The organism is Flavobacterium fluviale (assembly GCF_003312915.1).
GTDB classification, from domain to species: domain Bacteria; phylum Bacteroidota; class Bacteroidia; order Flavobacteriales; family Flavobacteriaceae; genus Flavobacterium; species Flavobacterium fluviale.
On record NZ_CP030261.1, the window covers coordinates 1,672,471 to 1,730,141 of the forward strand.

General features: G+C 33.8%; 47 protein-coding genes, 2 tRNA genes and 1 riboswitch (2 of these 50 only partly in view). Of the genes, 23 read left to right on the top strand and 26 right to left on the bottom strand.

The window, feature by feature from the left end:
• Positions 1 to 773, top strand: partial view of an MOSC domain-containing protein gene (locus tag HYN86_RS07460; RefSeq protein ID WP_113677474.1) — the 3' portion only. It extends 22 nt beyond the left edge of the window; only the last 773 of its 795 coding nucleotides appear in the window; its start codon lies off the left edge, out of view; its stop codon occupies positions 771 to 773.
• Here the strand turns inward: HYN86_RS07460 and HYN86_RS07465 are convergent.
• The 12 genes from HYN86_RS07465 to HYN86_RS07520 all read right to left on the bottom strand — a co-directional run bounded on the left by HYN86_RS07465 (position 770) and on the right by HYN86_RS07520 (position 10,640).
• Positions 770 to 1,480: a HesA/MoeB/ThiF family protein gene (locus tag HYN86_RS07465; RefSeq protein WP_113677475.1), complete on the bottom strand. Its 711-nt coding sequence runs from the start codon at positions 1,478 to 1,480 to the stop codon at positions 770 to 772. The two genes, HYN86_RS07460 and HYN86_RS07465, sit on opposite strands and share 4 nt — an antisense overlap.
• A gap of 84 nt (positions 1,481 to 1,564) precedes the next feature.
• Entirely contained in the window at positions 1,565 to 2,677 is a 1,113-nt protein-coding gene (gene thiH, locus HYN86_RS07470; RefSeq protein WP_113677476.1) for a 2-iminoacetate synthase ThiH, read from the bottom strand.
• A 93-nt stretch (positions 2,678 to 2,770) separates the two neighbouring features.
• Complete coding sequence (locus tag HYN86_RS07475; RefSeq protein WP_113677477.1) at positions 2,771 to 3,547, bottom strand: thiazole synthase; 777 nt, start codon at positions 3,545 to 3,547, stop codon at positions 2,771 to 2,773.
• Positions 3,528 to 4,166 (bottom strand): thiamine phosphate synthase, encoded by a 639-nt coding sequence (locus HYN86_RS07480; RefSeq protein ID WP_113677478.1) that lies wholly within the window; start codon positions 4,164 to 4,166, stop codon positions 3,528 to 3,530. Before HYN86_RS07480 ends, HYN86_RS07475 begins: the two co-directional genes overlap by 20 nt.
• Positions 4,159 to 4,899, bottom strand: coding sequence for a hydroxymethylpyrimidine/phosphomethylpyrimidine kinase (locus tag HYN86_RS07485; RefSeq protein WP_113677479.1), 741 nt, complete (start codon positions 4,897 to 4,899; stop codon positions 4,159 to 4,161). Before HYN86_RS07485 ends, HYN86_RS07480 begins: the two co-directional genes overlap by 8 nt.
• Complete coding sequence (locus tag HYN86_RS07490) at positions 4,857 to 5,465, bottom strand: thiamine phosphate synthase (protein WP_113677480.1); 609 nt, start codon at positions 5,463 to 5,465, stop codon at positions 4,857 to 4,859. Before HYN86_RS07490 ends, HYN86_RS07485 begins: the two co-directional genes overlap by 43 nt.
• Positions 5,466 to 5,569: 104 nt before the next feature.
• Positions 5,570 to 7,393: a phosphomethylpyrimidine synthase ThiC gene (gene thiC / locus HYN86_RS07495; protein WP_113677481.1), complete on the bottom strand. Its 1,824-nt coding sequence runs from the start codon at positions 7,391 to 7,393 to the stop codon at positions 5,570 to 5,572.
• 127 nt (positions 7,394 to 7,520) lie between these two features.
• Positions 7,521 to 7,727, bottom strand: coding sequence for a sulfur carrier protein ThiS (gene thiS, locus HYN86_RS07500; RefSeq protein ID WP_113677482.1), 207 nt, complete (start codon positions 7,725 to 7,727; stop codon positions 7,521 to 7,523).
• A 66-nt stretch (positions 7,728 to 7,793) separates the two neighbouring features.
• Positions 7,794 to 7,890, bottom strand: a riboswitch (TPP riboswitch).
• Between the two features lie 89 nt (positions 7,891 to 7,979).
• Positions 7,980 to 8,549: a DNA-3-methyladenine glycosylase I gene (locus HYN86_RS07505; RefSeq protein ID WP_113677483.1), complete on the bottom strand. Its 570-nt coding sequence runs from the start codon at positions 8,547 to 8,549 to the stop codon at positions 7,980 to 7,982.
• Positions 8,549 to 9,208: a hypothetical protein gene (locus tag HYN86_RS07510; RefSeq protein ID WP_113677484.1), complete on the bottom strand. Its 660-nt coding sequence runs from the start codon at positions 9,206 to 9,208 to the stop codon at positions 8,549 to 8,551. Before HYN86_RS07510 ends, HYN86_RS07505 begins: the two co-directional genes overlap by 1 nt.
• A gap of 127 nt (positions 9,209 to 9,335) precedes the next feature.
• Positions 9,336 to 9,770: a lipocalin-like domain-containing protein gene (locus HYN86_RS07515; RefSeq protein WP_113677485.1), complete on the bottom strand. Its 435-nt coding sequence runs from the start codon at positions 9,768 to 9,770 to the stop codon at positions 9,336 to 9,338.
• Between the two features lie 213 nt (positions 9,771 to 9,983).
• Positions 9,984 to 10,640 (bottom strand): queuosine precursor transporter, encoded by a 657-nt coding sequence (locus tag HYN86_RS07520; RefSeq protein ID WP_113677486.1) that lies wholly within the window; start codon positions 10,638 to 10,640, stop codon positions 9,984 to 9,986.
• Positions 10,641 to 10,811: 171 nt separating this feature from the next.
• On the opposite strand from HYN86_RS07520, the gene HYN86_RS07525 reads away from it, so the two are divergent.
• Positions 10,812 to 12,875 carry a M3 family metallopeptidase gene (locus tag HYN86_RS07525; protein WP_113677487.1) on the top strand — a complete coding sequence of 688 codons (2,064 nt, stop codon included), beginning with the start codon at positions 10,812 to 10,814 and terminating at the stop codon, positions 12,873 to 12,875.
• A 67-nt stretch (positions 12,876 to 12,942) separates the two neighbouring features.
• Here HYN86_RS07525 and tsf read toward each other — a convergent pair whose 3' ends face one another.
• From tsf to HYN86_RS07555, 6 genes are all read right to left on the bottom strand, one after another.
• Positions 12,943 to 13,905, bottom strand: a complete 963-nt coding sequence (tsf, locus tag HYN86_RS07530) for a translation elongation factor Ts (protein WP_113677488.1) — start codon at positions 13,903 to 13,905, stop codon at positions 12,943 to 12,945.
• Between the two features lie 138 nt (positions 13,906 to 14,043).
• Positions 14,044 to 14,811 (bottom strand): 30S ribosomal protein S2, encoded by a 768-nt coding sequence (gene rpsB, locus HYN86_RS07535; protein ID WP_113677489.1) that lies wholly within the window; start codon positions 14,809 to 14,811, stop codon positions 14,044 to 14,046.
• A gap of 227 nt (positions 14,812 to 15,038) precedes the next feature.
• Positions 15,039 to 15,425, bottom strand: coding sequence for a 30S ribosomal protein S9 (gene rpsI, locus HYN86_RS07540; RefSeq protein ID WP_012023687.1), 387 nt, complete (start codon positions 15,423 to 15,425; stop codon positions 15,039 to 15,041).
• Positions 15,425 to 15,880, bottom strand: coding sequence for a 50S ribosomal protein L13 (gene rplM, locus HYN86_RS07545; protein ID WP_113677490.1), 456 nt, complete (start codon positions 15,878 to 15,880; stop codon positions 15,425 to 15,427). Before rplM ends, rpsI begins: the two co-directional genes overlap by 1 nt.
• Positions 15,881 to 16,074: 194 nt before the next feature.
• Complete coding sequence (locus tag HYN86_RS07550; RefSeq protein ID WP_113677491.1) at positions 16,075 to 16,887, bottom strand: ferritin-like domain-containing protein; 813 nt, start codon at positions 16,885 to 16,887, stop codon at positions 16,075 to 16,077.
• A gap of 25 nt (positions 16,888 to 16,912) precedes the next feature.
• Positions 16,913 to 17,659, bottom strand: coding sequence for a ferritin-like domain-containing protein (locus tag HYN86_RS07555; RefSeq protein ID WP_113677492.1), 747 nt, complete (start codon positions 17,657 to 17,659; stop codon positions 16,913 to 16,915).
• 195 nt (positions 17,660 to 17,854) lie between these two features.
• Here HYN86_RS07555 and HYN86_RS07560 point away from each other — a divergent pair, with 195 nt between their 5' ends.
• Positions 17,855 to 18,880 (top strand): LacI family DNA-binding transcriptional regulator, encoded by a 1,026-nt coding sequence (locus HYN86_RS07560; protein ID WP_113677493.1) that lies wholly within the window; start codon positions 17,855 to 17,857, stop codon positions 18,878 to 18,880.
• A gap of 415 nt (positions 18,881 to 19,295) precedes the next feature.
• On the opposite strand, the gene HYN86_RS07565 is transcribed toward HYN86_RS07560, so the two are convergent.
• From HYN86_RS07565 to polA, 4 genes are all read right to left on the bottom strand, one after another.
• Positions 19,296 to 20,474 (bottom strand): DUF2931 family protein, encoded by a 1,179-nt coding sequence (locus HYN86_RS07565; protein WP_113677494.1) that lies wholly within the window; start codon positions 20,472 to 20,474, stop codon positions 19,296 to 19,298.
• Between the two features lie 303 nt (positions 20,475 to 20,777).
• Positions 20,778 to 22,754 carry a phospholipase effector Tle1 domain-containing protein gene (locus HYN86_RS07575; RefSeq protein WP_113677496.1) on the bottom strand — a complete coding sequence of 659 codons (1,977 nt, stop codon included), beginning with the start codon at positions 22,752 to 22,754 and terminating at the stop codon, positions 20,778 to 20,780.
• A 7-nt stretch (positions 22,755 to 22,761) separates the two neighbouring features.
• On the bottom strand, positions 22,762 to 23,253 hold the full coding sequence (locus HYN86_RS07580) for a DUF4280 domain-containing protein (protein ID WP_113677497.1): 492 nt from the start codon (positions 23,251 to 23,253) through the stop codon (positions 22,762 to 22,764).
• A gap of 142 nt (positions 23,254 to 23,395) precedes the next feature.
• Positions 23,396 to 26,248: a DNA polymerase I gene (gene polA, locus HYN86_RS07585; protein ID WP_113677498.1), complete on the bottom strand. Its 2,853-nt coding sequence runs from the start codon at positions 26,246 to 26,248 to the stop codon at positions 23,396 to 23,398.
• A gap of 286 nt (positions 26,249 to 26,534) precedes the next feature.
• On the opposite strand from polA, the gene HYN86_RS07590 reads away from it, so the two are divergent.
• On the top strand, positions 26,535 to 27,770 hold the full coding sequence (locus HYN86_RS07590) for a metallophosphoesterase (protein ID WP_113677499.1): 1,236 nt from the start codon (positions 26,535 to 26,537) through the stop codon (positions 27,768 to 27,770).
• 32 nt (positions 27,771 to 27,802) lie between these two features.
• Positions 27,803 to 28,147: a thioredoxin family protein gene (locus HYN86_RS07595; protein WP_394336092.1), complete on the top strand. Its 345-nt coding sequence runs from the start codon at positions 27,803 to 27,805 to the stop codon at positions 28,145 to 28,147.
• A 21-nt stretch (positions 28,148 to 28,168) separates the two neighbouring features.
• Here the strand turns inward: HYN86_RS07595 and HYN86_RS07600 are convergent, their stop codons facing one another.
• Positions 28,169 to 28,810, bottom strand: coding sequence for a polysaccharide deacetylase family protein (locus HYN86_RS07600; protein ID WP_113677500.1), 642 nt, complete (start codon positions 28,808 to 28,810; stop codon positions 28,169 to 28,171).
• A 98-nt stretch (positions 28,811 to 28,908) separates the two neighbouring features.
• Positions 28,909 to 32,190 (bottom strand): glycosyltransferase family 117 protein, encoded by a 3,282-nt coding sequence (locus HYN86_RS07605; RefSeq protein ID WP_113677501.1) that lies wholly within the window; start codon positions 32,188 to 32,190, stop codon positions 28,909 to 28,911.
• A gap of 245 nt (positions 32,191 to 32,435) precedes the next feature.
• Here HYN86_RS07605 and HYN86_RS07610 point away from each other — a divergent pair.
• Positions 32,436 to 32,506 (top strand) — tRNA-Gln (locus HYN86_RS07610).
• Positions 32,507 to 32,613: 107 nt separating this feature from the next.
• A tRNA-Gln gene (locus HYN86_RS07615) sits at positions 32,614 to 32,684 on the top strand.
• A gap of 130 nt (positions 32,685 to 32,814) precedes the next feature.
• Here HYN86_RS07615 and HYN86_RS07620 read toward each other — a convergent pair.
• Complete coding sequence (locus HYN86_RS07620; RefSeq protein ID WP_113677502.1) at positions 32,815 to 33,639, bottom strand: universal stress protein; 825 nt, start codon at positions 33,637 to 33,639, stop codon at positions 32,815 to 32,817.
• 174 nt (positions 33,640 to 33,813) lie between these two features.
• On the opposite strand from HYN86_RS07620, the gene rimP reads away from it, so the two are divergent.
• From rimP to HYN86_RS07640, 4 genes are all read left to right on the top strand, one after another.
• The gene (rimP, locus tag HYN86_RS07625; protein ID WP_162789324.1) at positions 33,814 to 34,278 is read left to right on the top strand and encodes a ribosome assembly cofactor RimP; all 465 of its coding nucleotides are present in this window, start codon (positions 33,814 to 33,816) and stop codon (positions 34,276 to 34,278) included.
• A 19-nt stretch (positions 34,279 to 34,297) separates the two neighbouring features.
• The gene (gene nusA, locus HYN86_RS07630) at positions 34,298 to 35,551 is read left to right on the top strand and encodes a transcription termination factor NusA (RefSeq protein ID WP_113677504.1); all 1,254 of its coding nucleotides are present in this window, start codon (positions 34,298 to 34,300) and stop codon (positions 35,549 to 35,551) included.
• Positions 35,552 to 35,610: 59 nt separating this feature from the next.
• On the top strand, positions 35,611 to 38,490 hold the full coding sequence (infB, locus tag HYN86_RS07635) for a translation initiation factor IF-2 (protein WP_113677505.1): 2,880 nt from the start codon (positions 35,611 to 35,613) through the stop codon (positions 38,488 to 38,490).
• 139 nt (positions 38,491 to 38,629) lie between these two features.
• A complete protein-coding gene (locus HYN86_RS07640; protein ID WP_113677506.1) occupies positions 38,630 to 39,139 on the top strand; it encodes a DUF4920 domain-containing protein in 510 nt (169 codons plus the stop codon).
• A 286-nt stretch (positions 39,140 to 39,425) separates the two neighbouring features.
• Here HYN86_RS07640 and HYN86_RS07645 read toward each other — a convergent pair whose 3' ends face one another.
• The gene (locus HYN86_RS07645) at positions 39,426 to 39,815 is read right to left on the bottom strand and encodes an SPOR domain-containing protein (protein ID WP_113677507.1); all 390 of its coding nucleotides are present in this window, start codon (positions 39,813 to 39,815) and stop codon (positions 39,426 to 39,428) included.
• A gap of 220 nt (positions 39,816 to 40,035) precedes the next feature.
• Here HYN86_RS07645 and HYN86_RS07650 point away from each other — a divergent pair, with 220 nt between their 5' ends.
• The 12 genes from HYN86_RS07650 to HYN86_RS07705 form a co-directional block, all read left to right on the top strand.
• Positions 40,036 to 41,367 carry a c-type cytochrome gene (locus HYN86_RS07650; protein WP_113677508.1) on the top strand — a complete coding sequence of 444 codons (1,332 nt, stop codon included), beginning with the start codon at positions 40,036 to 40,038 and terminating at the stop codon, positions 41,365 to 41,367.
• Between the two features lie 32 nt (positions 41,368 to 41,399).
• A complete protein-coding gene (locus HYN86_RS07655) occupies positions 41,400 to 44,459 on the top strand; it encodes a TAT-variant-translocated molybdopterin oxidoreductase (RefSeq protein WP_113677509.1) in 3,060 nt (1,019 codons plus the stop codon).
• Between the two features lie 34 nt (positions 44,460 to 44,493).
• The gene (gene nrfD / locus HYN86_RS07660) at positions 44,494 to 45,897 is read left to right on the top strand and encodes an NrfD/PsrC family molybdoenzyme membrane anchor subunit (RefSeq protein WP_109191792.1); all 1,404 of its coding nucleotides are present in this window, start codon (positions 44,494 to 44,496) and stop codon (positions 45,895 to 45,897) included.
• Entirely contained in the window at positions 45,890 to 46,414 is a 525-nt protein-coding gene (locus HYN86_RS07665; RefSeq protein WP_113677510.1) for a DUF3341 domain-containing protein, read from the top strand. The genes nrfD and HYN86_RS07665 overlap by 8 nt, the downstream gene beginning before the upstream one ends.
• A gap of 8 nt (positions 46,415 to 46,422) precedes the next feature.
• Complete coding sequence (locus HYN86_RS07670) at positions 46,423 to 46,968, top strand: c-type cytochrome (RefSeq protein WP_057117453.1); 546 nt, start codon at positions 46,423 to 46,425, stop codon at positions 46,966 to 46,968.
• A 27-nt stretch (positions 46,969 to 46,995) separates the two neighbouring features.
• Positions 46,996 to 48,390 carry a quinol:cytochrome C oxidoreductase gene (locus tag HYN86_RS07675; RefSeq protein WP_113679879.1) on the top strand — a complete coding sequence of 465 codons (1,395 nt, stop codon included), beginning with the start codon at positions 46,996 to 46,998 and terminating at the stop codon, positions 48,388 to 48,390.
• 19 nt (positions 48,391 to 48,409) lie between these two features.
• Positions 48,410 to 49,603 (top strand): cytochrome c oxidase subunit II, encoded by a 1,194-nt coding sequence (locus HYN86_RS07680; protein ID WP_113677511.1) that lies wholly within the window; start codon positions 48,410 to 48,412, stop codon positions 49,601 to 49,603.
• Between the two features lie 30 nt (positions 49,604 to 49,633).
• A complete protein-coding gene (locus tag HYN86_RS07685) occupies positions 49,634 to 51,436 on the top strand; it encodes a cytochrome c oxidase subunit I (protein WP_113677512.1) in 1,803 nt (600 codons plus the stop codon).
• Positions 51,437 to 51,549: 113 nt separating this feature from the next.
• A complete protein-coding gene (gene ruvB / locus HYN86_RS07690) occupies positions 51,550 to 52,572 on the top strand; it encodes a Holliday junction branch migration DNA helicase RuvB (protein WP_113677513.1) in 1,023 nt (340 codons plus the stop codon).
• A gap of 11 nt (positions 52,573 to 52,583) precedes the next feature.
• Positions 52,584 to 53,930, top strand: a complete 1,347-nt coding sequence (locus HYN86_RS07695) for a cytochrome P450 (RefSeq protein ID WP_113677514.1) — start codon at positions 52,584 to 52,586, stop codon at positions 53,928 to 53,930.
• Positions 53,930 to 54,853, top strand: coding sequence for a tRNA epoxyqueuosine(34) reductase QueG (gene queG / locus HYN86_RS07700; RefSeq protein WP_113677515.1), 924 nt, complete (start codon positions 53,930 to 53,932; stop codon positions 54,851 to 54,853). Before HYN86_RS07695 ends, queG begins: the two co-directional genes overlap by 1 nt.
• A 512-nt stretch (positions 54,854 to 55,365) precedes the next feature.
• Positions 55,366 to 57,671, top strand: partial view of a T9SS type B sorting domain-containing protein gene (locus HYN86_RS07705; protein WP_113677516.1) — the start only. It continues 6,718 nt past the right edge of the window; the window shows 2,306 of its 9,024 coding nt (coding positions 1–2,306); the start codon lies at positions 55,366 to 55,368; the stop codon falls past the right edge of the window.

The window sequence follows — 57,671 nt, forward strand, 5'->3', positions numbered from 1 at the left end:
AAGAAATTTACATTTATCCAATAAAAAGTCTGGCAGGAATAAGCTGTAAAGATGCTGTTGCCCAAGAAATGGGATTTGAAAATGACCGCAGATGGATGTTAATTGATGCAGATAATCAAATGATCACGCAGAGAGAACATCCAATCATGAGTCAGTTTTATCCACAAATTGCTGATGGAAAACTTAGTTTAGTTTTTGAAGAACAACAACATGAATTTTCTATTGATGAATATATAAATGCTAAAATTGAAACAACTGTTTGGGATGATAAAACAGAAGTTTTTGAGGTTAGTAAAAACACTTCAAAATGGTTTAGCGATTGTTTGGGTTTTGAATGTAAACTAGTTAAAATAAATAATCTTGGAGACCGCAGGCATGAAAGTTCCAAACTCAAAGAAACTTTTAATGTTAGTCTAGCCGATGGATACCCATATTTATTGGTTGGAACAGAAAGTATGGATGTCTTAAATGATAAATTAGAACAAAAAATTACTGTAAAAAGATTTCGTCCTAACATTGTTATTAATACTGAAAACGCTCACGAAGAAGACAATTTTACTACTTTTAAAATTGGAGAAGTGGAGTTTAAAAACATTAAAATCTGCGAAAGATGTATTATGGTCAACAATGATCCAGAGAAAGGAATTGTAAAAAAAGAACCACTAAAAACACTCAGCAAATACAGAAGGGTAGGTAATGCGGTTTTTTTTGGAACTAACATTGTCAGTTTAAATTCGGGAATTATAAGTGTTGGGGATGAGGTTGTATTTTAAAAATTCAGCTTTGTAAAGTTCCAGTTTAAAGTATTAAAAATTACAAGCTCGTTTTTTAAAGTTGGTAATTCCAAAATTAATTTTAAGGTTTCGTGTGCCATCATATTGCCAATAATTCCGGGAAGTGTTCCTAAAACTCCATTCAAATTACAATTCGGAACATCTTTTGGATCTGGCATTTCTGGAAATAAATCACGCAGATTTTTACTTCCGTTATGATTAAAAACCGCAATTTGTCCTTCAAACTTTAAAATGCTTCCGTAAACTAATGGTTTTTTAAGCTGAACACAAGTATCATTGACCAAATAACGAGTCGAAAAATTATCAGAACCATCTACAATAATGTCAAATTGTTCTATAATTTTTGAAGCATTTTCTGAAGTTAATTTTTCATTAATCTCAACAGTTTCAATCAGCGGATTTAATTTAGAAATAACATCTTTTGCCACAACTGCTTTGTGCTGGCCAATTTCGTTTTCGGTATATAAGATCTGTCTGTGCAGATTATGAATTTCAATCGTATCAAAATCCATAATTCCGATAAAACCAACTCCGGCCGTTGCAATATATTGTAAAATAGGGCAGCCCAAACCACCAGCTCCAATTACTAAAACACGTGCTTTTTTTAATTTTTCCTGACCTTCATCACCAATTTCAGGGAGAATAGTTTGTCTGTTGTAACGAAGGAATTCTTTGATAATGCTCATTTTTTTAATTGTGAATTGTGAGTTGTGAATTGTAAAATTTTAAGTCCACAAACCTTAAACCTTAAACCTGAAACCTGAAACGTTTCAACTATAAACTTTATCCCAATCTTTCCAAACAGGTTCGTAGCCGGCTTTTTTAATAATTTTTGAAATTTCAGCTACAGATCGTTCGTCGCTTATTTCAAATTGTTCTAATGATTGCGGATCAACAACATAACCACCTGGATTTGTTTTAGAACCAGCGCTCATACTTGTAACTCCGATTGGAATAATATTGTTTCTAAATTTCTCGTTTTCACGAGTTGAAATCGAAATTTCTAAATCTTCATTCCATAAACGATATGCGCAGATTAACTGTGTCAAATCTTTATCATCCATAATAAAATTGGGTTCAATAATACCTTCGGCAGGGCGGAGGCGCGGAAAAGAAACCGAATATTTCGTCTGCCAATATTTTTTTTGAAGATAATCTAAATGCAAAGCATTGAAAAAACTGTCTGTTCGCCAATCTTCCAGACCTAATAAAACACCTAAACCAATCTTATGAATTCCGGCAGTTCCTATTCTATCTGGAGTTTCTAATCTATAGTCGAAATTTGATTTTTTTCCTTTCGTATGATATTTTTTGTAAACTTCCTGATGATAAGTTTCCTGATAAACCAAAACCGAATAAACTCCAGCTTCATGCAGACGTTCATAATCTTCTGTAGAAAGCGGCTGGACTTCAACCGAAATAATCGAAAAATCTTTTCGAATTAAGTCAATTGCATTTAGAAAATAGTTAATATTTACGGTGTAATTGGCTTCGCCCGTGACCAGTAAAACATGATCGAAGCCATTGTTTTTTAAGGCTTCAACTTCAAGTTTTATCTCAGCATCAGAAAGTGTTTTTCTTTTAATTTTATTGTCTAAACTAAATCCGCAATACGTACAAATGTTCTGGCATTCGTTGCTTAAATACAAAGGTGCATACATTTGAATCGTTTTCCCGAAGCGTTTTTTCGTAATTTCATGGCATTTCTGTGCCATTTGTTCTAAATAATTTTGTGCAATTGGAGAAATCAAGACTAGAAAATCATCGAGATTTAGTTTAGTTTTTGCCAAAGTCTGCTCGACATCTTTTGACGTGGTTTTGTATATTTTGGATTGAATAGAATCCCAATTATATTGCTCAAAAATAGATTTGAATGTGTTCATAGTTTTTAACCGCAAAGCACGCGGAGATTTACGCAAGGTTCGCAAAGCTTTGCGTTCTTAGCGCTTTTCTTTGCGAACTTTGCGGTTAAATTTTTACTCATATAAAAATGAAGTCAAGGGACTAGAAGCAGCAGCATAATTTTGCTTATTTGCAATTCTAGCTTCAAATGCTTTTCGACCTGCAATTACAGCTGCTGCAAAAGCCTCGGCCATTAACACAGGATTTCCGGCAACGGCAATTGCAGTATTGACCAGAACAGCATCAGCACCAATTTCCATTGCTTTTGCAGCGTCAGATGGAGCGCCAATTCCAGCATCGACAATAACCGGAACATTACTTTGTTCGATTATAATTTCTAAAAAATCAATTGTTTTTAAACCTTTATTACTGCCAATTGGTGAACCTAAAGGCATTACAGCTGTCGTTCCTGCATTCTCTAAATGTTTGCATAAAACAGGATCAGCATGAATGTAAGGAAGAACAAAAAAACCAAGTTTTGCCAATTCTTCTGTTGCTTTCAAAGTTTCTATAGGATCAGGCATTAAGTATTTAGGGTCAGGATGAATTTCGAGTTTTACCCAATTGGTTTCCAAAGCTTCACGAGCTAACTGCGCTGCAAAAACAGCTTCTTTAGCATTTCTTGCTCCAGATGTATTCGGTAATAAATTAATATTCGGATGTTTCAAATGCGACAAAATAGCATCTGTATCCGTTTCTAAATCAATGCGTTTAAGGGCGACAGTAACCAATTCACTCTCTGAAGCCAAAATAGCCTGCTCCATTTCTTCATTTGAGCCAAATTTTCCAGTTCCTAAAAACAAACGAGATTTGAAGCTTTTGTCTCCAATATTAAACAATGACGTTTGCATATAATTTTTCTTTTAATTGTTGAATTAATTTTTCCTTTTCATCACTTTCTGTAATGATTCCAGAAACGGCAATTCCGTGAATTCCAGTTTCCATTAACGGATTTACATCTCGCAGTGTGATGCCTCCAATTGCATAAACTGGAACGTCAATTTTATCTTTCTTCAATTTTTGAAGAATATCAAAATATCCCGATAACCCTAAAATTGGACTTAATTTTTCTTTTGTTGCTGTAAAACGAAAAGGTCCCAAACCAATATAATCACATCCGTTTTTGACATGATTTTGAATGTCTTCGAAAGTATTAGCCGTTCCGCCAATTATTTTTTCAGAGCCTAAAATAGCTCTTGCTTCATCAATTTTTGTGTCTGTTAATCCGAGATGAACTCCATCAGCTTCAATTTGCTGGGCAAGGTGCAAATCATCATTTACAATAAATTTGACCTGATATTTATCGCATAGAAGTTTTACAGCTTCTGCCAAAGCAAGCGTATTTTGAGTTGTTTGATTTTTAAATCGCATTTGTACCCACTCACATCCAGCATCAAGAACTTGATGGATATTGCGTAATTGTTCTTCGATTGTTTCGCCTTGCGAAATGTATTGCAGTTTATTATACATAATGATATCCGATTAAAGTTGAAGTTGAACTCAAATAATTTTCGATATATATTTTGGCATTTTTACAGGCTTCTATCATGGTTTGATTTAATGCTAAATTGGATGCGATTGCAGAAGAAAGTACACAGCCGGAGCCATGTTTTTCGGAGCATTTCTGGTTTGAAGGAAGCAATTCTAAAATTTCATCTTCGAGAAATAAAGTATCTGTTCCTAAAGCCTTTTTGTTATGTCCGCCTTTCAATAAAATGCTCGTTGAAAATTTATTTTCTTTAGAACTAAAATCAGGAAACAGAATTTTGGCTTCATGATAGTTCGGTGTAATTAAGTCGATTTCGGCTAAGATTTTATTTAAGTTTGAATGATCATCAATTGTCATAAATTCAAATTTTGTTGTTGATTTTAAGACTGGGTCCCAAACTATTTTTGCAGCAGGAGATAGTAGTTTTATTGTCAAAATAATTCGATTTAAATCTTGTAAAGAAGCTACAATTCCAATTTTGACAACAGCAATTTTATAATTAGAAAACAGTGTTTCGATAGACCGAATAATAAAATTTACATCTGTCCATTCAATTTCATAAAACTGATTTTCCGTCTGAATTGTATTCGCTGTCGAAATAGCAAAACCGGTTACTTTATGCTGTTCAAAAGTTTTGATATCAGCCAAAATACCAGCACCGCCAGACGGATCTAAACCTGCGATTGTAAGTGCGAAAGGGCGATTTGTTGACATAATTTGAATTGTTTTAGTGGGTTTTCATGATTCCAAATTCCTCCTAAAAGAGCGATATCATCAAAACCATTTAGAAGCACTTTTTGAATTTTTTGCGAATCAATTCCGCCCAAAGCGATGACTTTTGTTTTGTAATTTGTTCGTGATTTTATCTCTTCAAAAAGATCTTTTTTTGGTAGATAATTTTCTTTTGAAATACTTTTAAAAACTGGACTTAAAAACGCGTAATCAAAATTGCTTCCTAATGAATTGAAATCTTTAATAGAATGTGTTGATGTTGAATACCTAGAAGGTTTTGAAAACCTTGCAGGAGAATCTGTCGTATTTTTTCTTTCTTTTTCAGAAAAATGAAATCGGTTAATTCCAAAATCTTCTGCCAATGCATGGTGATTGTGCAAAACAATTCGATCTCTAAAATCTAGTTTTATTTGATGAATGAACTGCGCCATTTCCAACTCAGAAAAATCAGGTTTCCGAATATGAAGCAAAGCCAATCCTTCCTCAAATAAATAATTCACTATTTTGATTTCATCTGCAACAGCAAAAGAATTTGTAATTACAATCATATTTTTAAAGTATTAAGATTTGAGTATTAAGTATTAAGAAATTTTAGAAAGAATAGGGTTGACTAAAAAATCTTAATACTTAATACAATAGTCTTGATTCTATCTTAAATATAAATCTCTTTCCCATGCTCAATAAACTCTTCTGATTTCTCCTGCATTCCTTTTTCTGCGGCAGCGACATCTCTAATTTCCTGAGATATTTTCATAGAGCAGAATTTTGGTCCGCACATCGAACAAAAATGAGCCACTTTTGCACCGTCTGCAGGAAGGGTTTCATCGTGAAATTCTCTTGCGGTATCAGGATCTAAAGCCAAATTGAACTGATCTTCCCAACGGAATTCAAAACGGGCTTTACTCAAAGCATTATCACGATATTGCGCTCCCGGATGACCTTTTGCTAAATCGGCAGCATGAGCTGAAATTTTATAAGTAATGACACCATCTTTAACGTCTTTTTTATTCGGTAAACCCAAATGTTCTTTTGGTGTTACATAGCACAACATTGCACAGCCGTACCAGCCGATCATTGCGGCGCCAATTGCAGATGTAATATGGTCGTAACCCGGAGCAATATCTGTGGTTAAAGGTCCTAAAGTATAAAAAGGAGCTTCGTGGCAATGTTCTAATTGTTTGTCCATGTTTTCCTTAATCATATGCATTGGAACGTGACCTGGACCTTCGATAAAAACCTGAACATCATGTTTCCAAGCAATTTTGGTCAATTCGCCTAAAGTTTCTAATTCGGCAAACTGCGCAGCATCGTTCGCATCAGCAATCGAACCTGGACGTAAGCCGTCGCCTAATGAAAAAGCAACATCATATTGTTTCATGATTTCGCAGATTTCTTCAAAATGCGTGTACAAGAAGTTTTCTTTATGATGAAATAAACACCATTTTGCCATAATCGAACCACCGCGCGAAACGATTCCAGTAACTCGATTGGCAGTTAAATGAATGTAGCGAAGCAATACTCCAGCGTGAATTGTAAAATAGGAAACACCTTGTTCTGCCTGCTCAATTAAAGTATCGCGGAAAATCTCCCAAGTTAAATCTTCGGCAATTCCTTTTACTTTTTCCAAAGCCTGATAAATCGGAACGGTCCCAATAGGAACGGGAGAATTTCGAATAATCCATTCTCTGGTTTCATGAATATTTTTTCCTGTAGATAAATCCATAATAGTATCAGCGCCCCAACGGCACGCCCAAACCGCTTTTTCAACTTCTTCTTCAATGCTCGAAGTCACGGCGCTGTTACCGATATTGGCATTTATTTTGACCAAGAAATTACGTCCCACAATCATGGGTTCACTTTCCGGATGGTTGATGTTGTTTGGAATAATGGCTCTTCCGCAAGCGACTTCAGAACGAACAAATTCTGCTGTGATTTTACTTTTTGGCGTGTTGGCTCCAAAACTGTGACCGCTGTGCTGACATTGCATGGCTTTGGTCTGCTCGTTTAAAAGCTCGATTCGTTGATTTTCACGAATCGCAATATATTCCATTTCAGGTGTAATGATTCCTTGTTTCGCGTAATACAGTTGCGTGACGTTGGCACCTTTTTTAGCTCTTTTTGGCTGATGTAAATATTCAAAACGAAGATGATTTAGCGTTTCATCTTTCAATCGGGTTTGACCATAATCTGATGTGATTTCATCTAAAATTTCGACATCATTTCGATCAAGAATCCAGCTTTCGCGTAAGCGTGGCAGTCCTTTTCTAATATCAATTTCAATATTAGGATCGGTGTACGGACCAGAAGTGTCGTAAACTGTAACTGGAGGATTTTTTTCAATTCCGCCATTTGAAAGTTTGGTGTCACTTAAAGCAATTTCGCGCATCGCTACTTTGATAGGATGAATTTCTCCGTTTATATAAACTTTTGTAGAATTTGGAAACGGAGTTCTGGATATTTGTTCTTCGTTTGTCATAATATTTTTGTTTCAGGTTTGAAGTTTAAAGTTTCAGGTTGATGTAGATTGTGTGTAGAGGCGCACTGCAGTGCGTCTACGTCCAGTATTAATTGGAATTTGGGTTTTTCAAATTTGGAATTTATTTCTAACCTCCCTGCGTGGCAGAAATAATTAAGATTTCGTCAGTTTCTTGTACGAGGAATTCGTTCCATTTGGCTTTTGGAACAACGGTGTTGTTAACAGCAACGGCAATTCCGTTTTGTTTGTGCGGAATTTCGAGATCGAGCAATGATTGAACGCTTAGCGATTCAGCATTGAATTTTTTGGTTTGTTGATTGATTTTTAGTTCCATTCCCTATGAATTTAGTATACAGTTATACTTTAGGAATGGCTACAAGAACGCATAAAAAATGCGTGCAGAAGTCATCTTACTTTTCCCTACGCTAGTATGAACTAGATCAGGTTCAGAGGGTAAAATCTCAGCCTACAAGTTGTAGACACCCCTAAAGTGTGAAGCAAATATAATGATTTTTGTTTAAAAGTTTCAGATTTCAAGTTTCAGGTTTGAAAAAAACTGAAAACTGCCACTGAAAACCGCGACTAATTACTGAGTTCTTGTCCAGCAATCTTCTGCGTGATCATTGACCATTCCGGTTGCCTGCATGTGCGCGTAAATGACAGTTGAACCAACAAATTTAAAGCCGCGTTTTTTTAAATCTTTACTGATTTCGTCCGAAAGAGGAGTAGTAGCAGGCACATCTTTTGAAGTTTTTGGATGGTTTATGATAGGTTTTCCATTTGTGAATTTCCAGATGTAATCTGAAAAACTTCCAAATTCTTCCTGAACTTTCATAAAAGCCTGAGCATTTGAAACTGCGGATTTAATCTTGAGTTTATTTCGGATGATTCCAGTATTCTGTAATAGTTCTTCGATTTTATCTTCAGAGTAATTGGCAATTTTTTGATAATCAAAATGATCAAATGCATTTCTGAAATTTTCTCTTTTGTTTAAAATAGTGATCCAGCTAAGTCCGGCCTGGAAAGTTTCCAAAATTAAAAATTCAAATAGAGTAGGGTCATCATAAACAGGAACGCCCCATTCTTCATCATGATATTTTTTATATAAATCGCTGTCCGTACACCAGCCACATCTTATTAAATTTTCATTTTTCATTACTTCCCAATTTGCCAGCTGTATCCTTTTACTGTCGGAATATAGGCTGATTTGCCTATTATGACTAAGTTGTTATAGATTTTTTTCTCATACTTTATTCCAATTGCCGTACCTGAAGTATACAATTTATTGGATTTGAAAGCAATTTTCATACTGCCATCTTTGAATTTTGCATCAGAAACTTTTTCTAAAAGCCATGTAGATTTCCATTTTACGGCAATTTCGTCTTCCGCAATTTTTGTAATGCTTTTAACTATTTTGACAGCTTCTTTTGGGATTTGAAAATTTTGTGTAAGTTCTTTTTGAGTAAAAGTTTCTCCTATTTCACTGTTAGAGAGTATCTTTTTTAGATTAACGAAAGTCATTAAATTATCACTGTTTGCGTTCCCTGGTACGCTTTGCAGATTTTGTATTTCTGGTTTGTCCAGTGTGTCTTTCTTAAATGTAAAATCATTTTGAACATTCTTGCTCTGTCTCTTTGTCAAATCTTTTATGGCCGATTTTTCTAAGGAGCTTTTTTTAAATTTTTTTTCTGAAACTGGTGTTAATTTATTTACAGAAGTAATCACTTCCTTTTTTGGCTGTTTTTTGGCATCGTTGCCACAGCTTATAAAGAAATAAGTTAATGAAAGTAATATAATGAAACCAGTTTTTTTCATGACATTAAATTACTCTTAATTTTTGACAGAAGTGTCTCATATAAATATTTTTTTTGTTTCAATAGTATAAAAAAACCTCAAATCAATTAAGATTTGAGGCTCTTCAGAATTTATTTAGTTTGTAAGACTAGATTTTTTTATAAACTACTACTGCTGAAACAGATATTCCTCCTTCAGAATAAGTCATTTTTAATTTTAATTTACTTCCAGATAATTCAGCGATTTCATATTTTTCAGACTCTCCGATGTATTTTTTAGTCAAAGTGTTTCCTTCTTTTGTAAATGTTCCTTCTTGAGTAAAAGTATTACATTTACTATTAGTATATTCTGCGTAAGTATCTACGAATTTGTTATCTGCTTTAAATTCTACGATATCGTTAGCACAACCACCATCGTTTGTGTAAGGTTGTAAAACTTCTTCAGTTCCAAGAACTGCACCCATGTGAGTAATTTGCCATTTTCCTTCAATTGATGCTGAACTGTCATCATTGTCACTGCTGCAAGATGTTAATGCTAATCCTAATGTCATAACTGACACGAAAAGAATACTTAATTTTTTCATTTTTGGTAGATTTTATTTGTTAAATGTTTTGGCAAAAATAGAATCTTTTTTAACAAATAAGATCTTTTTTATAAGTTTTTTCGTTTGTTTTTAACATTTTTTTGTAAAATATTGAAAATCAATTATATTATTTATGCGCTATTTTTCTTCCAAAAATAATGTAAGAAATATCAATTTTAAACCGATTTAATTGTAAATTTAAACTTGTTAAAATTAAAGTATCTTTTCTTCTTTTAAGTAGCTTTTAATTAAGTGATGTCCGAGATAAATGGCAGGAGTCAAAATTATGGCAATTGCTAATTTAAAAATATATCCTATTAATGCAGAAGATATAAAAGTGTCGAAATTAATTTTACCAGGAAGCCAAAAAGCAATTCCTAATACGATAAAAGAATCAAATAATTGTGAAATTACAGTAGAGCCCGTTGCTCTCAGCCATATTTTTTTTTCTCCTGTTCTATTTTTGAAAAACCAAAATATCCAAACATCTATGAGCTGCGATGCCATAAAAGCAATAAGGCTTCCGACAATAATCCACATACTCTGCCCAAATACTGCTTGAAATTGTTCGTCATTAACTGGGCTGATTCCTTTTGCGGCAGGAATTACAATCGCCATAAATAAAATCAGAAACGCGTAGGCGATTAAGCATGCGGTTATAAATGAAAGTTTTTTGACGCCTTTTTCTCCAAAATATTCATTTATTAAATCTGTTGTTAGAAAAACAATCGGCCAGGGCAAAATTCCTATACTCATTACAAACGGACCAATCTGAATTAGTTTTCCTCCAATAAGTTCTGCAACAACTGCATTTGTGATAAATATTCCTGCTAAGATTACAAAAACGATTTCTTTTCTGGTTTTAAACATGTTGTATTAGGTGTTGATGTTTCAAAATTAAACTATTTCTTTTAAATCTTAGAATCCATCAATTTTTATAGGTCATTAAAATACTAAAGTTTGCTCTCGATTGGTTAATTTTGAGAATCTGTTGTTTTCTATCCATTAGAAAATTTAAGCAGTTAATTAATGTTACTTATTATGAAAACACAAATTGATTTAGATAATCCATTATTGCAAGAATGGTCTGGCGCGTATGGAGGAGTTCCAGATTTTACAAAATATAAAATTTCAGATTTTAAGGCCGCAATTGAATTTGCTATTAATGAAAAGTTGAATGAAATAGATGCGATTGCAAATAGTACCGAAAAGCCGACTTTTGAAAACACAATTACAGCTTTAGAGCTTTCGGGTGAAAAATTAGAACGAATTCATGCTGTTTATGGAATTTACAGATCCAACTTAAGTTCTCCCGAATTCAATATTGTTGATACTGAAATGTCTCCAAAATTGGCGGCAATAAATGATAAACTGTATCAAAATGAAAAACTTTTTTCGAGAATTGAATCTTTACACAAATCTGAAGAGAGTAAGAAATTAACAGCTGAGCAGCAGCGTTTGCTTTGGCTTTATTATACTGATTTTGTTCGAGAAGGGGCGGAGTTGAACAAAGACGATAAGAGTAAGGTAGCCAAGATCAATCAAGAACTGGCAAGTCTGTTTACTTTATTCAGTCAGAAATTATTAGCAGAAGAAAACGATCAGTATATTGAATTAAAAACAGAATCTGATTTTGATGGACTTCCAGAAGAATTTAAAAATGCAGCAATAGCAGAAGCCAGAGAAAGAAATCTAAATGTTTTAGGATGTATTGGAAATACAAGATCTTCAATTGAGCCATTTTTAACCTTTTCAAGCCAAAGAAACCTAAGAGAAAAAGCATTTGATATTTTTGTTAAACGAGGTGATAACGGTAATGAAAATGATACTAACAATACTTTGGTTTCTATTCTAAAGTTAAGGGCAGAGAAGGCAAAAATATTGGGTTTTAAGAATTTTGCAGAGTGGAGTTTGTCTAACAAAATGGCAAAAGATCCGCAGAAAACTCTAGATTTAATGAATTCTGTTTGGAAACCAGCTGTCGAAAAAGTAAAAAAAGATGTTGGTGCTATGCAGAAAATGGTAGACGAAGAAGGAGGGAACTTTAAAATTCAGCCTTGGGATTATCGCTATTATGCGGAAAAAGTTCGAAAAGCAAAATATGATTTAGATCAAAATGAAATAAAGCAATATCTTCAATTGGAAAATCTCCGTGAAGGAATGTTTTGGACAGCAGGTAAGTTATTTGATTTAGGTTTTAGACAATTATTTGAGGTTCCTGTCTATCACCCAGATGTCCGCGTTTGGGAAGTAAATAATAAAAATACAGGAGAACCAATTGGGTTGTGGTATTTCGATCCATATGCACGCGTAGGCAAGCGTTCGGGAGCCTGGATGAATTCGCACCGAGATCAGCAGAAAATAAATGGGAAAGTACTTCCAATCGTATCTAACAATTGCAATTTTATTAAAGGAAATGCAGATGAACCGGTTTTAATTTCCTGGGATGATGCCACAACTTTGTTTCATGAATTTGGTCATGCTTTGCATGGTTTGTGTTCAAATGTTACCTATCCAAGTTTGTCTGGAACTTCTGTAGCTCGAGATTATGTAGAATTTCCATCGCAGCTATTAGAACATTGGCTTTCAACTCCAGAAGTATTAAATAAATTTGCATTGCATTACAAAACAAATGAGCCTTTGTCGCAATCATTGGTTGAGAGGATTGCCGTTGCAGCCAATTTTAATGAAGGTTTTGCAACTGTTGAAACGATCTCGAGTTCTTTTGTAGATATGAAGCTGCATTTAACAACAGAAACTATTGATCCGCATAAATTTGAGAAACAAGTTTTAGATGAAATCAATATGCCGTATGAAATTGTTATGCGTCACAGAATTCCGCAGTTTGCCCATATTTTCTCAAGTGATGGATATGCGGCAGGCTATTATAGTTATTTATGGGCGGATGTGATAAATGCAGATGCCTATGAAGCATTTTTAGAAGCAAATGGACCTTTTGATAAAAATATTTCTAAGCGTCTTTATGATAATGTTTTAAGTGTTGGAAATACGATCGATAATGAAAAGATGTATGAAAATTTCAGAGGACATGCTCCAAAGTCAGATGCTTTGATGCGAGCGAGAAATTTTCCAATCGAGAATTAATAGCTGAAAATAAAAAAAGCCCGAATAAGTAAATATTCGGGCTTTCCTTTATTGAAAAAATAATATATTAACCTAAAGTAACTCTTTTGAAACCTGTGATTTCAACATTGAATCCTTTAACATAATCACCAACTTTTTTACTGTCATCTTTGATGAAGTTTTGATCTAATAAAGCTTTTTCTTGATCTAAAGTAGTGTTGTCAGAGATAAAACGCTGTACTTTTCCTGGAACAATTTTATCCCAAATTTGTTCTGGTTTACCTTCAGCTTTCAATTCAGCTTTAGCATCTTCTTCAGCTTGCTTTAAAACTTCTTCAGTTAATTGAGAGTAAGAAATGTATTTAGGAACATTTTTTAAAGTTTTTCCTAAACGTGCAGCTTCTTCATTTTCTTTTTCGATTACCGCAATACGAGCAGCAAGTTCAGAAGCAACAAAAGCAGGATCAAAATCTTTGTAAGATAATGTATCAGCTCCCATAGAAGCAACTTGCATAGAAACATCTTTTGTTAAAGTCTCAGCATTAGCGATTGGAGAAGAAATAGCTGTTAAAGCAGCAATTTTGTTTACGTGAACATAAGATCCAACGAAAGCACCTTCTAAAATTTCAAAACCACCGATTTCGATTTTTTCACCGATAACACCAGTTTGCTCGATTAATTTTTCAGCAACAGTAATTCCGTTGAAATCTGAAGCTAAAAATTCTTCTTTAGAAGAGAAATTAATAGCTCTTTCAACTAGATCTTTAGCTAAAGTTACGAAAGCCTCATTTTTACCTACGAAATCTGTTTCACAGTTCAAAGTTAAAATAGCTCCTTTAGTGTGGTCAGCATTAACAAAAGAAACAGCAGCTCCTTCAGAAGACTCACGGTCAGAACGGTTAGCAGCAACTTTTTGTCCTTTTTCTCTAAGGACTTGTATAGCTTTATCGAAATCTCCATCAGCTTCAACTAAAGCTTTTTTACAGTCCATCATTCCGGCACCTGTAGATTGTCTTAATTTATTTACGTCTGCAGCAGTAATTGTTGCCATAATATTTTGAATTTTAATGTTAAAAGTAAAAATTCCAGCTTTTAAATCCCAAACTCCAATTTTAATAAATTATCAACATAACGTTTTTAATTTTTTTCTTGGATTTTGGAATTTAAAATTTGGAATTTAGAATTTGATTTATTCTTCAGTTGCAGGAGCAGCTTCAGCTTCAACAGCAGGAGCAGCTTCTTCAGCAGCTTCAACTTCTTTTTCAGAACCTCTGTCAGAAAGACCTTCGATTACTGCAGTAGTTACTAAAGATAAAATTTTGTCAATTGATTTAGAAGCGTCATCATTTGCTGGAATCACGTAATCAACCTCTCTTGGGTCAGAATTCGTATCAACCATTGCGAAAACTGGAATGTTTAATTTTTGAGCTTCTTTTATTGCGATGTGTTCAGCTTTGATATCTACTACGAACAATGCTGCAGGCAGTCTAGACATATCAGCAATTGAACCTAAGTTTTTCTCTAATTTAGCACGTAGACGATCAACTTGCAAACGCTCTTTTTTAGATAGAGTGTTGAAAGTACCATCTTTCTTCATTTTATCAATAGAAGACATTTTTTTAACTGCCTTTCTGATAGTTACGAAGTTAGTTAGCATTCCACCTGGCCATCTTTCAGTGATGTAAGGCATGTTTGCAGCTTTTGCTTTATCAGCAACGATGTCTTTTGCTTGTTTTTTGGTAGCTACGAATAAAATTTTTCTACCTGATGCAGCGATTTTTTTCAAAGCTTCGTTAGCCTCTTCAATTTTAGCTGCAGTTTTATATAGATTGATAATGTGAATACCATTACGCTCCATATAAATGTAAGGAGCCATGTTTGGATCCCATTTTCTAGTCATGTGTCCGAAGTGAACACCTGCTTCTAGTAATTCTTTTACTTCTATTTTGTTTGCCATTTTTGTACTAGTTTACGTTCTGTTGATTAGCAATGTGTTTTGGCTTTAGGCGCTAAGCTGTAAGCTTTAGGCTTCGAGCATTGACTTTAAGACTTTCGACTTTAAGACTCAACCCATTTAGATGCTAAACTATATCCTACCTCGATAGGAGAGCAACAATAACTGTGTTTTTTAATTTCAATAAATAATTGATAATGTCTTGTCCCATTTGAACAAGACAGGTAATATTAACGTTTAGAGAATTGGAATCTCTTACGAGCTTTCTTCTGACCGAATTTCTTACGTTCAACCATTCTTGGGTCTCTTGTTAATAAACCTTCTGGTTTAAGGATTCCTCTGTTTTCAGCGTTAACTTCACACATTACGCGTGCTAATGCCATTCTTACAGCTTCTGCTTGACCAGTTGTACCACCTCCGTAAACGTTTACTTTAACGTCAAAGTTGTTTACATTTTCTGTCATAGACAATGGTTGTAAAACTTTGTATTGTAAAGTTGCAGTTGGAAAGTAAGTTGCGAATTCTTTTTTGTTTACAGTGATATTTCCTGTTCCTTCAGAAACGTATACACGTGCAACAGCGGTTTTTCTTCTACCGATTTTGTGAATAACTCCCATTACTTAAGATCATTTAGGTTAACAGTTCTAGGTTTTTGAGCTCCGTGAGTATGCTCAGATCCTACAACAACATTTAGATTTCTAAAAAGTTCTGCTCCTAATTTGTTTTTAGGTAACATACCTTTTACAGCTTTTTCTACTAATAATGCAGGGTTTTTAGCTTGCAATACTTTAGCAGTTAAAGTTCTTTGTCCTCCTGGGTAACCTGTATGACGCATGTAAATTTTGTCATTCAATTTTGTACCTGTAAGGTTAATTTTTTCTGAGTTGATAACAATTACGTTATCTCCACAGTCAACGTGCGGTGTGTAACTTGGCTTGTACTTACCTCTTAAGATCATAGCAACCTTAGATGCAAGACGTCCTAAGTTATGACCATCAGCGTCAACAACAATCCACTCTTTAGTTACAGTGCTTTTGTTTGCTGAAACTGTTTTGTAGCTTAATGCGTCCATAATATTATTTTAATTAAACATTCCATCCCCAATAAAGGGGATGCAAAAGTACAATTAATTATTTTAAAACCAAATACCTGAAAAGAATATTTTATCTGCTGAAAATCAGGGCTTCAGTTTTTTAATAAAGTAATGTATAAAAAAAACCGTCTCACATTAAGTTAAGACGGTTCAGTATGTGTAGAAAAAAAATATTAGACAATAAAAATATTGGCAATATCGACTACTTGTTGTGTAGTTAATGGTTCGTCATAAGCCTCTGAACCTGCTGCTGCACCAAATGCTGTTGCGGTATTAAAGCCAGCCTGCATTGTTACTCCTTCACCATCATAAACAGCTTGCGTAGCTGCCGGCATGCCGGCGCCTCGATCCGAATTGGATATCCATCCTTTTAAACCTCTTAATCTTCTAACTTCAGAAGCATGACGAGCTTCAACAGAGTGAATCTGAAGCGCTGCTGTTAATAAGTCTGGTGTTGTAATTAAGTTGGCAGCTTGTCCTTTATAAGCTCTTACACCTGTATCTTCAAAAGCTTGTGCCAAAGCTAAAAACGTTGGATAATCATTAAAAGGATCAAAAGCACCTCCAACAGTAAAGTCAAATGTAGGTTTTGGAACAAAGTTAGCGCTTGCTGTACCGCCAAGTCCTGCGATCAAAAATTTCACATGATCAGATTCGTGAGCTGCGATCTGCTGAAATACTTTTAAATCACGTCCGCCATTTTCAGATGCAGGAATTACTCCAGAATCTAATGCCATAGCGTAAAATTCATCTTCTAAATATTCTAATGTTAATGCAAATTGCAAAGCTCCGATAGGAGTGGCGGGAGTTGCTGTAATATCTTTTGCAAATGCTTTATTGGTAAGAGCCGATAATCCGAATGGGATTGAAGCTAAGGCTAAATTTTTTCCGATATTCCCAAACTGCGAAAAACTGTCTCTTCTTGAGCCTGTGCTTTTCATTAAATTGTCGTCAGTAAAGGTTTCTATAAATTTTAAAATGTTCATAATTTCTAAGTTTTACTGGTTAAGATTAAGGTAGGTATTTGGCTGTAAATTTTGTAGTAATAAAATTGGCAGCAATCGGCAGGATTTTAGACGGATCTTTAGCATCATCTAAACCTGTTGACATATTTACAATATCATCTCCGGCAAAATCTTTTGAATTCGGATTAATTAAACTTCTAATTGCGGCTGCATGCCTGGCCTCTACAGAAACAATTTTTCCTGCTAATAATAGGTAGTCGGCAGTTTTGATCAATTTTCCTGCTCCATTATAAGCGGCAACTCCAGTATCTTCAAGTGCTTTAGCAGTAGCCAAAACTTCGGTACGGCTATTGAAATTTAAAGAACCGTAAGTAAAAGCCAAAGAAGGCAGTAATTGAGAACTTGGATCTGGAAGTGCTCCAGTCAAAGCGGCTTTAAAGAAATCTCTATGAACTACTTCATGATGGTATAAGTCAGTTAGAACCTGGCGTTCTGTATCGTTGAATACACTATTAAAACCAGAAGCATTTACGACTTTTGTATAAAAATCTGCTTCTAATTGTTCTAAAGCGTAAGCATAAGTAAGCACTCCAAAGTCTCCGGAGCCTAAATCAAAAACACCATTCCTTACTCCAGGTAAAGAAGTGTCTTCCATATCGTTATCGTTATCATTGTCGCTGCAGCCAGCTAAAACTAAACCTGTGGTCACTAATGTTAATCCACTGAGCTTAAGAAAGCTCCTTCTGCTATTCAGTGAAGGATCAACTTCATGAATTTTAACTTCGTTTTTCATAATCTAGGTTTTTATTAAGGTTAATAACATCGTATTAAGTTTATTAACGAAATTTTTGTAGGTACGGTTTCAGAAAAATCCTCTTTTTTTATTTTATTTCGAATTGAGCATAGAATTTCAAATACTGGTAGTTGTTTTTTGTTTTATTTTCGGTAATTCTACTATATTTGTATTAATTACATAAACTTTTATTAGATGAAAGCTAAAGCAACTCTAAAACAAATTGCGAAGGAACTAGGAGTTTCTGTGTCTACAGTGTCAAAAGCGCTTAATGACAGTCCGGAAATAAGTGAGCAGACGAAGGTGAAGATTAAGGAGTATGCCAAACTCAAAAATTATAAGCCGAATGTTATTGGTCTGAATTTAAAGAATCGTAAAACCAAAACTATTGGAGTTATTATTCCTAATATTCTAAATTCTTTCTTTGCAAAAGTTTTTAGCGGTATTGAGAAAGTTGCCGATAAAAAGGGATATAATGTAATTACTTGTATTTCTAATGAATCTCTTGAAAAAGAAGTTCATACTTTAGAAATGTTGAGCAACGGAACTATCGACGGATTTATATTATCTGTTTCTCAAGAAGCTCAAAAATTGCAGGATTATAATCATTTCTCTGAAATAATTAATGACGGAACTCCAATAGTAATGTTCGATCGTATTGCAGATGAAGTAGATTGTGATAAAGTTGTGGTAGATGATTTTGATTCGGCTTTAAACTCTACACAGCATTTAATTAATCTAGGATGCAAAAATATAGCTTTGATATCTTCTGTAGATAATTTAAGTGTTGGAAAACTGAGAGCAGACGGATATTTGAAAGCGTTAAAAGACAATAATATTCCAGTAAACGAAAAAATTATTCTTCGTACCGATTCTGAAGATGATATGAAAGCTAAAATAGATTCGCTTTTTGATCATAAAATCGACGGAATTTTTGCTTTGGATGAAAATGATTCAGTTGCTGCTTTAAGAGTGAGTTTGAAAAAAGGATACAGAGTTCCAGAAGATATATCAATAATAGGTTTCGCAGACGGAATTTTAGCTTCGAGACGTTTGTCACCAAGTTTGACTACTATAAGTCAGCATGGTGTTGAAATTGGAGAAACTGCTGCAAAAAGATTAATCGAAAGATTAGAAGAACCAGAAGGAACAATTTCAGAATATGAAACCATCGTGATTAAGACGAAATTGAAAGAACGAGAGTCGACTAGAAAAGCTTAAATAAACAAAAACCATCTGCTGCAACAGATGGTTTTTTGTTTATTATAGAAATAACAAGATTTTAAACCTTGCTTTATGTGACTAATGGTATACATATTTTAATCTGGTTATACAGTATATAAAAAGACAGAGATAAAATAGAATAATACCTAAATTTGTGTTTCTGAAAGTTTTGTTTTGTGAATTATGAAACTCATATGATTCCATTATTAAAATTAATATGGTACAAAATAGAATAAAAAATAGAGCAATTACGATGAAAGGTATAGAATGTAAACCATTACATATAAATGCTAATATTACCGAGATTAAAAAGAAAATAAAAAAAGGAATTACTGTTCTGGAAAAAATATGAATTAAAAGAGTTTTCTTAAATATATCATTTTTCATAGTTTTAAATTTTCGTTTGCAATTATTATTCCGCATCAAATACTTCTACAAATGAATTTGGTATTTCTAATTCATTGGTTGAAGATTTTAAGCAAACTTTACCACAATAAACAGGTTTGTCAATATTACTTTTTACAATTTTATCATCAAATTTTATATATAACTGAACGTCTTTATTTTGCTCGTAAAAAGCTTGAAAACGATTCATTAATTGATTGTAATACTGGCGCTCTTCCAGAGGCTCTAAATCTTGATATGGAATTTTACCATTAAGTAAATCAATGTTTATGCGAACTTCTAATGGATGATGAAATCGATCTTTTATGAAAAGCACCATTTGTTTAGGTATGGCTTTAGTATTTACCATATCTTCTAAAAAATCTAGACCATTATTATATATATAATAATTCTCATGATTGATAAATGATATCGAATATTCATAAATTTTAAAATCAGGATTATTAACACCTATAGTATAATGATATCGCTTTAATCTGTTTTTATAATATTCATTACTTATTTTATTTTGTTTAATTTCTTCTTGTACAAAAAGAGGCATTTGTTTTTTTCTTAATTCTAATAAAACCGATTTGTCACCTTTTTGAAAAGCATTCCAATTTATTTGTGTTTCATGTGCCTGATAGGTATCTATTTCAATAACTGCACAGCCACTAATCCATAAGGTTACCAAACCTTGTGGAGCAATCCCTAGCTTAAAAGTGTTGTATTTATTTTTAGATTCTGTGCCGTCATAATTTATATAAGTTCCGTAATCTTTTTTAAAAAGATCGTATATTTTTTTTTGAGGAAGTTCAAAATCTCCCGTATAAAATTTATCTTCTGCATAAGAAAACCAAGTTATGTTCATTCGTTCAGGCATCCTTCTTTTTTCATCGCCTACAACGTAAATGCCACCGCCGTCTTCCCAGCGATTGTTGCCTAAATATTCACCGCTTGGTATCCATTGCGATTCTCCTTTAGAATCTGTAAAAGATCCATGTACTACTTCCATAGGTGCGGTAAGATCTGCGCCTACATTTACCAACCATTCAAATTTTTCTGTTTTTACAAGCATTTCTTTTTGTTTTTTGTCTGATAAAAAATAATAAAATAGTTCCGTTCCTTTTTCTTGCCATAAATTGTAGCCTAGACAAGACAATAGAATAATGACTAAGGCAATATAAATTTTGTTTAAATAGTTCATTTAGATATGATTATTTATTATAGTTGAAGTATATATGCATAAAGAATTAAATTAGAGATAGTTATTAAGATCAGTACTGCAAAAAATATTTTTGAGATTATTTTTTTTAACCCATATTGAAATACATAGCCAGAGAAAAAAATTGTAAACATTGAAATTGTAAAATTAAAAATCCCTCCTAGATCTTCGAATCTTTTAGGAAGAAGGTTGTAGCTTAAAAATGTAAGTAAAAGGATTAAAACTATTGATAGTATTTTACTTTGTATAGTGTTTGAATTGTTTATTGAATCTGTTTTTTTCATTTTAACCCTCATGTTGTTTTCTGTAAGGTTTGCCATCTTTGTATCGCCCGGTTTTGCCTAAATCATCACATGTAGAGCGATGTAAATATTTATTACGAATTGGATGTAGATATTCTGGACGTATTGTTATCTTTTCGCTTTTTGCTGCATCATTTTTTAAAGCATATTGCATTAGTGATTTTTTTGCATACTCTAAATCTTCAGGGATGCTATATGCTAATCCTTTTGTTTCGATTAAAGATTTATGAAATTGCAAACCATATTTCTCTGCTAAAAGTATCATAATTGCCAAAGGAATGTATTGATAGCTATTGGGTATGCCAAATCTTCTTGCCCACAGTATTGTTTGTGCTTTTCCAGTTTCTTCAATAATTTGATCAGGTAAATACCATCCTTCCTTTAAGACAGATTGTTTTATATTTTCATATCCTTTCTCTAAGTGTAAAAAACGTTTTTCATTTTCTATTTCTCCGTATCCTCCACCTATATCACTATGTGCTCCAGGTAACTGAAGTTCAAAACCTATACCTGCCTCAATAGAACTTTTAATATTGGTTAGTAAAAAATATTCACGATATTCATCAGCAGCGGTTAAGTGCACTACTTTGGCAACACTGCTACCCAATTTTAATTTTAATTCATCAACATCATTATCAAAATTTGGGTCTTTTGCATAGTTTTTGTTGTATGAGGAAACAGTATCGAACAATCCCACAAATAGGATGTGAAAATTATTAGATTCTACAAGATTGAATATGTTTTGTAATTCACGTCTTCTGGATATGAAATGTCTAGCAGCGGCTGCGCCACGACTAAAGCCAAATACATTAAGGTTTATTTTGTTTACAAATTCATGATCTCTTATTACCTTTTCTTTTTGTAGTTGTTCAATTTCTTCTTTTATTTTTTTGAAAGACTTAGTAACTTTTGCAGTTATTCCAGTTTGTCCAGAGCCAAATGCATACCCTTTATTAAAATCACTTTGAAAATCTTCAGTACCTTCACCTTCAATATAAATGTTAATTTCTCTTTTGCTTCTATCAACTAAATTAAGTTGGTGCATAATAGCTACATTAGAATAAAAATTTTCATAGCTGCTCTCATCATCTGTATTTTGCTTGTAAGTTGTGGCTTTTTCATTTTCTTTATCGGTAAGCGGTATGCCTTTTCGTTTTTTTAAATATAATAATCTGGCTTCCGTATTAGTTGCATTATTTTTTGTACCATCAAAAAATACATTTACAGTAACATTTACTCCTTTTTTATTTTCAGGTTTTTTCTTTTTGTCAGGAATATCAACAACCGCAGCATTGTTGTGTTTATGAGGCGGAATTAGTTTTTGAAAATCATTCTTGACCTTTAACTTCGTAGTATCTTCAATTACACTTAGAAGATTTTTGTATTTTATTTGTGTGTAAAATTCATGTACAGAATCGTCTATAATATCTTCTTTGTTAAGCCTGTTCATGTATGCTTTTAGGTTGTTAAAGTAAACTTCGGCTTTACCAAATTTATCCACTTTTGCGGTATAAGTTCCCATGTTGCGAGAACTATCGGCGTGACCATCTGTTCCTTCGTCTTCCCAAATAGTTAGATTTAATATTTCTCCTGAAGGTATATTAAGTGTGAATATAAAAAGTCTTACGTTATCTGCATAACCCACTTTTTTGCCGCCTATGTCATTATAATATTGATCTTTCCAAACTATTTGCTGTATTTGAGGTTTTCCTGCAATAGGAGTTAAAGTTAGCCGATCATTACCTTTTACTCCTTGAGAGTCTGTATAATCTACATGAATAATATATTTTTCACCGAGGCTTGTTTGGTTAAAGGTAATTTCTCCGTCACTGCCTAAATCTAATATTGTTTGAACATTTTTTAAAAGTTTCCAGTGTTGCTCTTTAATTTTATCACCGCTTAAAATATAAATGTTTTTTCCAAGTATTGGTCTTGGATTCCCTACAATATGTATACTCATAATCTATTTATTTTTCTACTTCGGGTGTGCCAACTAAACTGTTTTGAAAAGCTACCATATCTACTAAAGGATTTATCTGATTATGAAGCATTGTTTTTGCACTCATCACATTGGATATAGAAATTTCAACCTGTTGTCCGTGATTAACAACTTCGATGCAATCTTTTCCTCCTATTGGACACATAGCTTTACTGTCTTCTAACAAAATTTTGCCTTGATTACTTAGAGTGACTTTTTCGTAAAACCTACTCCACTCACTAATTACGGCTTGACATGGTAAATAATCATGTCCAGATGGTTGTTTTTTGCATTTTCCAAAAGTGTTTTTTTCTAAGGTTTCTCCTATGTCTTTAGTCGTTCCGATTAATTTTCTTTCAGCGTCTTTATCATTTGCAAAATGCTTATTTTGAGATTTTACTTTTAAAATGTCAATTTTAGGTTCAACGCTAAAGATGCATTTTAAAGTTGCACCTTGTACTAGTAAATGTTTTTTTGCCATCTTTATTTATTTAATGATAAATATATTAAATAAACTCTTACAAAATTAAAAAGTAGCCTTTTTCTTAAATTTAAATAGAGCCCGCAAAAAAAACCGCAATTTCATTTGAAAATGCGGTTTTACATTTAATATAAAAATTCTATTAATGCGCTTCTAACCAGTCTTTACCCAGTCCAATTTCGACCTCTAACGGAACTATCATTTTAAATGCATTCTCCATTTCGTGTTTAATCATAGGCTGAATTTTTTCGAGTTCATCATTGTGAACATCGAACACAAGCTCATCATGCACCTGAAGCAGCATTCTCGATTTCCAGTTTTCTTCGTGTAATTTTTTATGAATGTTGATCATTGCAATTTTAATCACATCTGCCGCACTTCCTTGAATTGGTGCGTTTACTGCATTTCGTTCCGCAGCACTTCTAACAACAGCATTTGCAGAGTTGATATCTTTAAGGTAACGACGGCGTCCTAAAATTGTCTGTACGTAACCATTTTCACGAGCAAATTCAACCTGATCTTGGATGTATGATTTTAATCTCGGATATGTTTTGTAATACGCATCGATCAAAGCGGCACTTTCACCGCGGGATAATGAAGTCTGATTACTTAAACCGAAAGCAGAAACACCGTAGATAATTCCGAAGTTTACCGTTTTAGCGTTGCTTCTTTGTTCGCGCGAAACTTCTTCTAGTGCCACATCAAAAACCTTTGCGGCAGTTGCTCTGTGAATATCTTCTCCGTTTTGGAAAGCGGCAATCATATTTTCTTCTCCGCTTAAAGCGGCAATAATTCTTAATTCGATTTGCGAGTAATCGGCAGAAATTAAAGTATGATTTTCATCGCGAGCAACAAATGCTTTACGAATTTGTCGGCCTCTTTCGGTACGAATCGGAATGTTTTGCAAGTTTGGATTATTAGAACTCAAACGCCCTGTTGCCGCAACAGTCTGCATATAATCTGTATGAACGCGTAAAGTCTTTTTGTCAACCTGTTCTGGTAAGGCTAAAATATACGTGCTTTGTAATTTCACCATTTGGCGCCAGTCCAAAATTTGTTTTACGATCGGATTGTCATTAGCTAAATAAGTCAATACCTCCTCTCCGGTTGCATATTGACCCGTTTTGGTTTTCTTCTGTTTTGCGCCCCCGATCTTAAGTTTATCAAATAAAATGTCTCCTAATTGTTTTGGAGAAGCCAAATTGAATTTCTCGCCGGCAGTTTCATATATTTTTTCTTCTAATGATTTAATTTCAACTTCCATTTCTTTAGACATGGCGCTCAAAAATTCCACATCTAAACGAATTCCTTCGGTTTCCATCGCTGCTAAAACGCTTACTAATGGAATTTCGATTTCATCAAATAACTTTTTAGTTTCTGTTTTGTCTAATTCCGCTGTAAAGATTTCTTTTAATTGTAAAGTAATATCGGCATCTTCAGCAGCATATTCTTTAATATCTTCCAAAGGAACATCACGCATGTTAAGCTGATTTTTTCCTTTTTTTCCAATTAAAGTTTCAATGGATTTTGGTGAATATTTTAAATACGTCTCTGCTAAAATATCCATATTATGACGCATATCTGGATTAATCAGATAATGCGCAATCATAGTGTCAAAAAGTTTTCCTTTTACAGTAACGCCGTAATTAGCTAGAATTTTTAAATCGTATTTTAAGTTTTGACCGATTTTTTCAATATTTTCATTTTCAAAAAACGGAACAAATTTGTCAATTAAAACTTTTGCTTCTTCTTGGCTTTCTGGAAACGGAACATAAAAAGCTTTTCCTTTTTCGTATGAGAAAGACATTCCAACAAGTTCTGCATGCAAAGCGTCGATTCCTGTAGTTTCTGTATCAAAACAAACAGAAGTCTGTTTTTGTAAATTCTGTAAAAGTAATTTAATACCTAAATCACCTTGAATAGTTTGATAAGAATGTTCTGTATTCTCTAAAGTATTGTAAAATGAATTTCTGGCAGCTTCGGCACTTTCGTCAAGCGTAGTTCCGCCTCCTCCAAAAAGATCAAATTGATCTTCGTTTTTTGGCTGTGGTTTTTTGTATAATTTGGCGTCAGATACTTGCGTAGAAGCAGCTAATTCATTTCCGCCTCCAACTTTAAATAAATTATCAAACTGTTCTGCCATTCTTCTAAATTCCAATTCCTGAAAAATAGCATCTGTTTTTTCGATATCAGGACGTGAAAGCTCGTAGTCGTCTTCATTAAAAACAACATCACAGTCACATATAATAGTGGCTAGTTTTTTAGAGAGAATACCTTTGTCTTTATTGGCTTCGATATTTTCTTTCATTTTTCCTTTTAGTAAATGTGTGTTTTCTAAAAGGTTTTCCATTGTTCCAAATTCTTTCAGGAACTTTTTAGCCGTCACTTCACCAACACCGGGCAATCCTGGGATATTATCCACAGCGTCGCCCATCATTCCAAGAAAATCGATTACCTGTTCTGGTCTTTCCACTTCAAATTTTGCTAAAACCTCAGGAATTCCCCAAATTTCGATTCCGTTACCCATTCGAGCAGGTTTGTACATAAATATATTTTCAGAAACCAATTGTGCAAAATCCTTATCAGGCGTTACCATGTAAACCTTATAATTTTGTTTTTCGGCTTGTTTGGCAATTGTTCCAATTAAGTCATCGGCTTCACATCCTGCGATTTCAATAATCGGAATGTGCATGGCTTTTAATAGTTCTTGAATATAAGGAATTGCAATTTTAATGGCCTCTGGCGTTGCATCACGATTGGCTTTATATTCAGCAAACATTTCGGTTCTAACTTGACTTCCTTCTTTATCAAAAGCAACAGCTAAATGATCTGGTTTTTCTCTTTTAATAACATCCAAAAGGGAATTCATAAATCCCATAATTGCAGATGTATCCATTCCTTTTGAGTTGATTCTCGGGTTTTTTATAAAGGCATAATAACCACGAAAAATTAATGCATAAGCATCTAGAAGAAAAAGACGTTTTTGAGTTGACATATAAAAAATATTAAGTCTGTAAAAATAAACAATTGGGGTTTAAAAACAGATTTGTTAGTGAAAATTAATTTTTCAAACGGTATACGTTCTTTAAGTCCATTTTTTTCTAAAGATGCAATATATTGTGTTTTGTATTAATGATAAGTTGATCTGTAAAATAAAAGATTGTGAGGTTCGAATTAAAAGACCCATCATTCAATTTTTTCCTTTTTAATAGCGTTAAATTTTTTATAATAAAAAGCAATAAAATTTCCGTTCTTTGTTACTTTGCTTAAAACTATAACAAATGATCCTTCGTTTTGTAATTCTATGCGCTCTTTTTTTATTTATTGAGTTCTATTCTTATCAGGCTTTTCGAACTTTAATTAAAGTTAGATGGGTTTTAATTAGTTATCAAATTATAAGCTTACTGCTTTTAATCTTTATTATTTATTCTTTTTCTCAAGTAGATCGTTCAGTTGGTCAGACTAAACAGTTTATGTTTACGACAGGATTAATGCTGTTGGTATATGTGCCAAAAATTGTACTTACTTTAGTAATGTTTAGTGAGGATATTTTTAGAATAGGAGCTAGTATTCTTAATTATTTTGTGTACAACACTCCGAGAAAAGAAATGATGCCGGATCGTCGAAAATTTGTCAGCCAGATTGCATTAGGTTTGGCGGCCATTCCTTTTTTGTCTATTATTTATGGAATATTTGAAGGAAAATATAATTTTAAAGTAATCAAGCAAACCGTATTTTTTCCAGATCTTCCAGATGCTTTTGATGGTTTTAAAATAACTCAGATTTCAGATGTCCACAGCGGCAGTTTCGATAACCCAGAAAAGATAAATTATGCTATTGATTTGATCAATGCGCAGGAATCGGATATGATTTTGTTTACCGGTGATATAGTAAATACTCATGCAAAAGAAATGCATCCTTGGCTGGAAACTTTTAATCGTATTAAAGAGTATAAATATGGAAAGTTTTCGGTTCTGGGAAATCATGATTATGGTGAATATGTAGCGTGGCCTTCTGAGAAAGAAAAAGATGAAAATTTTAAGGAAATCAAAAAGCTGTATGATCAAATTGGTTTTAAGCTTTTGCTAAACGAGCATACTTATATTCAAAAAGGTGATGATAAAATTGCGCTTATTGGTGTAGAAAACTGGGGGATAAATTTTAAAAAAGCGGGAGATCTTAATAAAGCTTCTGAAAATGTTCATCAAGATGATTTTAAAGTGTTAATGAGCCACGATCCTAGTCACTGGGAAGCAGAAATTAAAGATCATCCAAAGAACTTTCATCTTACTTTTGCAGGTCATACACACGGTATGCAGTTTGGAATTGAAATTCCAGGCTATTTTAAATGGAGCTTGGCTCAATATATTTATAAACAATGGGCGGGCTTGTACGAAAACGTCGGAAGATACGTTTATGTTAACCGTGGCTTTGGTTTTCATGCCTATCCAGGACGAGTTGGTATTATGCCGGAAATAACGGTAATTGAACTAAAAAAAGGCCGTAATGTCGCTTAATTCGTTAAAAATGCTAAATTTGTATTATATTTATTTCTTTTAATAGATTTAAAAAACTTAAAATTTTTGGTTTTATGTCAAAATTTGGAGAACTAATAAATGCTCAAGTTCCAGTGTTAATTGATTTTTACACCGATTGGAATGAATCTTCTGTTTCTATGCATCCTGTTATTAAGGATGTTGCTGCAGCGCTTGGTGATAAAGCTAAAGTGATTAAAATTGATGTAGATAAGAATCAAGAACTAGCAGAAGCACTTCGTATAAAGGGACTTCCAACTTTAATGATTTATAAAGAAGGGCAGATGATTTGGAGGCAGTCAGGAGAGCTTGATGCGAATACAATTATTGGAATTGTTCAGGAACAATTTAATGTCTAAAAATTCTTTTTTGATATTATTTTAGTGAATGATATCAAACTTATATCCGTTTTCTTTTAAAAAGTGCAGTGTTCTAGGTAAAGCAAATCTTAAATTAGGCGAAGCTTTAATACTGTCATGAAAAACAATTACGCTGCCCGATTTAACATTTTTTGTTACATTTTCCAAGCATTTCTCAGGAGTAATGCTTTGATCAAAATCGGCACTTAAAACATCCCACATTACTATTTTATAGCCTAATTTTCTAAGAACCTTAGATTGTGCTTTTTTGATTTTTCCGTAAGGAGGTCGAAATAACAAACGACGCGGTGCTTTTTCTTGTTCGTCTAGCACTTCAGCGCAGTTTTTTACATTTTCGATATAATCATTAGTATGGATCTTCCATCCATTAACATGGTTCATGGTGTGGTTGCCAATAGAATGGCCATCGGTAATCAATTTTTCAAATAAGGCTAAATTAGCTTTGATGTTTTTTCCAATACAGAAAAAGGTAGCTTTTGCATCAAACTTTTTTAATTCGGATAAAACCCAGTCCGTAATCTCTGGAGTAGGCCCGTCATCAAATGTTAGGTATATTTTCTTTTCATTGTTAGGAATATCCCAGCAATATTTAGAAAACACCTTTTTAATAAATGAATTTGTTTTTACCCAATAAAAGCCCATCTTAAATTGAATTTACATTGTTTGTAAAATTAAAAAATGCAGCGCTATTTATCAAACAGCGCTGCATTTTTTTAATTGTTAAGATTTTCGTATATTATTTATTCTTTTTCACGTCCAAAACGTTCAAAAACATTTACATAAGTGTTAAACGTCGTTTTGTGCTTATTGTAAAAAGCAGTGTCTTTATTGTCTTGCATTACATGAAGTAAACTTCTGTATCGCTCGATATCTGTAATAATATCTACTGCTAAATCGGTTTGGTCAGACGGAGTAAGCGTACTGTAATAGTTCAAGTTCTCTTTATATTTTTGAACTAATTTATTTAAAAGATCTTGTGCTTTAGCTTTTTCTCCAACTCTATAATAACCATCCGCAAAAGGCTCGACTAACGAATAATATCCAAATTTGTCCAACGGCATTTTAGTTATCGCCAAATTGATTACATTTTTGGCCTTATCAATTTTACCTTCTTCAATAAGCTGATTCATCAATCTAGAAAGATTAGTACGGTATGTAATACTGTTTCTTCTAGTTTCAGGGTCGTGGTAAATTTTTTCACTTTCGCTATTGCCCCAATCCCATTTCATTACAATATCATAAGTCTTATCTGCATCAATTTGCCCCATATCCAATGGACCGCCATCTTTAGAAGGTGTGTTTTTTACAGGAACTAATTTGTAAACCATTCCGTCCAATTGCAGATAATCTTTCAGCCATAAATAATCTTCATCGTCAAATGCGCCGCCACTAAAATAAATTGGTCTTTTCCAATTGTTATTAGCTAAGATGTCAAGCATCATTAAACGGTTTTTGTATAAAGCACTTCCTTTAATATCAATATCCAAATATGGAACGATAGAATCGTAATATTTAGGGTTAACTACTTTATTCTGAATAATAGTTTTTTTATCAACATTCACTCTAATTTTATTCGTTGGATAGAAATGAATGGTTTGCCCATTTTGTAAACCAACAGTTGATTTAGGATTTTTGATGAAATCAATAAAATCTTTAATGTTCCAACGAGTGTCAATTTTTTGAATGTACGCAGTGTAGTCCAGTTTATCTCCCACATATTGATCGTGTGTAAAAGAAATTGGAAGTGCATTCGATTCATAAGATTTGGCTTTCATCTGGTCAATGTACCAATCTGTCATAAATAAACTTGTATTTACGATCTTAACATCTGTCCTAAAATGTTCGATTTCCTGTGCATACCAAAGCGGGAATGTATCATTATCTCCAATGGTAAATAAAATAGCATCTTTATCACAAGAACTTAAATACGCCTTCGCCATTGATACCGCAGTATATCTTCCTGATCTATCGTGATCATCCCAGTTTTGGGCAGCCATTAAAATAGGGGCAGCTAATAAACTTCCTGCTATAATAACTGGGCCTGCGATTTTTGGAGCTAGATATTTCTGAATACTTTCATAGAGCGAATACACTCCAAATCCGATCCAGATTGCAAAAACATAGAAGGATCCAACAAGTGCATAATCTCTTTCACGAGGTTCAAATGGTCTTTCATTTAAATATATTTTTAATGCAATTCCTGTAAATAAGAATAACGCCAAAAGAACATAGAAACTTTTTAAGTCTTTATTTGCGTGGTACATTAAACCAATCAAACCTAAAATAAATGGTAAGAAATAATAAGCATTACGTCCTTTATTATTTAAAACATCTGAAGGTAAATTATCTTGAGATCCTAAATGAACAGAATCTAAAGGTTTAATGCCGCTGATCCAGTTTCCGTCTAAATTATCATATTTTCCTTGAATGTCATTTTGACGTCCAACAAAGTTCCACATCAAATATCTCCAATACATATATCCAAATTGATATTCGAACATAAAGCTAAAATTATCAGCGGTAGTTGGTTTTTCGATAATTAAATAATCCTTATAGCTTCTTAAGAACTTAACATATCCTTCATTGTCAATTTGTTTTTGAGCGTAAGCATGTCTAAATTCTGAAACCGTTTTTTCAACTTCATTACGCAATTGAGCGGTAGCCTTATTGTATTCATCTTCACTCAATTGACTTGGGTCGATTCCGTATTTGGCTAAATCTTCTTCATAATCATAATTAGGGTTAATTTTGAATTTAGGAGGATTTGTAAAGTTGATATAATTTTGAATATGAGGTGTATCTGTACTCCACATTCTAGGCAAAATAGTTTTCTGATTATCGTCAGAATTTTGCTCTGCATTTTTATAATTATTGGTAATGATATATTTACCAGTTTTATAATCTCTTTCGTAGTTTGGTTTTTTATCTAAATAAGGCGTTTTTGCATCAAGCCCAGAAAAAACTTCTGTGTATTGAGGCCCGTAGAACAACGGATTAACACCATATTGCTCACGATTGTAATACGCTAAAACCTCAGTAGCGTCCGAAGGTTTGTTTTCGTTAATAACAGTATTAGCATTTGCACGTACAGGAAGCATCATCCAAGTTGAGAAACCAATCAGGATGAATAAAATACATAATATAATAGTGTTGTAAAATATTAAGCCTTTTTGCTTGGTGAATTTTAAGCCAAAATAGAAGAAGGCAATAAACAACAAAGCAACAAATATAGTTCCCGAATTAAAAGGAAGTCCCATACTGTTTACCATAAAAACTTCAGTCTTTCCAAAGAAAGCCATGGTTAATGGAAGAAGTAATTTGAAAATAAACAACAAAATTCCGATAACGACTACATTAGCAATCAAAAAGTTCTTAATAGTAACTTTTTCGTAGTGTTTGAAATAATATAAGAATCCGATTGAAGGAATAGTTAAAAGGGCCATAAAGTGAACTCCAAAAGAAAGTCCAACAACAAGAGAAATGATTAACAGCCACTTGTTTCCTCTTGGTTTGTCCATATCTTGTTCCCAGCGTAAACCAAGCCAGAAAAGCAGAGCAATTAATAAAGAAGCCATAGCATAAACCTCGGCTTCTACAGCATTAAACCAGAAACTGTCTGAAAATGTATAAGCTAAAGCCCCAACAAAAGAGCTTCCTAAGATAACAATCGAATTATTTTGATCAATTTCTGCAAATCGCGCTACAATCTTCTTTAAGATCATAGATGACGACCAGAACAGAAATAATATAGTGAAAGCGCTAGAGAAAACAGACATCATGTTAACCATTAGAGCAACATGCTGTGCATCTATTGCGAACATTGCAAAAAATGCACCCATCATTTGATAAAGCGGAGCTCCTGGTGGATGGCCTACTTCTAGTTTGGCAGCGGTAGCAATATATTCTCCGCAATCCCAAAAGCTCATTGTAGGTTCAACTGTTAAAGTGTAGGTAATTAAAGCGATTGCAAATGCAAACCAACCAATAATTGTATTCCATTTATTGAAATTGAATTGTGCCATATTTAGGTGTTAAAAATTTGAAAGTTTTCTATCCTACAAAGAAAATGTTTTTTTATGTAAAGAAACGAGCATTAACAAAAAAATCTATAAAACTATCTTTGAATAGTAAGGTATTGTGTATTAGATGCTTCTGATATTTAGAAAGATTTTCAAATAAAAAAAAGCAAAAAAAATGATTTTTTTTACTCAAAAAGTTTGCACAAACTAAATAAAGCCTTAAATTTGCACTCGCTTAACAGCACTGCTGGTCTATGGTGTAATGGTAACACAACTGTTTTTGGTGCAGTCTTTCTAGGTTCGAGTCCTAGTAGACCAACATAAAGCCTCTCAGAAATGAGAGGCTTTTTTTATGCAAAAAAAAATGCTTTGAAATTTGCATAAACTAAATAAAGTTATAATTTTGCACCCGCTTAACAGCATTGCTGGTCTATGGTGTAATGGTAACACAACTGTTTTTGGTGCAGTCTTTCTAGGTTCGAGTCCTAGTAGACCAACATAAAGCCTCTCAGAAATGAGAGGCTTTTTTTATGGGGTTAATTCAAATTGGTAATTTTAATGTTTTATCTATATAATGGATTGAAAAAAAAGCTTCTCATTGAGAAGCTTTTTGGTTTTTGGTATTATTTAAATCTTCAAAGTAATTACAGGTTTCACAGCATGATTGACTAATCCTTCGCTTATGCTTCCGTTAAAAAAATGCGCAAAACCAGTTCTGCCATGTGTGCACATTCCAATTATATCTGCATTTATTTTGTTGGAGAAATTAATAATTCCTTTTTCGATATTGGTGTCGTTATAAATTTGGGTTGTGTAATTGCTGATGTTAAATTGAGAAACAAATTCGTTCATCGCCTCCTCGCTAATGTGGGTTGGTTTAAAGCTGTTGGGTGTGCAAATTGTTACTAAATGTAGTTTTGATTCAAATAGTTTAGAGAGATTTAAAAGTTTTTCGAAAGGTTTTTTAGCTTCTTCTGAAAAGTCAGAAGCGAAAACAATATTAGAAGCATTGAAATTTGAGATATTTTTTTTGATGACTAAAACAGGTATTTCTGAATTTCGTACAACCTTTTCTGTGTTGGAGCCAATTAATAATTCTTCAACGCCAGAAGAGCCGTGAGATCCCATTACAATTAAATCGACGTCATAATCTTTACTTATTTGTGTAATACCGTGAATTGGTTTGTCCATTTTTACAACTTCAGTAACTGATATTTCGTTCAAATATTCTCTTGAAGCTGCTTCGTCAAGCATTTCGTTGGCTTTTTTCATAAAAAGCATGCTTTCCGGAATGCTGACACCGCCCATTATGGCATCATTTGATTGATGCGGTAATTCTAGCATGTGAAGAAGAATGATTTCGGAGTTGTTCCTTTTAGCAATTTGCGCGGCGACTTTTAAGGCGTCTTCTGCATGTTCTGAAAAATCCGTAGGTACTAAAATTCGTTTCATAGTTTTGAGGGTTAATGATATGAATAATTCGCTATTTTAATGCTCTTATAAAGATAAGAAATATTTTTAGAGCAATCTATTTATTTGATTTATAAAAAAATCACTATATTTGCACTGTTATTTATTAAAATCTAAATAATGAGGGGACTAAATGTCCCCTCTTTTTATAAAATTATGACATTTAAAGAAAAAGTAAACGGATTAATTACAGAAGCTCTTCTGGAAAAACCATCAATCTTTTTGATCGATTTGGCGGTTTCGGATTCTTTTAAAATTAGTGTTGGTTTAGACGGGGATAATGGAGTGGCGCTTCAGGATTGTATTGATATTAGTCGTGCAATCGAAAATAATCTTGATCGTGGAGAGCAGGATTTTTCGCTTGAAGTGGCATCGGTAGGAGTAGGATCACCTTTAAAATTAGTAAGACAATACAAGAAAAATATTGGTAGAACGCTGATTGTTACTACAAATACTGAAAAAATCGAGGCAGAATTGATAGAAGCTAATGATGTTTTTATAATTTTGTCTTGGAAAGCAAGAGAACCGAAAAAAGTAGGAAAAGGAAAAGAAACAGTTCAAAAAGAGCAACAAATACCTTATATAGAAATTAAAGAGGCAGTTGTTACGGTAACATTTTAATTTTAATTAAAAAATTCGCATGGAAAATTTAGCATTAATCGATTCATTCTCAGAGTTTAAAGATAATAAACTTATTGATCGTGTAACGCTTATGGCAATTTTAGAGGACGTATTTAGAAATGCATTAAAGAAAAAATACGGTTCAGATGAAAATTTCGATATCATTATAAATCCTGATAAAGGAGATATGGAAATTTGGAGAAGAAGAGTAATTGTTGCTGATGAGGATCTTGATTTTGAAAATGAGGAAATTACATTGACTGAAGCAAGAAAAATTGAAGCGGATTTTGAAATTGGAGAAGAGGTTTCTGAAGAAGTAAAATTGATTGATTTAGGAAGAAGAGCTATTTTAGCGCTTCGCCAAAATTTAATATCAAAAATTCATGAGCACGATAATACAAACTTGTACAAACAATTTAAAGATATTATCGGTGATATTTATACAGCAGAAGTACATCACGTACGTCCTAGAGTAGTTATCTTAGTTGATGATGAAGGAAATGAAATTGTTCTTCCAAAAGAAAAGCAAATTCCTTCTGACTTTTTCCGTAAAGGAGATAATGTTCGCGGGATCATTGAAAGCGTGGAATTAAAAGGAAATAAACCTCAAATTATTATGTCTAGAACTTCAGAAAAGTTCTTGGAAAAATTATTTGAGCAAGAAATTCCAGAGGTTTTTGACGGGTTAATTACAGTTAAAAATGTAGTTCGTATTCCTGGTGAAAAAGCAAAAGTAGCTGTTGATTCTTATGATGATAGAATTGATCCAGTTGGAGCTTGTGTGGGTATGAAAGGTTCTCGTATTCATGGAATTGTTCGTGAATTAGGAAATGAAAATATTGACGTAATCAATTACACAAACAACATTCAGTTGTTTATTACAAGAGCTTTAAGCCCTGCTAAAGTTTCTTCTATTAAAATAGATGAAGAAACGAAAAGAGCTGAAGTTTTCTTGAAATTAGAAGAAGTTTCTAAAGCAATTGGTAGAGGCGGTCACAATATCAAATTAGCAGGTCAATTGACAGGTTATGAATTAGATGTTATTCGTGAAGGAGATGTTGCCGGTACTGTTGCAGATGAAGATGATGTTGAATTAACAGAGTTTTCAGATGAAATTGAAGAATGGGTAATTGAAGAGTTTGCTAAAATAGGTTTAGATACTGCAAAAAGTATCTTGAAACATGAAGTAGAAGATTTAGTAAGAAGAACAGATTTAGAAGAGGAAACAATTCTAGATGTTATGAAAATACTGAAAGAAGAGTTTGACAGCTAAGAGATAGCTGAGTATCTGCTCTAACAACACAACGAAAAAGGTAATAATAAAAAGGTTATATGTCTGAAGAGAGAGTAATAAGAATAAATAAGGTTTTAAGGGAATTAAATATTTCGTTAGAAAGAGCTGTAGATTATCTAAAAGATAAGGGAATTGCTATTGATGCAAATCCTAATGCAAAAATTTCTGACAGTGAATTTAATATCCTTCAAAGTCAATTTGCGGGCGATAAGGGGAATAAGGAGGCTTCTAAAGAGGTTGGAGAAGAGAAAAGAAAAGAAAAAGAAGCTTTACGTGTAGAGCGCGAAAAAGAAATTGAAGACAAACGCAGACAAGAAGAGGAGCGTCAAAAACAACAGGAAATAATTAAAGCGAGAGCTGTCGTTACAGGGCCTGTACAAGTTGGTAAAATCGACTTGAATCCAAAAAAACCTGCAATTACTCCTTCTGAAGAAACAGTAAAGGCTGAAGAGCCAAAACCTGTTGTTGCGCCTGAGCAAACAGAAAAACCTGTTCAGAGTGAAACTGTGAAATCTGAACCAGTTGTATCGCAGCCGGTTTTGGAAACAAAAAAAGCAGAACAACCTATTATTACTGAGAAAAAAGAAGTTAAAGCAGAGTCTTCTAAAGCTGCACAGGAGCCAATCGTGTCTACTGATCCAGCAACTTCAGAAGAAACAATTACTACTCAATATCAAAAACTTTCAGGAACAACTCTTACAGGTCAGACAATTGATTTATCTCAATTTAATAAACCTAAGAAAAAGAAAGAAGATCCTAAAGCGGCTCAAAATAAGCCTGGAACTCCTGGAGTTGGTGGTAATAACGCGAATAAAAATAAGCGTAAAAGAATTGCGCCTAAACCGGGTACTCCTGGAGCGCCAAAACCTGCAACAGGCAATAATACGCCAGGAACACCAAATCCAAACAAAATTACTCCAAACAATAATGGTGGAGGGTTTAATGCAAACAGAAGTTCTAGACCTGGTTTTGTAAAAGGAAACCGTCCAGCGATTGTAGCTAAAGTTGAGCCGACAGAAGAAGAAGTAAAAAACCAAATTAGAGAAACTCTTGAAAAACTTCAAGGTAAAGGAGGAAAATCTAAAGCGGCTAAATATAGAAGAGATAAAAGAGAAACACACCGTCAGAAATCTGATGATGAGCAAAGAGCACTTGACGAAGGAAGTAAAACTATTAAAGTTACGGAATTCGTTACTGTAGGTGAAATTGCAATCATGATGGATGTGCCGATTACTAAAGTAATTGGAACTTGTATGTCTCTTGGTATCATGGTAACCATGAATCAGCGTCTTGATGCTGAGACTTTAACTATCGTTGCAGATGAGTTTGGTTATGATGTAGAATTTATTACAGTGGATATCGAAGAAGCGATTGAAGTTGTAGAAGATAGAGAAGAAGATTTAGTAACAAGAGCGCCAATTGTTACTGTAATGGGTCACGTTGACCACGGTAAAACATCTTTACTGGATTATATTCGTAAAGAAAATGTTATCGCTGGTGAATCTGGAGGTATTACGCAGCACATTGGAGCATATGGAGTTACTTTAGATAATGGTCAAAAAATAGCTTTCCTAGATACTCCTGGTCACGAGGCGTTTACCGCGATGCGTGCACGTGGAGCTCAAGTTACAGATATTGCTATTATTGTAATTGCTGCGGATGATGATATCATGCCGCAAACTAAAGAGGCGATCAGCCACGCTCAAGCGGCTAATGTGCCAATTATTTTTGCAATCAATAAGGTAGATAAACCAAATGCTAATCCTGATAAAATTAAAGAAAGATTAGCAGGTATGAATTTACTTGTTGAAGACTGGGGAGGAAAAATCCAATCTCATGATATTTCTGCAAAAACAGGATTAGGAGTAAAAGAATTACTTGAAAAAGTTTTATTAGAAGCTGAAATCTTGGATTTAAAATCAAATCCAAATAAAGCTGCTCAGGGAACTGTAGTAGAAGCTTTCTTAGATAAAGGAAAAGGATATGTATCAACAATTTTAGTTCAGCACGGAACTTTAAAAATTGGAGATTACATGTTAGCTGGAAAACATCATGGTAAAGTTAAAGCGATGCATGATGAAAGAGGGCATACTGTTTTACAAGCAGGACCTTCGACGCCGGTATCTGTTTTAGGTTTAGATGGAGCTGCAACGGCGGGTGATAAGTTCAATGTATTTGAAGATGAAAAAGAAGCAAAACAAATTGCATCTAAACGTTCTCAATTAATGCGTGAACAATCTGTACGTACACAAAGACATATTACACTTGATGAAATTGGTCGTCGTATTGCACTTGGTCAGTTTAAAGAATTAAATGTTATCCTTAAAGGAGACGTTGATGGATCTGTTGAAGCATTATCAGATTCGTTCTCTAAACTTTCTACTGAAGAAGTTCAAATTAATATTATTCATAAAGGTGTTGGTGCAATTACAGAAACTGACGTTAACTTAGCGTCTGCATCTGATGCAATCATTATCGGATTTAACGTTCGTCCTGCTGGAAATGCTAGACAGCTTGCTGATAAAGAAGAAATCGATATCCGTTACTATTCTATTATTTACGCTGCTATCGATGACTTAAAAGATGCAATGGAAGGAATGCTAGCTCCTGAAATGAAAGAAGAAATTTTAGGAACTGCAGAAATTCGTGAGATTTTCAAAATTTCTAAAGTGGGTTCAATTGCAGGTTGTATGGTAACTGATGGTAAAATCTTAAGAACGTCTAAAATTAGAGTTATTAGAGAAGGGGTTGTAGTTCACACAGGTGATTTAGTAGCTTTAAAACGATTCAAAGATGATGTTAAAGAGGTATCTAAAGGTTATGACTGTGGTATTCAAATAAAAGGATTTAATGACATTGAAATTAGTGATGTTATTGAAGCTTACCACGAAGTAGCAATTAAAAAGAAATTGAAATAATATTCAGTTGATAAATAATAAAAAAGTCCCAATGTAAATTGGGACTTTTTTTTGGACTTTTAAAAGTGAATTTTAGTGTTTCTAAATAATTAGTTTAGAATTTTAATGTTATTTTTGATCAAACTAAAATGTAATAAATATGAAATTAGGAATATATACAGCTGTTTTGTTTTTGAGTTTTTCGTCTTTTTGCTTTTCACAAGAAGATGTTGAGAAGCCTGCACCTCCTGCCGGAAATGCATTAGTAGGTGATTTTTATGGTGCGGATATTTCTACCGCAACCATTAATAATGCAATTTCAGTTGATAAATTGGAAGATAAATTAAAAGAGAGCAGTAAAATAGAAAATATTGCTGTTAAAGGAGAAGTAACGGGTGTTTGTCCAAAAAAAGGATGCTGGGTTAGTGTAAAAACAGATGGTGGTTCTTCTTTTTTTGTAAAAATGAAAGATTATGCTTTTTTTGTGCCAACTGCAGCTAAAGGCAAGAATGTTGTTTTAGAGGGCAGTGTTGAACGAAAAGTAACTTCTGTTGAGGAATTAAAGCACTACGCAAAAGATGCTAAGAAATCAAAGGCGGAAATAGATGCAATCACAATGCCTAAAGAAGAAATAAGATTTATGGCAAGCGGAATTAAAGTTGTAAATTAATAGTATGAAGCTTTTTGAAAATCTACATTTTTCTAATAAATAGTAGCTTTCATAGTTTGATGAATACTTAAGGTCCTAATGAAAATTAGGGCTTTTTTTGTATAATTAGTTTTGAAGTCGATATTTTGCCTGTTGTTGAGCTTGCGATTAATTGAATGTTTGCGGTATTTATTTGCTTTCAGGGATTAAATTAGTCTTTAATTAAGTTTGTATATGTGTTTAAATAACTTATGAGTATAAAAAAAGCGAGGTGTTTTTCCTCGCTTTTGTTTTTTTGAATTGTCTATTATTTCCCAGGTTTGAGTAAGAAAACGCTTTTATATCTTTTTTTGATTTCTGCTAGATTTCTTTCTGCTTCAATTCGGGTCTTAAAATTCCCTACAATTACCTTGTAATTTGGAGTGCTGAATATTATTGTTCCGTCAATGCTTGAATTTTCCCTTTTGAAATCTGACAGTGTTTTTTTTGCTTCATCGCTTTTACCACTAAAGATTTGGATTCTATAAGTATCGTTTGTATTTATTGACGTGTTAATTTTACGTTTCTCGTTTAACAATTGCTCAAATTTAGTATCTTGATTCAATGTTAAATTTTGGTCTTGCGCGTTAATATTGTGTGCGAAAGCAATCGATGTAATTGTTAATAAAAGGTTTTTTGAAGGACTTAAAATTCTCATAATGTGATGGTTTTTATGCAAAAATACTATTTAAAGTTTGAGTGTAAAATTTTAATATTATTTAGAATTGATATAAATTGATATTTAAGGGTATTTTAAGGTTTTGAGAATAGTTCATAAGTCGTATTTTTGTGCAAGTTTTAAAAGAGGGTGTGTGTTTTTACTGAAATTAATACAGAAAAAATCATACCAAAAATTAGTAGACAATTATTTATACTATATGAAAAAGGTGGGTAACCATAATTCGATCTCAAGAAAATTACTGTTTGGCTTATCGCTGACGTTAATTTTCTCCCTAACTTCATTTGCTCAAGATGCTGCTGCTCCTGCGGCGCCTGAAGCTGCGGCTGCTGCTCCGGCTGCAGATGGCGGTGATCCAGTAAAAGGGAAGGAACTTTTTAATGCAAATTGCGCTGCATGTCACAAATTAGATGCTAAATCAACAGGGCCGGCTTTAAGGGGCGTTGCTGCTAAGCACGATAAAGCTTGGCTTTATAAGTGGGTGCATAACAGTTCTGACATGATTAAGTCAGGTGATCCTGTTGCTGTTAAACTTTTTGAGGAAAATAACAAGGCTGTTATGACTTCTTTTCCTCAATTATCAGAAGGAGATATTGATAATATTATAGCATATACTTCTGAAGAAAAACCTGCTGCTCCTGCTGGTACTGTTGCATTGCCAACTGGTGGTGCTCAAGCTGAAGGAAGCGGAATTTCAAATAACATTATATTAGGAGCTCTTGCTCTAGTAATGGCTATTTTGGTTGTAATGTTGTTCATGGTGAACAAGGTTTTAACTAAAGTTGCAAATAAAAATGGTATTGAGGTTGCTCCAAGAGAAGCTAGAACTCCAATTTGGAAAGCTTTTGTTAAAAACCAATTTTTAGTTTTGGTAACTTCTATATTTTTGCTTTTGGCAAGTGGTTATTTCGTTTACGGATACTTAATGCAGGTAGGTGTAGATCAGAATTATGAGCCAATTCAGCCAATTCACTATTCGCACAAAATTCACGCTGGTGATAACGAAATCAATTGTAAATATTGCCACTCTGCTGCTCGTGTAAGTAAAACAGCTGGTATTCCTTCGTTAAATGTTTGTATGAACTGTCATAAAAATATTTCTGAGGTTGCTGAAACGACTGCTACTCCTGAGTACAGTAAAGCTTTCTACGATGCGCAGATTCAAAAATTATATGATGCTGTTGGATGGGATAAGGCTAAACAGGCTTATACTGGAAAAACGCAGCCTGTAAAATGGGTTCGTATTCATAATCTTCCTGATTTTGTTTATTTCAATCACTCACAACACGTCTCTGTTGCTGGAATTGAATGTCAAACTTGTCACGGACCAGTTCAAGAATTTGAAATCATGAAGCAGTACTCTAAATTAACAATGGGATGGTGTGTGGATTGCCACAGAAAAACTGATGTTAAGATGGAAGGTAACGCTTACTATGATAAAATTCATGCTGAACTTTCTAAAAAATACGGTGTAGAGAAACTAACTGCAGCGCAAATGGGAGGTTTAGAATGCGGTAAATGCCACTATTAATCGATTTATTAAGATTTTAATATATATATACAATGTCATCAAACAAAAAATACTGGAAAAGTGTTGAAGAGCTAGAAAATAGCTCTATTGTTGAGGCGCTTAGAAATAACGAATTTGTTGAAGAAATTCCTACTGATGAGTTTTTGGGTAACGCTGAGGCTTTATCTACATCAGGGACTTCACGTCGTGACTTTTTAAAGTACGTAGGGTTTAGTACTGCAGCTGTTACATTAGCTGCCTGCGAAGGTCCTGTTCACAAGTCTATCCCTTATGTATTACAACCAGAGCAAATCATTCCTGGTGTTGCAGATTATTATGCAACTACAGTATTTGATGGTTTTGATTTTGCTAATCTATTGGTTAAAACTCGTGAGGGTCGTCCAATTAAAATTGAAAACAATACAATTGCAGGAGCTAAATTTGCTGCGAATGCTAGAATTCATGCATCTATTTTAGGCTTGTATGACAGCACTCGTTTGAAAGAGCCAAAAGTAGAAGGTAAAGATTCTAATTGGTCTGCTGCTGATTTAAGAATTAAATCAAGTTTAGCTGATGCAAAAGCTAAAGGTGGTCAAGTTGTATTGTTAACAAATACTTTGGCTAGTCCATCTACAGAAAAATTAATCGCTGAGTTTATTGCTAAAAATCCAAATGCTAAGCATGTGGTATATGATGCAGTTTCTTCATCTGAAGCTTTAGATGCTTTTGAATCTGCTTTTGGTGAAAGAGCTTTAGTTGATTATGATTTTTCAAAATCTTCTTTAATCGTTTCTGTTGGAGCTGATTTCCTTGGAGATTGGCAAGGTGGTGGATATGATTCTGGATATGCTAAAGGACGTATTCCTCAAAACGGAAAAATGTCTCGTCACTTCCAGTTCGAATCAAATATGACATTATCTGGAGCTGCTGCTGATAAGCGTGTTCCAATGACTATAGCTGCTCAAAAGCAAGCTCTAGTTCAAATTTATAATATTATTGCAGGTGCTTCTGTTCCTGTAGCTTTAGATGAAAAAGTTAAAGCTGAAGTAGTAAAAGCTGCTCAGCAACTTAAAGCTGCTGGTTCAAAAGGAGTTTTAGTATCTGGAATTGAAGATAAAAATGCTCAATTATTAGTTTTAGCTATCAATCAAGTGTTGGCTAGTGAGGCTTTTACTACTGCAGGGACGAGACAAATTAGAAAAGGATCTAATGCTGTTGTTTCTCAGTTAATTAAAGATTTGAATGCAGGAAGTGTTCATACTTTAATTATGAGTGGAGTAAATCCTGTTTACACATTAGCTGATTCTGCTGCTTTTGTTTCTGGATTGAAAAAAGTTAAAACATCTGTTTCTTTTTCATTAAAAGAAGATGAAACTGCATCGATTGTTACTGTTGCTGCTCCAGCTCCTCATTATTTAGAGTCTTGGGGTGATGTTGAATTAACAAAAGGAACTTATAGTTTAACACAGCCAACTATTCGTCCTATCTTTAATACAAAACAATTTCAAGATGTTTTATTATCATTGAATGGTACTGCTGGTACTTTTTATGATTATTTAAAAGCTAATTCTGCTGTATTTACTGCAGGATCTTCTTGGAGTAAAGTATTACATGATGGAGTTTATGTGGTTGGTTCTACTGCTTTAGCAGGTGGTTCTATAGATGCTGCAACTGCTGCAAATGCTGTTTCTAGATCTAAATCAGCTGGAGAATACGAGTTAGTTTTATATACAAAAACTGGTCTAGGAGATGGACAACATGCAAACAATCCTTGGTTGCAAGAGTTTCCAGATCCAATCACGAGAGTATCTTGGGATAATTATATTACAGTTTCAAATGCTGATGCTAAGAAGATCGGTTTATCTAATGAAATCGTTGCGAATGGTGGTTTAAATGGTAGTTATGCTACTATTACTACTGCAGACGGAGTGAAGTTGGATAACGTTCCGGTTATCGTTCAGCCAGGTCAAGCAGTTGGAACTATTGGTTTAGCTTTAGGTTATGGGCGTAAAGCTTCTCTAAAAGAAGAAATGCAGGTAGGTTTAAATGCTTACGCTTTATATAAAGGATTTAATGGTGTTCAATCTGTTTCTATCGCTAAAGCTGGAGGAGAACATGAGTTTGCTTGTGTTCAAGGTCAGAAAACATTGATGGGTAGAGGAGATATCATTAAAGAAACTACTTTAGAAGTATTTAATAGTAAAGATGCGGAACATTGGAATGAAAAACCAATGGTATCTTTAGATCACCAAGAAGTTGAAGCTACAACTGTAGATTTATGGGAATCATTTGATCGTTCAACTGGTCACCACTTCAATCTTTCAATCGACTTAAATGCTTGTACAGGATGTGGAGCATGTGTTATTGCTTGTCACGCTGAGAACAACGTTCCGGTTGTGGGTAAAGCTGAAGTTAGAAGAAGCCGTGATATGCACTGGTTGCGTATCGATAGATATTATTCTTCTGAAAGTACTTTTGAAGGTGATAATGAAAGAAAAGAAGGAATCGCTGGTCTATCTAGTTCATTATCTACATTTAATGAAATGGAAAAACCTGGAGATAACCCTCAGGTAGCATTCCAGCCAGTAATGTGTCAGCACTGTAATCACGCACCTTGTGAGACAGTTTGTCCAGTTGCTGCTACATCTCATGGTCGTCAAGGTCAAAACCATATGGCTTACAACAGATGTGTTGGTACTCGTTATTGTGCAAACAACTGTCCTTATAAAGTACGTCGTTTCAACTGGTTCTTATATAACAAGAACAGTGAATTCGATTATCATATGAATGACGATTTAGGTCGTATGGTGTTAAATCCAGATGTAAACGTTCGTTCTCGTGGTGTTATGGAAAAATGTTCTTTCTGTATCCAAAGTACTCAAGCTGTAATTCTTCAAGCAAAACGTGAAGGTAGAGTAGTAGCAAAAGATGAGTTTAACAATGCTGTTGCTTGTTCTGCTGCTTGTTCTTCTGGAGCTATGATCTTTGGAGACGTAAATGATAAAGAAAGTGAAGTTGCTAAACTTGCTGAAAGCGAAAGAGCATATCACTTATTAGAGCATGTGGGGACAAAACCAAATGTTTTCTATCATGTTAAAGTTAGAAATACTTAGAAAAATTATTAATTAAGAAACAATATAAAGGATTATGTCGTCTCATTACGAAGCACCCATTAGAAAACCTTTAGTTATAGGTGATAAATCATATCACGATGTAACTGTAGATGTGGCAGCGCCTGTAGAAGGACCTGCAAATAAACAATGGTGGATTGTATTTACAATCGCATTAGTAGCCTTCCTTTGGGGGTTAGGTTGTATAATTTACACCGTATCTACCGGTATCGGAACATGGGGATTAAATAAAACAGTTGGTTGGGCTTGGGATATCACAAACTTCGTTTGGTGGGTAGGTATTGGTCACGCCGGAACATTAATTTCTGCGGTATTATTACTTTTCCGTCAACGTTGGAGAATGGCTATTAACCGTTCTGCAGAAGCGATGACTATCTTCTCAGTAGTCCAAGCAGGTCTTTTTCCAATTATTCACATGGGGCGTCCATGGTTAGCATACTGGGTTTTACCAATTCCAAATCAATTTGGATCTCTATGGGTAAACTTTAACTCACCATTACTTTGGGACGTATTTGCGATTTCAACTTATCTTTCAGTATCGTTAGTTTTCTGGTGGACTGGATTATTACCTGACTTTGCAATGCTTCGTGATAGAGCTATAACTCCATTTAACAAAAGAGTTTATTCTATCTTAAGTTTTGGATGGAGCGGTAGAGCAAAAGACTGGCAGCGTTTTGAAGAAGTATCTTTGGTATTAGCTGGTTTAGCTACTCCTCTTGTACTTTCTGTACACACGATTGTATCTATGGACTTTGCTACTTCTGTGATTCCTGGATGGCATACAACAATTTTCCCTCCTTACTTCGTTGCAGGAGCGGTATTCTCAGGATTCGCGATGGTAAATACCTTGTTGATCGTTATGAGAAAGGTTTCTAATCTTGAAGCATACATTACACTACAACATATTGAATTAATGAACATCATTATCATGATCACAGGATCTATTGTTGGTGTGGCTTACATTACTGAGTTATTTGTAGCTTGGTATTCAGGTGTAGAGTATGAGCAGTATGCTTTCTTAAACAGAGCAACAGGACCTTACTGGTGGGCTTACTGGTCGATGATGACTTGTAATGTATTCTCTCCTCAGTTCATGTGGTTTAAAAAATTAAGAACTAGTATCATGTTCTCATTCATTATTTCCATTGTAGTAAATATCGGAATGTGGTTCGAAAGATTCGTAATTATTGTTACTTCTTTACATAGAGATTACCTTCCATCTTCTTGGACAATGTTCTCACCAACATTTGTTGATATTGGAATTTTCATTGGAACAATTGGTTTCTTCTTCGTATTGTTTTTATTGTACTCAAGAACTTTCCCTGTAATTGCTCAGGCAGAGGTTAAAACAATTTTGAAAGGAACTGGAGATAATTACATTAGAGAAAGAGCAAATAGTAAAGATTCACATCATGAGTAATAAAGTAATATACGCCATTTATAATGACGATGACGTTTTGATGAGTGCAGTAAAGAAAACTAGAGCTGCACATCATCATATTGAAGAGGTTTTTACTCCATTCCCAGTTCACGGTTTGGATAAAGCCATGGGATTAGCGCCAACTAGATTAGCAATATGTGCTTTCTTATATGGATGTGTTGGTATCTCTGTTGCTACAACAATGATGAGTTATATAATGATTCATGACTGGCCACAAGATATTGGTGGTAAGCCAAGTTTTAGTTTCATTCAAAATATGCCATCTTTTGTGCCAATTATGTTTGAGATGACTGTATTTTTTGCAGCCCACTTAATGGTAATCACTTTTTACATGAGAAGTAGATTATGGCCTTTTAAAGAAGCGGAGAATCCAGATGTTAGAACAACAGATGACCATTTCTTAATGGAAGTTGCTGTAAATAATAACGAAGCTGAATTGGTTTCTTTCTTTGAAGGAACTGGAGCTGTGGAAGTTAAAGTAATAGAAAAGAATTAATTGTAGCTATGAAAAGGATATATAAAATAACACTTTTAGTTGGTATAACTATTTTAGTTTCATCTTGCCACAATAATTCGGCACCGAACTATCAGTATTTCCCAAATATGTATGAGTCTGTAGCCTATGAGCCATATACAGAAGCAAAAATATTTAAGGGAGGAAAAGAAGGACAGCTTCCTGTTGCAGGAACTATTAATAGAGGTTTTGAGCCTTATGAATATGAAAATTCAACTGCTGGTTATGAATTAGCAAAAGCTAATTTAAAATCTCCTTTGGATTCTATTGAAAGAAATTCTGGAAAAGGTAAAGAGCTTTTCGAGATTTACTGTATCAGCTGCCATGGCGCTACTGGTAATGGTAAAGGTAAATTGGTTGAGAGAGAAAAATTTCTTGGAGTACCTAGCTATAAAGACAGAGAAATCACTGAAGGAAGTATCTTTCATGTTGAGACTTATGGTTTAAATGCAATGGGTTCACATGCAAATCAATTAAGTGCTCACGAACGTTGGTTAGTTGCTGACTATGTTCTGAAACTAAAAAGCCAATTATAATTGTTGAACAAACTGATCGTAATAGATATGTATACATTTTCAAGTAAATTAAAAACTTTTTCTATCATCTTAATGGCCGTAGGTTTATTAGGAATTGGGTATGGTTTTTTAAGTGCGCCAAAAGATATTCAAGAAGTTGAAAAAATACTAGCTGCAGATGAACATGGTTCTCATGGTGCTGCACATGAAGAAAAAGCGGAGGCATCTCATAAAGAAGAAGGTCATCATGCTGCTGCTGAAGCTGCACATGACTCTCATAAAGGTGCTGAGCACGCTGAAGTTTCTGGGGCTAATGAGCACGAGAAACATTTAGAGCACGTATTGCACCAATTACAAAACAAACCTTGGTCTGCAGTATATGTAGCTTGTATTTTCTTTTTGCTGCTTTCAATGGGAGTTTTAGCTTTTTACGCTATTCAGCAAGTTGCTCAGGCAGGCTGGTCTCCAGTTTTATTTAGAGTAATGCAAGGTATAACGGCTTATTTACCAGCTGGTTCAATCATCTTTTTTATTATTTTAGTATTATGTGGACTGCAATTTAACCATATTTTTGTATGGTTAGGTGAAGGTGTAACAGATCCTAAAAGTCCAAATTATGATGCTATAATTGCAGGTAAATCAGGTTATTTAAACTTTCCTTTCTGGATTGCAAGAGCTTTTATCTTTTTATTAGGATGGAATATTTACCGTCATTTTTCTAGAAAAAACTGTTTAGCACAAGATGAAGCAAATGACGATCTTTACTACAAAAAGAATTTCAAAGCTTCTGCAGGATTTTTAGTATTCTTTATCGTTTCTGAATCTATTATGTCTTGGGATTGGATTATGTCTTTTGATCCACACTGGTTTAGTACTTTATTTGGATGGTATGTATTTGCTTCTTTCTTTGTAAGTGGTATTACTACTATTGCTTTAGTAACAATATATTTAAAATCAAAAGGATACTTAGAGTATGTAAATACGAGCCATATTCATGATTTAGCTAAATTTATGTTTGGTATTAGTGTTTTCTGGACTTATTTATGGTTCTCTCAGTTCATGTTGATTTGGTATGCTAACATTCCAGAAGAGGTAACTTATTTTGTAACAAGAATTCAATTATATAACCTTCCTTTCTTTGGAGCGGTTGTTATGAACTTTGTTTTCCCATTATTAATATTAATTAATACTGACTTTAAACGTCTTAACTGGGTTGTTGTAATGGCTGGTGTTGTAATATTATTAGGTCACTATGTTGATTTCTTTAATATGATTATGCCTGGTACAGTAGGAGACAAATGGTTTATCGGAGTTCCTGAAATTGCATCAATTCTTTTCTTCTTAGGTCTATTTATATTTGTTGTATTTACTGCATTAACTAAATCTCCTTTGCTTGCAAAAAGAAATCCTTTCATTGAAGAAAGTAAACATTTTCATTATTAATATTTAAAGAAGTAAACAGATGACAAGTTTGTTGGTAATTATAGTTTTAGTTTTATTAGCAGTTGCATTATGGCAATTGACCAAGATATTTGATCTTACTCAAGTAGGAGTATCTTCGGACGATTCTCAAGTTGCATCAGATAATGATAATAACATTCAGGGATATATTTTGTTTGGCTTTTTAGCTTTCATTTATATATTTACGATTTATGGTTTACTAAAATGGGGTAATCTAGCACTTCATACTCCTGCATCAGAGCATGGACTTTTAGTAGATAATTTAATGAATATTACTTGGGTATTAATTTTTACTGTTCAAGTTATAACTCAAGGTTTATTATATTGGTTTTCTTTCAAATACAAAGGAAATAAAGATAAAAAAGCATTGTTTTTTGCTGATAGTAATAAATTAGAGGCAATTTGGAGTATCATTCCTTCTGTTGTTTTAGCATGTTTAATTCTTTACGGATTGTACGCTTGGAATAACATTATGTTTGTTGATAAAGACGAGGATGTTATTGAAATCGAGCTATATGCTCAACAATTTAAATGGACTGCAAGATACGCAGGTGCTGATAATACTTTAGGAAAAGCTAACGTGAGATTAATTGAAGGTGTAAATACTTTAGGAGTAGATATGTCTGATAAAAATTCTCAAGACGATATTGTAGTTTCTGAATTGCATATTCCAAAAGGGAAAAAAGTACATTTTAAAATGCGTTCTCAAGACGTTTTACACTCAGCTTACTTTCCACACTTTAGAGCACAAATGAACTGTGTTCCTGGTATGGTTACTGAATTTGCTTTCGTTCCAACTTATACTACTGCTGAATACAGAGAGTTACCATTTATGGTTGAAAAAGTTGCGCACATTAACAAACTTAGAGCTGAAAAAAGCGTTGATTTAGTTGCAAAAGGAGGTACAGCTTTAGATCCTTATACATTTGATTATTTATTATTATGTAATAAAATCTGTGGAGCTTCACATTATAACATGCAAATGAAAGTTGTTGTGGATACTCCAGAAGACTACAAAAAATGGTTAAGTGAGAAAACTACTTTAGCTGAAGATATCAAAGCAGCGGCTGCTGCAGAGAAACCAGCTGTTGAAGGAGCTGCACCAACTACAGATACTGCTGCAAAAGTAGTCGATACTGTTAAAGCAGTTGTTGATACTGTTAAAGCAGCTGTAGCTAAAGTTGCGATGAAATAATATTATTAAGAAAATTTAAAGTACACATATATGTCAGCAGAAGCGCACGATCACGATCACGGACACGATCACGAGCACGAACATCATCATAAAGACACGTTCATTACTAAATATATTTTTAGTATTGATCACAAAATGATTGCTAAGCAATACTTGATTACTGGTATTGTTATGGGAGTAATTGGTATTGCAATGTCCCTGCTTTTCAGAATGCAATTGGCTTGGCCAGAAGAGTCTTTTAAGATATTTAATGTTTTATTAGGAGATAAATTTGCACCTGACGGTGTAATGGCAAATGATATTTATTTAGCTTTAGTTACAATTCACGGTACCATAATGGTATTCTTTGTACTGACAGCTGGTTTAAGTGGAACTTTCAGTAATTTACTTATTCCGCTTCAAATCGGTGCAAGAGATATGGCTTCTGGATTCATGAATATGATTTCATATTGGTTATTTTTCGTATCTGCAGTAGTAATGTTATGTTCATTATTTGTTGAAGCTGGACCAGCTTCTGCAGGTTGGACAATCTATCCTCCATTGAGTGCATTGCCACAAGCAATTCCAGGATCTGGAACAGGTATGACATTATGGTTAGTATCGATGGCAATATTTATCGCATCTTCATTGATGGGATCTTTAAATTATATTGTTACAGTTCTTAACTTAAGAACAAAAGGAATGTCTATGACAAGACTTCCACTTACAATTTGGACATTTTTCGTGACAGCTATTATTGGTGTTATTTCTTTCCCAGTATTGTTATCTGCAGCTTTATTATTGATTTTTGATAGAAGTTTTGGTACATCATTCTTCTTATCTGATATCTATATTGCAGGAGAGGTTTTACACTACCAAGGAGGTTCTCCAGTATTGTTTGAGCACTTATTCTGGTTCTTAGGTCACCCTGAGGTTTATATTGTAATCTTACCAGCAATGGGTCTTGTATCTGAAATTATGGCTACGAACTCTCGTAAACCAATCTTTGGATATAGAGCGATGATTATGTCAGTTCTTGCAATTGCATTCTTATCTACTATTGTTTGGGGTCACCATATGTTTATTTCAGGTATGAATCCTTTCTTAGGATCAGTATTTACATTTACAACATTATTGATCGCAATTCCATCTGCTGTAAAAGCGTTCAACTGGATTACAACTTTATGGAAAGGTAATTTACAGTTTAACCCAGCAATGTTATTCTCTATTGGAATGGTTTCAACTTTCATTACTGGAGGTTTAACAGGAATCATTTTAGGAGATAGTACTTTAGATATTAACGTTCACGATACTTACTTCGTAATTGCTCACTTTCACTTAGTAATGGGTATCTCTGCACTTTACGGAATGTTTGCTGGTATTTACCACTGGTTTCCTAAAATGTACGGAAGAATGTTAAATAAAAACTTAGGTTATATTCACTTCTGGGTAACTGCAGTTTGTGCTTATGGAGTTTTCTTCCCAATGCACTTTATTGGATTAGCTGGTTTACCAAGACGTTACTATACAAACACTAACTTCCCATTATTTGATGATTTACAAAATGTGAATGTTTTAATTACAACATTTGCTCTTGTCGGAGGTGCGTTCCAATTAGTATTCTTATACAATTTCTTTAGCAGTATTTTCTACGGTAAGAAAGCAGTTCAAAACCCTTGGAGATCTACAACTTTAGAGTGGACAACTCCAGTAGAACATATCCACGGAAACTGGCCAGGAGAAATTCCTCACGTATACCGTTGGCCGTATGACTACAGTAACCCAAATCATGATGTAGATTTTGTGCCACAAAATGTACCAATGAAAGAAGGTGAAGAAGTTTTACACCACTAAAAATAAAATAAAGAAAGACTGTCAGAAATGACAGTCTTTTTTGTTTAGTTAAATTTTTGAACGTTCAGTTTTTACTATTTTACAAAACTAATTAGTTTCTATATCTTTGTAGGATGAATGAAAATCTTGATCCTACTACTAAAGGATATAACTCAGAAGAATTAGATCTCGAAAAAAGATTGCGTCCCTTGTCATTTGATGATTTTGCAGGACAAGATCAAGTTTTGGAAAATTTGAAAGTATTTGTTGCCGCGGCAAATCAAAGAGGTGAAGCTCTTGATCATGCTTTATTTCATGGACCTCCAGGTTTGGGAAAAACAACACTCGCAAATATTCTTGCCAATGAATTGGAAGTTGGTATTAAAATTACTTCTGGACCTGTTTTAGATAAACCTGGTGATTTAGCTGGTCTATTGACAAATCTAGATGAAAGAGATGTATTGTTTATAGATGAGATTCATCGTCTTAGTCCAGTTGTTGAAGAATATTTATATTCTGCAATGGAAGATTTTAAGATTGATATCATGATTGAATCAGGCCCTAATGCGAGAACTGTTCAGATCAACTTAAATCCTTTTACATTGATTGGGGCTACAACAAGATCAGGTCTGCTGACTGCTCCTATGCGTGCTCGTTTCGGGATTTCTTCACGTTTACAATATTATACTACAGAACTTTTAACGACAATTGTTGAAAGAAGTGCTTCTATACTAAAAATGCCAATTGCTCTTGATGCTGCGATTGAGATAGCTGGCCGAAGCAGGGGAACTCCTCGTATAGCAAATGCCTTATTGAGAAGGGTTCGTGATTTTGCACAAATAAAAGGTAACGGTACGATAGATTTAGAAATAGCTCGTTATGCTTTAAAGGCATTGAACGTAGATGCCCACGGTCTTGATGAAATGGATAATAAGATTTTGCTAACTATCATCAATAAATTTAAAGGTGGACCAGTGGGACTTTCTACTTTAGCAACTGCGGTTAGTGAAAGCAGTGAAACTATAGAGGAAGTTTATGAACCGTTCTTGATTCAAGAAGGATTTATTATGCGTACACCTCGTGGTAGAGAAGTTACGGATAAAGCCTATAAACATTTAGGGAAGATCAACACAAACATTCAAGGCGGATTGTTTTAATTAAAGTAGAGATGTCTATTAGTAAAAGATACAATTATCCGCCAAAACTTTCTATTCTAAGATTTTTTTTGGATGCTGAAGGAGTTCGAAGAAATCCTATACCGTATCATGAAAAATACTTTAATAATTTTGGCGATTCTTTTTCTATAAAAATTGGAAGTTCCCGACATATTATTTTATCAAGAGATAATGAAGTAGCACAATATATATTACAGAAAAATCAAAAAAACTATCATAAGTCTAAATTTCAATCTGTTTATCTTTCAAAGTATTTGGGTAACGGACTTCTGACTGTTGATGGTGATTTTTGGCTGAAACAAAGGAGACTTATTCAGCCTGCTTTTCATAAACAAAAAATGAATCAGCTGGTTGAAAATATGAGATTGACAATTATCTCAGAGTTGGATGGATTAACTGAGAATCAAAAAATTGATCTTTTTCCTGTAATGAGTGAGGTGGCATTTAATGTTGTAGCGAAATCATTATTTAATTTTTCTATACCTGAAGAAAAATTAAATCGTATAAAATATATTATTGAAGAAGTTCAAAATTTTTTAATTAAAGAAATAAGACTTCCTCATAAGGCATGGTGGTTTTCTATTACTGGCCAAGTGAAAAAACATCTTGAATTGGCCGAAGAAAATAACAAAATAATTCAAGAAATCATTGAAGAGAGAGTTAATTCAAAAAGCGAGATCAATGACTTGCTTAATATGCTTCTTGAAACCAGATATGAAGATACCGGTGAAGGAATGTCTGTTAAGCAATTAATAGATGAAATAAAAATCCTTTTTATTGCAGGACATGAAACTACTGCAAATGCATTGACTTTTACGCTGCATTTACTCGGCAATTCTCCTGATGTACAAGAAAAAGTATTTGAAGAAATTACTAAAATAGAATTGGAAACTTATGATGTTGTAGAGCAGCTTCAAAAAATGACGTATACAAACGCAGTTTTAAATGAGTCTATGCGATTATATCCACCTGCTTGGATAACAGATAGACAGAACGTTGAAGATGATACTTTAGCTGGATTTAATATAAAAAAAGGTACTTTAATTGGTGTTTCTTTTTATGAATTACATCGAAATCCCAAATATTGGGAAAATCCAAATGTTTTTAATCCAGATCGTTTTTTAGGAGAACAAAAAAAGCAGTCTATGCAATATTTCTATCCTTTTGGCGCTGGACCACGAATGTGTATTGGTGCTGGTTTTGCCATTTACGAAATGTGTCTTGCTATTTCTTATATAGTTAAAAAATACAAAATTATTTCTGCTGGGAATGCTGTGAATTTTAATCCGTTAATTACATTAAAACCTGTTGGAATAGAAGTTACTTTTTCTAAAAGATAATGATTAATTCTAAAGAGAAATATTCGAATTTTATAAAAGCCGAAGCTAAAAGACTCGGCTTTCTTTCTTGTGGAATATCGAAAGCGGGATTTTTAGAACAGGAAGCACCGAGACTTGAAAAGTGGTTAAATAATAATCATAACGGTCAAATGGCGTATATGGAAAACCATTTTGATAAACGTTTAGATCCTACCTTATTAGTTGATGATGGTAAAAGTGTAGTATCACTTTTATTGAACTACTATCCAGAATCATCACAGAATGATGAGAGTTTTAAGATTTCGAAATATGCCTACGGTCAGGATTATCATTTTGTAATTAAAGATAAATTAAAAGAGTTTCTTCACTCTATTCAAGAAAACATTGGAGAAGTTTCCGGACGCGCTTTTGTTGATTCGGCGCCTGTTTTAGATAAAGCGTGGGCAGCTAAAAGCGGCTTAGGATGGATTGGAAAAAACAGTAATTTGATTACTCAAAGAGTGGGGTCTTTTTACTTTATAGCTGAATTAATTATTGATTTAGAGCTCGAATATGACCATGCAGTAACAGATCATTGCGGCTCGTGTACAGCCTGTATCGATGCTTGTCCGACTCAGGCAATTGTTGCACCTTATGTTGTAGATGGGAGCAAATGCATTTCTTATTACACCATCGAATTAAAAGAGAATATTCCTTATGATATGAAAGGAAAATTTGATGAGTGGATGTTTGGCTGCGATACCTGCCAAGATGTTTGTCCGTGGAATAGATTTTCTAAACCTCACTCAGAACCCTTATTTAACCCAAATCCAGATTTACTTTCTTTTACTAAAAAAGACTGGATTGAAATAACGGAAGAAACGTTTAAACTTGTTTTTAAAAATTCCCCTATTAAAAGAACCAAATTTGATGGTCTTAAACGTAATATCAAGTTTTTACAATAAATATTAAATTTATTTTATTTTTTATAATTACCTGTAAATTAGTTCTTTAATTAATAGTTTCCTCTTTTGTTCTCCTTTCCATCCTACAAGAAATTTATTTATTTGTCAATAATTTCTGTAAGAAAATGCGTTTGTCATAATTCTTTAAGATAATTTAACTTCTATATTATCAAATCTTTACGATTTTGTATCCAAAAGTTGTTTGAACAATTGTTAAATATTGTTGTTTGACGACTTTACTTGCATTTTGTCGACAAATGTCGTTTCGATGTGTTCCTTATATATACTTTCGTCCCTCCAAAACTACATTATAAACTAAAAACGCAATTTTTGTATTGAGCCTATCATGACTATGGTCCAAACGCTACATTATTTATTTAGAAGTCTTTATGTGACTTTTTTTGCATTTGCAAAATCCACTTTTTTCTTTTTTTCGTATTTCACCTATACACTAAAAACAATCATCAATTTTTTAGTGCTTAATATTTCTGTTCCACAAACTCAAGTTGTCTATGCGTAACTTTACTTTTAAAAGGTTTAATTTATTTAAACTGTTTTTTCTTATTTCATTATTTTTTATCACGACTCAAACTAGGGCGCAATTTCCTTACTCACAGTCGTTTAAAAATTCAACAGCTCCAGGTGTTTTATTTGGAGGTGAACCGCAGGCTTTTTTAACGGGCGGAGCAGGTTTAAAAGATGGATATAATGATGCTAATGGTTCTGGATATTTGCGATTGACAAATAAACAGGGGAGTCAAAAAGGGATTGTTTATTCAGATATGTATTCGTTTCCATCTGCGTATGGAATGACGATTTCGTTTGAATATTATACTCATGGTGGAAACGGTGCCGATGGTATCGCTTTTATTCTGTTTGATGCAACTGCTTCTCCAGTTGCCGCTGGTGCCTTTGGTGGATCTTTAGGTTATGCACAAAGAAATACTGAAACAGGTTTCTCTAAAGGTTATCTGGGTATTGGAATTGATGAATATGGAAACTTCTCTGCTAATAATGAAGGAAAAAGCGGCGGGGCGCCCGGTGGTGTTTTGCCTAGTAATGTGACTTTAAGAGGTGCGGGAGCAGGAACGAGTGGTTATCCGCATTTGATTTCGGTACAAACAACAGCTTTAGCAAGTTCTTTTAGCGTTGCTGGAGGAGATAGAGGAGCAACAGATAATTCTAAATCTGGTTTTAGAAAAATGGAAGTTGTTTTAAAACCTCGTTCAGGAGGGGGATTTTTTATTGATGTTTACTTAACTCATGGTAGTATAAGAGAGTTAATAATTAATAATTATGAGTATAAAATTACAGCGCCATCTAATTTAAAATTTGCAATTTCTTCTTCAACCGGAGGATCTAATAATTTTCATGAAATACGTAATTTAAATATTACAGTTGATAAATCGACACTTTTAACTCCAGTAGCAAATGCAGACACATTTACTGGTTGTATCGGATTGGCAACGACTTCTGGAGATATTACTTCGAATGATAATGGATCAGTAAATACTTTAGGAACAATTAATAAATCTACTGTTGATCTAGATCCAGCAGTCACAGGAATTCAAACAACTAAAACAGTTGCCAATAAAGGGACTTTTACTTATAATTCCACTACAGGAGCAGTAACTTTTAATCCGTTAAACAATACTGTTACTGGTCCGGTTCAAATCACTTATACTTTTAATGATACTTATGACAAGACTTCTAATACAGCGACAATAACTTATAATACATATACAGCTATTACCAATAACTCGATTACAGCACCTTCTACAAGTACTTTTTGTACGGCACCACATGATCCAGGTATTATTACAGGTTCAACGGCTGCTGGGGGTTCAACAAGTAGCGGCGGGCCTTCTACATTGACCTATCAATGGGAGAGCAGTATTAATAATATTGATTTTAATCCTATCTCAGGAGCTACAAATGAAAGTTATGATCCACCAAGTACAAGTAATACTGCTTATTATAGAAGAGTAGTTTCTTCTGCAACTTGTAAGGACGTGAGTAATGTAGTTTCTATTGTTTTTGGACAGGCTAGCACACCAACAGCAACCGCAGCAACCGCAATAACTTGTAATAGTTTTACAGCAAATTGGAATGTTGTTCCTAATGCAACATCTTATGGGCTATCGGTTTCTAAAGATTCAAATTTCAGCACTCACGAGGGAAATTTAGATGGAAGAAATCTTAATTCATCAGCTACTTCTTTTAATGTTAGTGGTTTAACTTCTGGGCAGACTTATTATTTTAAAGTTTGGTCTTTCAATTCATGTGGAGTTGGGCCGACGGCTTCAAATGTAATTACAGTAACTGTAGGAAATGGATCGATTGCTGGAACAATATCTTCTGCACAAACCATTTGTTCAGGGACTGCTCCACAAGATCTGACCTTATCTGTTTATACTGGAACAATTCAGTGGCAGTCATCAACAAATAACAGTACTTTTAACGATATTTCTGGAGCTGCAGGAGCTGTTTTAACAAGTGCTCAAATGGGAGCACTTACTGCAAATACATACTATAGAGCAGTTGTTAAAAGTGGGGCATGTACAGCCGCAAATACGGCATCAGTTTTGATTACGATAAGTGCAGTTCCAAGTTTAGCATCAATTTCACAATTTGCAACAACTTGCGAAGGAGCACCAGCAAGAATAAACTTAAAAGGATTATTACCGAACACAACATCTACTATTGGTTATTCTATAGATGGACTTGCGCAAACTCCTGTTACGGGAGTTGTGGCTGATGGATCTGGAGACAGCTTTTTTGAAACTGTGGTTTTAACTGCAGCAAATAATGGTAAAAC

Excerpts from the sequence above, each read along its gene's own strand:
- HYN86_RS07465 (WP_113677475.1), bottom strand. The coding sequence starts at position 1,480 with ATGAGCATTATCAAAGAATTCCTTCGTTACAACAGACAAACTATTCTC.
- thiH (WP_113677476.1), bottom strand. The coding sequence starts at position 2,677 with ATGAACACATTCAAATCTATTTTTGAGCAATATAATTGGGATTCTATT.
- HYN86_RS07475 (WP_113677477.1), bottom strand. The coding sequence starts at position 3,547 with ATGCAAACGTCATTGTTTAATATTGGAGACAAAAGCTTCAAATCTCGT.
- HYN86_RS07480 (WP_113677478.1), bottom strand. The coding sequence starts at position 4,166 with ATGTATAATAAACTGCAATACATTTCGCAAGGCGAAACAATCGAAGAA.
- HYN86_RS07485 (WP_113677479.1), bottom strand. The coding sequence starts at position 4,899 with ATGTCAACAAATCGCCCTTTCGCACTTACAATCGCAGGTTTAGATCCG.
- HYN86_RS07490 (WP_113677480.1), bottom strand. The coding sequence starts at position 5,465 with ATGATTGTAATTACAAATTCTTTTGCTGTTGCAGATGAAATCAAAATA.
- thiC (WP_113677481.1), bottom strand. The coding sequence starts at position 7,393 with ATGACAAACGAAGAACAAATATCCAGAACTCCGTTTCCAAATTCTACA.
- thiS (WP_113677482.1), bottom strand. The coding sequence starts at position 7,727 with ATGGAACTAAAAATCAATCAACAAACCAAAAAATTCAATGCTGAATCG.
- HYN86_RS07505 (WP_113677483.1), bottom strand. The coding sequence starts at position 8,549 with ATGAAAAATGAAAATTTAATAAGATGTGGCTGGTGTACGGACAGCGAT.
- HYN86_RS07510 (WP_113677484.1), bottom strand. The coding sequence starts at position 9,208 with ATGAAAAAAACTGGTTTCATTATATTACTTTCATTAACTTATTTCTTT.
- HYN86_RS07515 (WP_113677485.1), bottom strand. The coding sequence starts at position 9,770 with ATGAAAAAATTAAGTATTCTTTTCGTGTCAGTTATGACATTAGGATTA.
- HYN86_RS07520 (WP_113677486.1), bottom strand. The coding sequence starts at position 10,640 with ATGTTTAAAACCAGAAAAGAAATCGTTTTTGTAATCTTAGCAGGAATA.
- HYN86_RS07525 (WP_113677487.1), top strand. The coding sequence starts at position 10,812 with ATGAAAACACAAATTGATTTAGATAATCCATTATTGCAAGAATGGTCT.
- tsf (WP_113677488.1), bottom strand. The coding sequence starts at position 13,905 with ATGGCAACAATTACTGCTGCAGACGTAAATAAATTAAGACAATCTACA.
- rpsB (WP_113677489.1), bottom strand. The coding sequence starts at position 14,811 with ATGGCAAACAAAATAGAAGTAAAAGAATTACTAGAAGCAGGTGTTCAC.
- rpsI (WP_012023687.1), bottom strand. The coding sequence starts at position 15,425 with ATGGGAGTTATTCACAAAATCGGTAGAAGAAAAACCGCTGTTGCACGT.
- rplM (WP_113677490.1), bottom strand. The coding sequence starts at position 15,880 with ATGGACGCATTAAGCTACAAAACAGTTTCAGCAAACAAAAGCACTGTA.
- HYN86_RS07550 (WP_113677491.1), bottom strand. The coding sequence starts at position 16,887 with ATGAACATTTTAAAATTTATAGAAACCTTTACTGACGACAATTTAATG.
- HYN86_RS07555 (WP_113677492.1), bottom strand. The coding sequence starts at position 17,659 with ATGAAAAACGAAGTTAAAATTCATGAAGTTGATCCTTCACTGAATAGC.
- HYN86_RS07560 (WP_113677493.1), top strand. The coding sequence starts at position 17,855 with ATGAAAGCTAAAGCAACTCTAAAACAAATTGCGAAGGAACTAGGAGTT.
- HYN86_RS07565 (WP_113677494.1), bottom strand. The coding sequence starts at position 20,474 with ATGAACTATTTAAACAAAATTTATATTGCCTTAGTCATTATTCTATTG.
- HYN86_RS07575 (WP_113677496.1), bottom strand. The coding sequence starts at position 22,754 with ATGAGTATACATATTGTAGGGAATCCAAGACCAATACTTGGAAAAAAC.
- HYN86_RS07580 (WP_113677497.1), bottom strand. The coding sequence starts at position 23,253 with ATGGCAAAAAAACATTTACTAGTACAAGGTGCAACTTTAAAATGCATC.
- polA (WP_113677498.1), bottom strand. The coding sequence starts at position 26,248 with ATGTCAACTCAAAAACGTCTTTTTCTTCTAGATGCTTATGCATTAATT.
- HYN86_RS07590 (WP_113677499.1), top strand. The coding sequence starts at position 26,535 with ATGATCCTTCGTTTTGTAATTCTATGCGCTCTTTTTTTATTTATTGAG.
- HYN86_RS07600 (WP_113677500.1), bottom strand. The coding sequence starts at position 28,810 with ATGGGCTTTTATTGGGTAAAAACAAATTCATTTATTAAAAAGGTGTTT.
- HYN86_RS07605 (WP_113677501.1), bottom strand. The coding sequence starts at position 32,190 with ATGGCACAATTCAATTTCAATAAATGGAATACAATTATTGGTTGGTTT.
- HYN86_RS07620 (WP_113677502.1), bottom strand. The coding sequence starts at position 33,639 with ATGAAACGAATTTTAGTACCTACGGATTTTTCAGAACATGCAGAAGAC.
- rimP (WP_162789324.1), top strand. The coding sequence starts at position 33,814 with ATGACATTTAAAGAAAAAGTAAACGGATTAATTACAGAAGCTCTTCTG.
- nusA (WP_113677504.1), top strand. The coding sequence starts at position 34,298 with ATGGAAAATTTAGCATTAATCGATTCATTCTCAGAGTTTAAAGATAAT.
- infB (WP_113677505.1), top strand. The coding sequence starts at position 35,611 with ATGTCTGAAGAGAGAGTAATAAGAATAAATAAGGTTTTAAGGGAATTA.
- HYN86_RS07640 (WP_113677506.1), top strand. The coding sequence starts at position 38,630 with ATGAAATTAGGAATATATACAGCTGTTTTGTTTTTGAGTTTTTCGTCT.
- HYN86_RS07645 (WP_113677507.1), bottom strand. The coding sequence starts at position 39,815 with ATGAGAATTTTAAGTCCTTCAAAAAACCTTTTATTAACAATTACATCG.
- HYN86_RS07650 (WP_113677508.1), top strand. The coding sequence starts at position 40,036 with ATGAAAAAGGTGGGTAACCATAATTCGATCTCAAGAAAATTACTGTTT.
- HYN86_RS07655 (WP_113677509.1), top strand. The coding sequence starts at position 41,400 with ATGTCATCAAACAAAAAATACTGGAAAAGTGTTGAAGAGCTAGAAAAT.
- nrfD (WP_109191792.1), top strand. The coding sequence starts at position 44,494 with ATGTCGTCTCATTACGAAGCACCCATTAGAAAACCTTTAGTTATAGGT.
- HYN86_RS07665 (WP_113677510.1), top strand. The coding sequence starts at position 45,890 with ATGAGTAATAAAGTAATATACGCCATTTATAATGACGATGACGTTTTG.
- HYN86_RS07670 (WP_057117453.1), top strand. The coding sequence starts at position 46,423 with ATGAAAAGGATATATAAAATAACACTTTTAGTTGGTATAACTATTTTA.
- HYN86_RS07675 (WP_113679879.1), top strand. The coding sequence starts at position 46,996 with ATGTATACATTTTCAAGTAAATTAAAAACTTTTTCTATCATCTTAATG.
- HYN86_RS07680 (WP_113677511.1), top strand. The coding sequence starts at position 48,410 with ATGACAAGTTTGTTGGTAATTATAGTTTTAGTTTTATTAGCAGTTGCA.
- HYN86_RS07685 (WP_113677512.1), top strand. The coding sequence starts at position 49,634 with ATGTCAGCAGAAGCGCACGATCACGATCACGGACACGATCACGAGCAC.
- ruvB (WP_113677513.1), top strand. The coding sequence starts at position 51,550 with ATGAATGAAAATCTTGATCCTACTACTAAAGGATATAACTCAGAAGAA.
- HYN86_RS07695 (WP_113677514.1), top strand. The coding sequence starts at position 52,584 with ATGTCTATTAGTAAAAGATACAATTATCCGCCAAAACTTTCTATTCTA.
- queG (WP_113677515.1), top strand. The coding sequence starts at position 53,930 with ATGATTAATTCTAAAGAGAAATATTCGAATTTTATAAAAGCCGAAGCT.